49 protein-coding genes and 1 pseudogene (2 of these 50 cut by a window edge) are annotated in these 57,671 nt (G+C 68.3%); 23 read left to right on the top strand and 27 right to left on the bottom strand.

Going from position 1 to position 57,671, the window contains the following annotated elements; genetic code table 11:
* A protein-coding gene (locus G6N61_RS17115) for a type I polyketide synthase (protein ID WP_163919594.1) crosses the window boundary here: on the bottom strand, positions 1 to 9,930 show its 5' portion. It extends 963 nt beyond the left edge of the window; 9,930 of the gene's 10,893 nt are visible here — the first part of the coding sequence; its start codon is at positions 9,928 to 9,930; its stop codon lies beyond the left edge, outside the window.
* A 175-nt stretch (positions 9,931 to 10,105) separates the two neighbouring features.
* Here G6N61_RS17115 and G6N61_RS17110 point away from each other — a divergent pair, with 175 nt between their 5' ends.
* The 4 genes from G6N61_RS17110 to pe all read left to right on the top strand — a co-directional run bounded on the left by G6N61_RS17110 (position 10,106) and on the right by pe (position 17,708).
* Entirely contained in the window at positions 10,106 to 11,527 is a 1,422-nt protein-coding gene (locus G6N61_RS17110; RefSeq protein ID WP_163919593.1) for a condensation domain-containing protein, read from the top strand.
* A gap of 56 nt (positions 11,528 to 11,583) precedes the next feature.
* The gene (locus G6N61_RS17105) at positions 11,584 to 14,595 is read left to right on the top strand and encodes an MMPL/RND family transporter (protein WP_163919592.1); all 3,012 of its coding nucleotides are present in this window, start codon (positions 11,584 to 11,586) and stop codon (positions 14,593 to 14,595) included.
* Positions 14,596 to 14,724: 129 nt separating this feature from the next.
* Entirely contained in the window at positions 14,725 to 16,476 is a 1,752-nt protein-coding gene (locus tag G6N61_RS17100; RefSeq protein WP_163924890.1) for an AMP-binding protein, read from the top strand.
* 86 nt (positions 16,477 to 16,562) lie between these two features.
* A complete protein-coding gene (gene pe, locus G6N61_RS17095; RefSeq protein ID WP_163919591.1) occupies positions 16,563 to 17,708 on the top strand; it encodes an acyltransferase PE in 1,146 nt (381 codons plus the stop codon).
* A 6-nt stretch (positions 17,709 to 17,714) separates the two neighbouring features.
* Here pe and G6N61_RS17090 read toward each other — a convergent pair whose 3' ends face one another.
* Positions 17,715 to 18,386 (bottom strand): GAP family protein, encoded by a 672-nt coding sequence (locus tag G6N61_RS17090; protein WP_163919590.1) that lies wholly within the window; start codon positions 18,384 to 18,386, stop codon positions 17,715 to 17,717.
* Positions 18,387 to 18,507: 121 nt separating this feature from the next.
* Here G6N61_RS17090 and G6N61_RS17085 point away from each other — a divergent pair, with 121 nt between their 5' ends.
* Together G6N61_RS17085 and G6N61_RS17080 are read left to right on the top strand one after the other, a co-directional pair.
* Positions 18,508 to 19,479, top strand: a complete 972-nt coding sequence (locus G6N61_RS17085) for an isopenicillin N synthase family dioxygenase (RefSeq protein ID WP_163919589.1) — start codon at positions 18,508 to 18,510, stop codon at positions 19,477 to 19,479.
* A gap of 51 nt (positions 19,480 to 19,530) precedes the next feature.
* Entirely contained in the window at positions 19,531 to 20,016 is a 486-nt protein-coding gene (locus G6N61_RS17080; protein WP_163919588.1) for a flavin reductase family protein, read from the top strand.
* A 28-nt stretch (positions 20,017 to 20,044) separates the two neighbouring features.
* Here the strand turns inward: G6N61_RS17080 and G6N61_RS17075 are convergent, their stop codons facing one another.
* The 5 genes from G6N61_RS17075 to G6N61_RS17055 all read right to left on the bottom strand — a co-directional run bounded on the left by G6N61_RS17075 (position 20,045) and on the right by G6N61_RS17055 (position 24,347).
* Complete coding sequence (locus G6N61_RS17075; protein WP_170314473.1) at positions 20,045 to 20,206, bottom strand: hypothetical protein; 162 nt, start codon at positions 20,204 to 20,206, stop codon at positions 20,045 to 20,047.
* Positions 20,207 to 20,364: 158 nt separating this feature from the next.
* Positions 20,365 to 21,114 (bottom strand): succinate dehydrogenase/fumarate reductase iron-sulfur subunit, encoded by a 750-nt coding sequence (locus tag G6N61_RS17070; RefSeq protein ID WP_163919587.1) that lies wholly within the window; start codon positions 21,112 to 21,114, stop codon positions 20,365 to 20,367.
* Between the two features lies 1 nt (position 21,115).
* Positions 21,116 to 23,104, bottom strand: coding sequence for a fumarate reductase/succinate dehydrogenase flavoprotein subunit (locus tag G6N61_RS17065; RefSeq protein WP_163919586.1), 1,989 nt, complete (start codon positions 23,102 to 23,104; stop codon positions 21,116 to 21,118).
* A 42-nt stretch (positions 23,105 to 23,146) separates the two neighbouring features.
* Positions 23,147 to 23,974, bottom strand: a complete 828-nt coding sequence (locus G6N61_RS17060) for a succinate dehydrogenase subunit SdhC (protein ID WP_163919585.1) — start codon at positions 23,972 to 23,974, stop codon at positions 23,147 to 23,149.
* A gap of 76 nt (positions 23,975 to 24,050) precedes the next feature.
* A complete protein-coding gene (locus tag G6N61_RS17055; protein ID WP_163919584.1) occupies positions 24,051 to 24,347 on the bottom strand; it encodes an Rv0250c family protein in 297 nt (98 codons plus the stop codon).
* Positions 24,348 to 24,461: 114 nt separating this feature from the next.
* Between G6N61_RS17055 and G6N61_RS17050 the strand changes: the two genes are divergently transcribed.
* From G6N61_RS17050 to nirD, 4 genes are all read left to right on the top strand, one after another.
* Positions 24,462 to 25,232: an isocitrate lyase/PEP mutase family protein gene (locus G6N61_RS17050; protein WP_163919583.1), complete on the top strand. Its 771-nt coding sequence runs from the start codon at positions 24,462 to 24,464 to the stop codon at positions 25,230 to 25,232.
* 44 nt (positions 25,233 to 25,276) lie between these two features.
* Positions 25,277 to 25,660, top strand: coding sequence for a hypothetical protein (locus tag G6N61_RS17045; protein ID WP_163919582.1), 384 nt, complete (start codon positions 25,277 to 25,279; stop codon positions 25,658 to 25,660).
* A gap of 97 nt (positions 25,661 to 25,757) precedes the next feature.
* A complete protein-coding gene (gene nirB, locus G6N61_RS17040) occupies positions 25,758 to 28,331 on the top strand; it encodes a nitrite reductase large subunit NirB (protein ID WP_163919581.1) in 2,574 nt (857 codons plus the stop codon).
* The gene (gene nirD, locus G6N61_RS17035; RefSeq protein ID WP_163919580.1) at positions 28,328 to 28,681 is read left to right on the top strand and encodes a nitrite reductase small subunit NirD; all 354 of its coding nucleotides are present in this window, start codon (positions 28,328 to 28,330) and stop codon (positions 28,679 to 28,681) included. The genes nirB and nirD overlap by 4 nt, the downstream gene beginning before the upstream one ends.
* On the opposite strand, the gene G6N61_RS17030 is transcribed toward nirD, so the two are convergent.
* The 10 genes from G6N61_RS17030 to G6N61_RS16985 all read right to left on the bottom strand — a co-directional run bounded on the left by G6N61_RS17030 (position 28,678) and on the right by G6N61_RS16985 (position 37,101).
* Positions 28,678 to 29,547: a hypothetical protein gene (locus tag G6N61_RS17030; RefSeq protein WP_163919579.1), complete on the bottom strand. Its 870-nt coding sequence runs from the start codon at positions 29,545 to 29,547 to the stop codon at positions 28,678 to 28,680. The two genes, nirD and G6N61_RS17030, sit on opposite strands and share 4 nt — an antisense overlap.
* A 74-nt stretch (positions 29,548 to 29,621) precedes the next feature.
* Positions 29,622 to 30,305: a sirohydrochlorin chelatase gene (locus G6N61_RS17025; protein WP_163919578.1), complete on the bottom strand. Its 684-nt coding sequence runs from the start codon at positions 30,303 to 30,305 to the stop codon at positions 29,622 to 29,624.
* On the bottom strand, positions 30,302 to 31,450 hold the full coding sequence (locus G6N61_RS17020; RefSeq protein ID WP_163919577.1) for a uroporphyrinogen-III synthase: 1,149 nt from the start codon (positions 31,448 to 31,450) through the stop codon (positions 30,302 to 30,304). Before G6N61_RS17020 ends, G6N61_RS17025 begins: the two co-directional genes overlap by 4 nt.
* Positions 31,451 to 31,579: 129 nt before the next feature.
* Entirely contained in the window at positions 31,580 to 32,134 is a 555-nt protein-coding gene (locus G6N61_RS17015; protein ID WP_235887155.1) for a GNAT family N-acetyltransferase, read from the bottom strand.
* Between the two features lie 9 nt (positions 32,135 to 32,143).
* Positions 32,144 to 33,037 (bottom strand): 5-oxoprolinase subunit C family protein, encoded by an 894-nt coding sequence (locus G6N61_RS17010; RefSeq protein ID WP_163919576.1) that lies wholly within the window; start codon positions 33,035 to 33,037, stop codon positions 32,144 to 32,146.
* A gap of 3 nt (positions 33,038 to 33,040) precedes the next feature.
* Positions 33,041 to 33,679 (bottom strand): 5-oxoprolinase subunit B family protein, encoded by a 639-nt coding sequence (locus G6N61_RS17005; RefSeq protein ID WP_163919575.1) that lies wholly within the window; start codon positions 33,677 to 33,679, stop codon positions 33,041 to 33,043.
* A complete protein-coding gene (locus tag G6N61_RS17000; RefSeq protein WP_179973688.1) occupies positions 33,679 to 34,299 on the bottom strand; it encodes a queuosine precursor transporter in 621 nt (206 codons plus the stop codon). The genes G6N61_RS17005 and G6N61_RS17000 overlap by 1 nt, the downstream gene beginning before the upstream one ends.
* Before the next feature lie 90 nt (positions 34,300 to 34,389).
* Positions 34,390 to 35,370 carry an ABC transporter substrate-binding protein gene (locus tag G6N61_RS16995; RefSeq protein WP_163919573.1) on the bottom strand — a complete coding sequence of 327 codons (981 nt, stop codon included), beginning with the start codon at positions 35,368 to 35,370 and terminating at the stop codon, positions 34,390 to 34,392.
* Between the two features lie 17 nt (positions 35,371 to 35,387).
* Positions 35,388 to 36,512 (bottom strand): YeiH family protein, encoded by a 1,125-nt coding sequence (locus tag G6N61_RS16990; protein ID WP_163919572.1) that lies wholly within the window; start codon positions 36,510 to 36,512, stop codon positions 35,388 to 35,390.
* A gap of 217 nt (positions 36,513 to 36,729) precedes the next feature.
* Positions 36,730 to 37,101 (bottom strand): heme-binding protein, encoded by a 372-nt coding sequence (locus G6N61_RS16985; protein ID WP_163919571.1) that lies wholly within the window; start codon positions 37,099 to 37,101, stop codon positions 36,730 to 36,732.
* Positions 37,102 to 37,295: 194 nt separating this feature from the next.
* Here G6N61_RS16985 and G6N61_RS16980 point away from each other — a divergent pair, with 194 nt between their 5' ends.
* Positions 37,296 to 37,499 (top strand): hypothetical protein, encoded by a 204-nt coding sequence (locus tag G6N61_RS16980; protein ID WP_163919570.1) that lies wholly within the window; start codon positions 37,296 to 37,298, stop codon positions 37,497 to 37,499.
* Between the two features lie 3 nt (positions 37,500 to 37,502).
* Here the strand turns inward: G6N61_RS16980 and G6N61_RS16975 are convergent, their stop codons facing one another.
* The 4 genes from G6N61_RS16975 to G6N61_RS16960 all read right to left on the bottom strand — a co-directional run bounded on the left by G6N61_RS16975 (position 37,503) and on the right by G6N61_RS16960 (position 41,116).
* Positions 37,503 to 38,102, bottom strand: coding sequence for a LysE/ArgO family amino acid transporter (locus G6N61_RS16975; protein ID WP_163919569.1), 600 nt, complete (start codon positions 38,100 to 38,102; stop codon positions 37,503 to 37,505).
* 14 nt (positions 38,103 to 38,116) lie between these two features.
* Positions 38,117 to 39,184 (bottom strand): IS110 family RNA-guided transposase, encoded by a 1,068-nt coding sequence (locus G6N61_RS16970; RefSeq protein WP_456152512.1) that lies wholly within the window; start codon positions 39,182 to 39,184, stop codon positions 38,117 to 38,119.
* A gap of 297 nt (positions 39,185 to 39,481) precedes the next feature.
* Positions 39,482 to 40,252, bottom strand: a complete 771-nt coding sequence (locus G6N61_RS16965; RefSeq protein WP_163919567.1) for an SDR family NAD(P)-dependent oxidoreductase — start codon at positions 40,250 to 40,252, stop codon at positions 39,482 to 39,484.
* 36 nt (positions 40,253 to 40,288) lie between these two features.
* Positions 40,289 to 41,116: a sugar phosphate isomerase/epimerase family protein gene (locus tag G6N61_RS16960; RefSeq protein ID WP_163919566.1), complete on the bottom strand. Its 828-nt coding sequence runs from the start codon at positions 41,114 to 41,116 to the stop codon at positions 40,289 to 40,291.
* Between the two features lie 179 nt (positions 41,117 to 41,295).
* Here G6N61_RS16960 and G6N61_RS16955 point away from each other — a divergent pair, with 179 nt between their 5' ends.
* Genes G6N61_RS16955 through G6N61_RS16940 form a run of 4 tightly spaced genes read left to right on the top strand, consistent with a single transcriptional unit; the run spans position 41,296 to position 45,161 of the window.
* On the top strand, positions 41,296 to 42,639 hold the full coding sequence (locus tag G6N61_RS16955) for an MFS transporter (protein WP_163919565.1): 1,344 nt from the start codon (positions 41,296 to 41,298) through the stop codon (positions 42,637 to 42,639).
* Positions 42,636 to 43,475, top strand: coding sequence for a transketolase (locus G6N61_RS16950; RefSeq protein WP_163919564.1), 840 nt, complete (start codon positions 42,636 to 42,638; stop codon positions 43,473 to 43,475). Before G6N61_RS16955 ends, G6N61_RS16950 begins: the two co-directional genes overlap by 4 nt.
* On the top strand, positions 43,472 to 44,455 hold the full coding sequence (locus tag G6N61_RS16945; RefSeq protein ID WP_163919563.1) for a transketolase family protein: 984 nt from the start codon (positions 43,472 to 43,474) through the stop codon (positions 44,453 to 44,455). The genes G6N61_RS16950 and G6N61_RS16945 overlap by 4 nt, the downstream gene beginning before the upstream one ends.
* 43 nt (positions 44,456 to 44,498) lie before the next feature.
* The gene (locus tag G6N61_RS16940; protein WP_163919562.1) at positions 44,499 to 45,161 is read left to right on the top strand and encodes a GntR family transcriptional regulator; all 663 of its coding nucleotides are present in this window, start codon (positions 44,499 to 44,501) and stop codon (positions 45,159 to 45,161) included.
* A 46-nt stretch (positions 45,162 to 45,207) separates the two neighbouring features.
* On the opposite strand, the gene G6N61_RS16935 is transcribed toward G6N61_RS16940, so the two are convergent.
* From G6N61_RS16935 to G6N61_RS16925, 3 genes are read right to left on the bottom strand one after another with little or no spacing between them, the layout of a single operon-like run.
* Positions 45,208 to 46,299 (bottom strand): tartrate dehydrogenase, encoded by a 1,092-nt coding sequence (locus G6N61_RS16935; protein ID WP_163919561.1) that lies wholly within the window; start codon positions 46,297 to 46,299, stop codon positions 45,208 to 45,210.
* Between the two features lie 58 nt (positions 46,300 to 46,357).
* Entirely contained in the window at positions 46,358 to 47,374 is a 1,017-nt protein-coding gene (locus G6N61_RS16930) for a CNNM domain-containing protein (protein ID WP_163919560.1), read from the bottom strand.
* Positions 47,371 to 48,729: a hemolysin family protein gene (locus tag G6N61_RS16925; protein ID WP_163919559.1), complete on the bottom strand. Its 1,359-nt coding sequence runs from the start codon at positions 48,727 to 48,729 to the stop codon at positions 47,371 to 47,373. The genes G6N61_RS16930 and G6N61_RS16925 overlap by 4 nt, the downstream gene beginning before the upstream one ends.
* A gap of 442 nt (positions 48,730 to 49,171) precedes the next feature.
* On the opposite strand from G6N61_RS16925, the gene G6N61_RS16920 reads away from it, so the two are divergent.
* Positions 49,172 to 50,152: a GGDEF domain-containing protein gene (locus G6N61_RS16920; protein WP_235887154.1), complete on the top strand. Its 981-nt coding sequence runs from the start codon at positions 49,172 to 49,174 to the stop codon at positions 50,150 to 50,152.
* 26 nt (positions 50,153 to 50,178) lie between these two features.
* Here G6N61_RS16920 and G6N61_RS16915 read toward each other — a convergent pair whose 3' ends face one another.
* From G6N61_RS16915 to G6N61_RS16905, 3 genes are all read right to left on the bottom strand, one after another.
* Positions 50,179 to 50,838, bottom strand: a complete 660-nt coding sequence (locus tag G6N61_RS16915; protein WP_163919557.1) for an SDR family oxidoreductase — start codon at positions 50,836 to 50,838, stop codon at positions 50,179 to 50,181.
* Between the two features lie 144 nt (positions 50,839 to 50,982).
* The gene (locus G6N61_RS16910; protein ID WP_163919556.1) at positions 50,983 to 51,420 is read right to left on the bottom strand and encodes an SRPBCC family protein; all 438 of its coding nucleotides are present in this window, start codon (positions 51,418 to 51,420) and stop codon (positions 50,983 to 50,985) included.
* Positions 51,417 to 51,749, bottom strand: a complete 333-nt coding sequence (locus tag G6N61_RS16905) for an ArsR/SmtB family transcription factor (RefSeq protein ID WP_163919555.1) — start codon at positions 51,747 to 51,749, stop codon at positions 51,417 to 51,419. The genes G6N61_RS16910 and G6N61_RS16905 overlap by 4 nt, the downstream gene beginning before the upstream one ends.
* Positions 51,750 to 51,874: 125 nt before the next feature.
* Between G6N61_RS16905 and G6N61_RS16900 the strand changes: the two genes are divergently transcribed.
* The 7 genes and pseudogenes from G6N61_RS16900 to G6N61_RS16870 form a co-directional block, all read left to right on the top strand.
* On the top strand, positions 51,875 to 52,651 hold the full coding sequence (locus G6N61_RS16900; RefSeq protein WP_163919554.1) for a DUF899 domain-containing protein: 777 nt from the start codon (positions 51,875 to 51,877) through the stop codon (positions 52,649 to 52,651).
* A complete protein-coding gene (locus tag G6N61_RS16895) occupies positions 52,638 to 53,306 on the top strand; it encodes a maleylpyruvate isomerase family mycothiol-dependent enzyme (protein ID WP_163919553.1) in 669 nt (222 codons plus the stop codon). The genes G6N61_RS16900 and G6N61_RS16895 overlap by 14 nt, the downstream gene beginning before the upstream one ends.
* A 149-nt stretch (positions 53,307 to 53,455) precedes the next feature.
* Positions 53,456 to 54,151 (top strand): annotated as a pseudogene (locus G6N61_RS16890) (NmrA family NAD(P)-binding protein); the annotation flags it as partial.
* A gap of 196 nt (positions 54,152 to 54,347) precedes the next feature.
* On the top strand, positions 54,348 to 54,878 hold the full coding sequence (idi, locus tag G6N61_RS16885) for an isopentenyl-diphosphate Delta-isomerase (protein ID WP_163919552.1): 531 nt from the start codon (positions 54,348 to 54,350) through the stop codon (positions 54,876 to 54,878).
* Positions 54,879 to 54,964: 86 nt separating this feature from the next.
* Positions 54,965 to 55,795 (top strand): LLM class F420-dependent oxidoreductase, encoded by an 831-nt coding sequence (locus G6N61_RS16880; protein ID WP_163919551.1) that lies wholly within the window; start codon positions 54,965 to 54,967, stop codon positions 55,793 to 55,795.
* 141 nt (positions 55,796 to 55,936) lie between these two features.
* The gene (locus tag G6N61_RS16875) at positions 55,937 to 57,004 is read left to right on the top strand and encodes a GGDEF domain-containing protein (protein ID WP_163919550.1); all 1,068 of its coding nucleotides are present in this window, start codon (positions 55,937 to 55,939) and stop codon (positions 57,002 to 57,004) included.
* Positions 57,005 to 57,118: 114 nt separating this feature from the next.
* A protein-coding gene (locus G6N61_RS16870) for a GGDEF domain-containing protein (RefSeq protein ID WP_163919549.1) crosses the window boundary here: on the top strand, positions 57,119 to 57,671 show its start. 560 nt of this gene lie beyond the right edge of the window; the window shows 553 of its 1,113 coding nt (coding positions 1-553); the start codon lies at positions 57,119 to 57,121; the stop codon falls past the right edge of the window.

The raw sequence follows: 57,671 nt of genomic DNA, 5'->3' as shown, positions 1-57,671 counted from the left end.
GCGTTCGGTGATGTCGTCGATCACGCGGTGCGCATCGGCGTCGGGTGAACGCCTGCTGGTCAGCACGATGTCGCCGGCGCCGAGCTGGGCGAGGTACGACGCCGTGTGCAGGCCGATCGCACCGAGACCACCGGTGATCAGGTAGCTCCGATCGGCCCGCGGCGCCAACGGATCCGGGATCTGCAGCACGATCTTGCCGATGTGCCGGGCCTGCTGCATGCGGCGGAACGCGGCCCGCGCCTCGGTCAGCGGGTAGATCTCGGCGGGCAGCGGCGTCCAGACGCGATCGGCCAGTCCCTCCGACACCTCGGTGAGCAGATCGCGAATGCGCTCGGGTTCGGTGAGCATCACCGTGTCCAACGCGACGATCTCGTAGGCGACGTCCGACCGGGCTTCGGCCATCTGCTCCGGCGACCAGATGTCACGCTTGGCGATCTCGGCGAAGCGGCCGCCCGTCGCGGTGGCCCGCAGCGTCGCCTCGATGAAGCCCTCGTTGGTCAGGCTGTTGAGCACCACGTCGACGCCCGAACCGCCGGTGTCCGCCAGGATCTGATCGGCGAAGTCGGTTGTGCGGGAGTCGTAGACGTACTTCACGCCGAGCTTGCTCAGCGTCGACCGCTTGAAGGTGCTGGCCGTCGCGAACACCTCGGCACCGCACTGCTGCGCCATCTGCACGGCTGCCAGCCCCACGCCACCGCTGGCGGCGTGGATGAGCACCTTGTCGCCCGGCTTGAGCCGAGCCCAGTCGAACGACAGCCGCACCGTCAGCGCAGCAGCCGGAATCGTCGCGGCCTCGACCGCGCTCACCCCGTCCGGAATCGGTGCGAGGAACAGCGCGGGCACGTTGAACCGGCTGGCGAACGCACCCTGCATCGAGCCGTAGACGCGCTGGCCCACCTCGAGTCCCGTTACGCCGTCGCCCAATTGGGTCACGACGCCGGCGAAGTCACCGCCGATCGGTCCGGGGTCGCCGGGGTACAGGCCGAGGACGTTGAGCACGTCGCGGAAGTTCAGGCCCGCGGCCTCCACCCGAACCTGCACGTAGCCCTCGTCCGGCGACGGCACGTCCTTCTCGGTCAGACGGAGGTTGTCGATCGCCCCACGCTCGGTGGGTGCCAGGACGTAGTCGCCGCCGCGTGGCACCGTGAGATGGCCCGTACGGGCCCACGGCACCAGCCGTGAGGCAAGCAGCTTGCCCTGCCGCACAGCCAGTTCCGGCTCGTCGACGGGGGTGGCCAGCAGGGCTGCCAGCGCGGTCACGGCCTCGGGTGATCCGTCGCAGTCGACCAGTTTGGCGCGCAGCGCGGGTTCCTCGTTGATCGCCGTGCGGCCGAAGCCCCACAGTGCGGCCTGTACCGGGTCGACGGGCTCGACGGACTCGCATGCCACGGCCCGCTCGGTGACGATCCACAGTCCGCCGGGCAGTTTCACGTCGCCGCGCTGCACGGTGTGTACGGCGCTGAGCAGGTTGGCGATCTCGGTCTCGACCCGCGCTACCGCGCTGCCCGAGCCGAGGCCCTCCTCTGCCGAACCCGGCGTGCTGGCCCGCCACACGACCCCGGAGAAACCGACGCCCCGCTCGTGGGCGTCGGCCAGCACCCGTCCCAGCTGCTCCGCATCGGCGGCGCGATCGAACGGGATGCACCCCGGCACCATGGCGGCCAGTTCGTCGAATCCGGCGATCAGCCACGTGCCGTTGACGTTTCCGCCACCGTCGGTCGGCGGCACCGGCACCTCGTGCCAGCCGAGGGTGTACAGCAGGCGGGCCGCGTCGCCGCCGAGACCGCGCAGCAGTGCCTCCCGAGGCGCGCGCTTGACGGTGAACTCGCGGATACCGCCGAGGTGGCGGCCATCCCGGTCGACGAAGTCCAGGTCGAACACCTGGGTCTCGTTGTCCAGGTCGTTCGCGTGCCAGGTGGCGCGGCAGTAGAAGCGCCGGGGCATCTTCTCCCGCAGCGTCACCTGCCCGTACCGCAGCGGGAGGAACAGATCGCTGACGCCCTGCTCGGCGGCCAGGAGCGCGGGGAACGCGGGGAAGGCGACGCCGGTGCACAGGTCCATCAGCACCGGGTGCATCGGCTCGGTACCGAGCTGTTCGGCGAGTTCGGGACCGACCAGGATGTCGCCGATCGCCTCACCGTCACCGAGCCACAGCGACTTCAGGGATCCCGACCAGGTCGGCCCCCACGCCAGTTCCATGTCGGCGAAGGTCTCGAACAGCTCCTGCGGACGCATGCGGTTCAGTCGTTCGATCGTCTCCTCGACGGCTTCGGGCTGCGTGCCCTCGGGCTCGTCGGTGACGTCGCCGTCGTCGGCCACACCGGCCGCGACGGTGCCGTCGGCGTTCAGCGCCCACTCCGCGTCGCGCACGCCGTACGGGCGGCTGTGCACGGTGAACGTGAAGCCGCTGCCGTCCTCGACCGGATGCAGCGTCAGCTGGACTTCGCGGGAAGCCTTCTCGGGCAGGATGATCGGCTCGTAGAAGAAGACGTCCTTGACCCGCGCGGGCGTACCGACCGCGGCCAGCGCCATCGCCGCATACGTCGCGCCGGGCACCACGACGGTGCCGTAGATGACGTGGTCGGAGAGCCACGGCTGCGACTTCACGGACAGTCTGCTGGTGTAGACGGAGTCGCCCGAGGCGAGGTCCTTGGCGTTGCCAAGGATGCCGGACACCGCAGGCCCGCCGCCCTCGGTGGCGAGCCCGGAGGTCTTCGGCCAGAAGCGGCGATGCTGGAACGGATAGGTGGGCAACTCCAGCCTGCGGCCGGGCCTGCCGTGCACGCTGGCGAAGTCGGGCTGGTGCCCGCCGACGTAGGCCGCGGCCAGCGCATCGGCGATCTGACGCCGATCGCCGACGCCCTTGCGCAGCGAGACGATGGCGCGCGGAGCCGCCAGGTGCTCCGGCCAGACCTGCACGGCGGCACCGGTCAGCACCGGTTGCGGCCCGATCTCCATCAGCACCGAGCAGCCGAGTGCAGCGACCGTGCGCACGCTCTCTGCGAACTGCACCGGTTGGCGGGAGTGCCGCCGCCAGTAGGAGGCGTCGAGCGGGGTCTGCGCGGTGAGCACGGCCCCGGTGCGGTTGCACACCAGCGGCAACGTCGGGGTCGCGAACCGCAGTAGGGCGGCGTAGGACTCGAACTCGTCGAGCACCGGCTCCAGCAGTTCGGAGTGGAAGGCATGGCTGGTCTGCAGCCAGGTGCAGCGGATCGCCTCGTCCTCGAACGTCGCGACGAGCCGTTCCAGGTCCTCGCCAGGGCCCGAGAGCACGGTGTTGGGGCCGTTGTAGGCGCCCACCGACACGCGCGGGAACGCGCCTGCGGCCTCCTCGACGTGCTTGGCGTCGGCGAACACCGCCACCATCCGCCCGCCTTCGGGCAGGCTGCCGAACAGCTTGCCGCGCTGGGCCATCAACCGCGCGCCGTCCTCGAGGCTGAACACCCCGGCCACGCAGGCCGCTGCGTACTGGCCGACGCTGTGCCCGAGCACCACGTCGGGTGCGATGCCCCACGACTGCCACAGCCGGGCCAGGCCCATCTCGACCGCGAAGAGCGCGGGCTGTGCGAACGCCGTGTCGCGCAACGCCTTTCCGGCTTCGCCGCCCGTCTCGCGATCGGTGGCGAACACGACGTCCAGCAGCGGGCGCGCCACGATGTCGGCCACCGCGTCGGCGCAGCGCTGCACGGTCTCGGCGAACACCGGCTCGTGGGCGAACAGTTCCCTGGCCATGCCCGGGTACTGGCTGCCCTGTCCGGTGAACAACCATGCCGTGGTCGGACGATGCGTGTGCTCGCCTCGAACGACGCCGGGGCGCAGGCGGTTCTCGGCCAGGTCGGCAAGCGCTGCACGCGCGCCCTCGATCGAGTCCACGACGAGTGCGGCGCGGTGTTCGAGGTGCGAACGGCCCGTGCCTGCCGTGAGGCAGACGTCGCCGAGGTCGGCGTCCGGGTTGATGGTCAACCAGGTCTCGTACCGCCGAGCCAGCGTGACGAGGGCTTCCGGTGACCGCGCGGAGAGCGCGAGCACGTCGGCCCGCTGATCCTCCGGCTGCGGTGTCTCCGCAGGTGCTTCTTCCGGTTGCGGTGCCTCTTCGATCAGCACGTGCGCGTTGGTGCCGGTGAAGCCGAAGGAACTCACGCCTGCCCGGCGCGGCCTGCCGTTGGTCTGCCACGGCGTCGCCTCGTCGACGACCCGTACCGGCAGCTCGTCCCACGGGATGTGCGGTGACGGGTTGTCGAAGTGCAGGCTCTTCGGCAGCAGGCCGTGCTGCAGCGACAACACGACCTTGATCAGTCCTGCTGCGCCCGAGGCGGACTCGGTGTGGCCGATGTTGGTCTTCACCGACCCCATCAGCAGCGGCCGATTCGCGTCGCGCGAGTCGGCGTAGGCGGCTGCGGCGGCCTGGACCTCGATGGGATCACCCAGCGGGGTGCCCGTGCCGTGGGCCTCGAGGTAGTCGACGTCTCCGCCGGTGAGGCCGGCACGGGTCAGGGCCGTGCCGATGAGCCGTTGCTGCGCACCACCATTGGGCACGGTCAGGCCACTGGACGCGCCGTCCTGGTTGACCGCGCTGCTGGGGATGACGGCGCAGATCCGGTCGCCGTCGCGCTCGGCATCGCTCAACCGCTTGAGCACCAGCATGCCGCAGCCCTCGCTGCGCACGTAGCCGTCGGCGCTGGCGTCGAACGTCTTGCACCGTCCCGCCGGGGACAGCATGCGGGCGCGCGACGCGGCGACGACCGTCACGGGGCTGAGCAGGACGTTGACCCCGCCCGCCAGCGCCATGTCGCAGTCACCGGACCGCAGGGCCAGGCACGCCTGGTGCACGGCCACCAGCGCCGAACTGCACGCGGTGTCCAAAGCGACCGCGGGACCCTCGAGGCCCAGCGCGAACGCGACGCGACCGGAGATGGCGTTGAGCGCATTGCCGGTGATGAAGTGGGGTTCGATCTTGTCGATCGACTCGGCGGACAGCAGGTGGGCGTACTCGTTGGCGGCCACGCCGGTGAAGATGCCGGTCGAGCTGCCGCGCAGCGACGCAGGCGAGTACCCGGCGCGTTCCAGGCCCTCCCACACGGTTTCGAGGATCAGCCGCTGCTGTGGCTCGATCCACACGGCCTCGCGCGGGGAGATGCCGAAGAACTCCGGGTCGAATCCGTCGATGCCGTCGAGGAATCCGCCGAAGCGCGTGTAGGTCTTGCCCGCGGCGTCGGGATCGGGGTCGTAGAACTCGTCGATGTCGAAGCGGTCCTCGGGGACTTCGCGAATCGCGTCGACACCGTCGGCGAGCAGCTCCCAGAACGCTTCCGGGTTGGGCGCGCCGGGGAAGCGGCACGACACCGCCACGATCGCGATCGGCTCGTCGGTGCTCGTCCGCGCCGCGGGTGCCGGGCGCGGTGCCGGCGCGGCCTGCTCACCGAGACCGAGCACGTCGCCGAGCAGGTAGTCGGCGACGTCCGTCGGGCGGGGATGGTCCATCACGAGCGTGATGGGAATCTCCTTGCCGACGCCCTGTTCGATCCGACGTCGCAGTTCGACGGCCATCAGCGAGTCCATGCCGAGGTCGAAGAACCCCGCGTCCTCGCGGATCTCATCGACGTCCACGCGCGTCACCTCCGCGACCGCGTTGCGCAGGTAGTCCGTCAGGAGCCGCTTGCGTTGCTGGACGGGAGCATTGGTGAGCTGCTCGACCAGTTGCGTCTTGCCCGACGCGGTGGTGGGCAGTGCTGCCGTCGGTGCGGTGGGCGCCTCGCGTTCCAGTTCGGCCAGGAACGCTCGCCGTCCCGCCTGCTGGTAGAGCGGGAGGAAGCGGGCCCAGTCGATCCGGGCCACCACGCCCTGGGCCGACCCGCCGTGCGCTGCGGACGTCGCCACGACGTCGGCCAGACCCGCGAGGGCATCGGCGGGGGACAGGGTCCGGACACCGCGTTGCTCCAGGCGCGCGCGGGAGTCGGCGTCGGCCATGCCCGCCGACCAGGGGCCGAAGTCCACGCTGGTTGCGGCGATGCCCTGTTCGCGCAGCCGCCACGCGAGCCCGTCGAGGAAGGCGTTCGCCGCGCCGTAGGTGGTCTGACCGAAGCCGCCCCACACCGCGGCGATCGACGAGGTGCTGATGAAGAAGTCGAGTTCGAGGTCAGCGGCTGCCTCACTGAGATGCCATGCACCCCAGACCTTTCCTGCGAATACGCGATCCACCTCGGCGTCGTCGACGTCGGTCAGGGCGGTGGTGGCGATCTCGCCTGCCGCGTGCACGATGCCCGCCAGCGGTGGCATCTCGGCCCGCGCGACTGCCAGCAGGCGTGCGACGTCGTGCGCATCGGCGACGTCGGCCGTGACGACGCGGACGTCGCAGCCGTGCTGGTCGCCCAGTGCGGTGATGCGCTGGGCGACGGCGTCGTCGGGTGCGCGTCGGCTGGTGAGGATCAGGTGCTTGGCGCCCAGGCCGGCCAGGTGCCCGGCGATCTCCAAGCCGATCGCGCCGAGGCCTCCGGTCACCAGATAGGTGGCATCGCCGCGCACGCTCAATGGCGCACCGCTCGGCTGTGCGACCCGCCTGACCAAGCGGGGGACGTAGACCGTGCGACCACGCAGCGCGATCTGGTCCTCCCTGGCGGCGGTGCCCGCCGGTGCGGAGATCCGGTCGACGAGTTCGGACCACTCGGCGGTGCCGCCGTCGCGCAGATCGGCCAAACCACCCCATATGTGCGGCAATTCGAGTGCTGCGGCGCGGCCGAAACCCCACAGGCACGTCTGATCAGGGGACACGCCGTCGGCGTCGGTGACTCGTTGAGCGCCGCGGGTCACCACCCAGACGGGTGCGCGCAGGTCGGCGGCCGCCGCGGCGCGCAGGAGTCGCCGCGTTCCGCCGAGGACGTCGTGGTGCATCCGCAGCAACGACCGCATCGAGGGCGCGGAACCGGACAGCGCCGCGACGTCCAGGATGCGCAGGGCCGAACTGTGCGCTGCCGCAGCGCGCAACGCGTCTGCGAGTTCCGACTCCTCGGCATCCGACGACGGCAACCCGAGGACCCGGTGGCGGTGGCCGCGCGCGGTCAGCAGGTCGACCAGGGGGCGGATCGCGTCGCCGCCGTCGCCGACGAGGATCCAGTCGGCGTCCGCGCCACCGTCGGAGACGGGAGTGGTCGAGACGTCCCAGCGGAATTCGTAGCGGTCGTTCGTCATTGACTGGGTCGCCCGCTGCTTGTCGCGCCGCCGGTCGGCCTGCTGACCGTCGCGGAAGGAGTACTCGCGGTGCTCGAACGGATAGGTGGGCAGGTCGAGCTTGCGTGCCCGGCTCTTGGCGAACGCGGCGAAGTCGGGCAGGTGGCCCAGAACGTAGGCGTCGGCGACGGCTTCGGTGATCTGCCTGTGATCGGCGGTGTTTCGGCGCAGCGACGTGATGACCCGCGGTGCGGTCGCCGGATCGGGCCAGGCGCCGAGGGCCGCCGCGGTGAGCACCGGTCGCGGCCCGATCTCGACCAGCAGCTTGCAGTTCAGTTCGGCGAGGGTGCGGACGCTCTTGGCGAACTGCACGGGTTGGCGCGCGTGGCGGCGCCAATACGGCCCGTCGAGCTTCACACTCCTGCCGAGCGCGGCGCCGGTGCGGTTGTCGATCAAGATCCGTTGCGGTTCGGCGAATTCGAACCCGTCGGCGTACGACTCGAACTCGTCGAGGATCGGATCCAGCAGTGCCGAGTGGAAGGCGTGGCTGGTGTCCAGCCAGTCGCACCGCACGCCGTCGGCTGCCAGCACGGCGACGGCGGACTCCAGATCGTTTGCGGGACCGGATAATACGGTGTTGCCGCCGTTGTAGGCCGCGACCGAGAGGGTCGGGTAGTCGTCGGTCAGACGCTCGACGCGCTCGGCGGCGGTGGACACCGCGACCATGCGGCCACCCGCGGGCAGGCTGCCGAAGAGGCGGCCGCGTTCGGCCATCAGCCGCGCGCCGTCCTCGATGCCGAACACCCCGGCGACGCACGCCGCGGAGTACTGGCCGACGCTGTGGCCCAGCACCACGTCGGGCTCGAAGCCCCAGGACTGCCACAGGCGGGCCAGGCCCATCTCGACCGCGAACAGGGCCGGCTGCGCATAGGACGTCTGCTGCAGCGAGCGCTCATCGACGCCATGCTCTTCGCGCGAGCGCTCATCGACCCCGAAGATCACGTCCAGCAGCGGCTTCTCGAGCACGTCGGCAACCGCGGCCGCGCACCGGTCCAGCGTCTCGGCGAACACCGGCTCGGCGGCGTACAGCTCCCGGGCCATGCCGGGGTACTGGCTGCCCTGGCCGGTGAACAGCCAGGCGGTCTTGGGGGTGTCATGGGTTTCGCCGCGCACCAGGCCGGGTGCCGGGCGGTCGTCCGCGAGCGCACCGAGCAGCTCGATGGCGGATTCCCTGGTGTCGGCCACCAGCGCGGCGCGTTGCTCGAGGTGCGCACGTGCCGCGCCGGCGGTGAAGCACACGTCGGCCAGCGCGGCCTCGGGGTGCTCGCTCATCCAGCTGCGGTACAGCCCGGCGACCTCGGTCAGCGCGGCAGGCGTCCGCGCCGATAGTGGAAGTACGTGGTAACGGCCATCTTCCGGCGCGGTGTCGGACGCCGGGGCCGCAGGGGTGGGTGCCTCCTCGAGGATGACGTGAGCGTTGGTGCCTGCGAACCCGAACGAGCTGACCCCGGCGATGCGAGGACGGCCGCCGTCCTCCCAGGGGGTGGTCTGTCGAACCACTTCCACGGGAAGCCGTTCCCACGGGATGTGCGGTGACGGGTTCTCGAAGTTGAGGTGCTTGGGCAGGGTCTGGTGCTCGAGCGACAGGACCACCTTGATGACGCCCGCGATGCCTGCGGCTGCTTCCAGGTGCCCGATGTTGGTCTTGGCCGAGCCGATCAGCAGCGGCTGGTCCGGTGCGCGTCCGACGCCGAGCGCCGCACCCGCGGCCTGCGCCTCGATCGGGTCGCCCAGCGACGTGCCGGTGCCGTGCGCCTCCAGGTATCCGACGTCACGGGGTTCGAGGTTCGCGCACTTCAGGGCGGCGGCGATGACCCGTTGCTGCGCAACGCCATTGGGCACGGTCAGGCCGCCCGAGGCGCCGTCCTGGTTGACGGCGCTACCACGGATCACGGCACGGATCCGGTCACCGTCGCGGACCGTGTCCTCGAACCGCTTGACCACGATGACGCCGCAGCCCTCGCCGCGGACGTAGCCGTCGGCGGCCGCGTCGAAGGTCTTGCACCGACCGTCGGGTGCGAGCATGCGCGCACTCGAGAACGTGATCATGGTGGCCGGGGCCAGCAGCACGTTCGCACCACCGGCCAGCGCGAGGTCGCACTCGCCCAGGCGCAGCGCCTGACACGCCTGGTGGATCGCCACCAGCGACGAGCTGCACGCCGTGTCGACGGCGACCGACGGACCCTGCAGGCCCAGCCGGTAGCTGATCCGTCCCGCCGCCGCGGCGTTCGACGTCCCGATGGCCATGTAGGCCTCGATCTCGTCGTGGGTCAGCTCGTCGGACTGCATGCCCAGGTAGTCGTGGGTGGCCAGACCCACGAACACACCGGTGTTGCTCTCGGCCAGCGAGGACGGGGCGATGCCCGCGTGCTCGACCGCGCGCCACGCCGTCTCGAGCAGGATCCGGTGCTGCGGGTCCATCAGCCGGACCTCACGCGTCGCCATCCCGAAGAACGGCGCGTCGAACCCGGTCACGTCGTCGACGAACCCGGCACGACGGGTCACGATCTTGCCGGGCACACCTGGTTCGGGGTCGAAGAACTCGTCGGCGTCCCAGCGGTCCCGCGGCACCTCGGAAATCGCGTCACGGCCGTCACGCAGCAATCCCCAGAACTCATCTGCATCTCTGGCCCCAGGCAGGCGCGCCGCATACCCGACGATGGCGAAACGAGGGGCCGGATCGGTCGGGCCTTCGACGGATACCATGCAGCTGTCCTCCCCGTGCCACGTTCAACGTCGGGGGCCACTATGACACGTTTGTGACGGTGGATGCGCAGCGTCGTGGTCCGCTGTCGAGGGGGTGCCGAGGGTATGTTGATCCCCGCCGAGGGTGCTGCCGGAACGTTGCCGGCGGGCCTGGCAGGACTGGGAAGGCCGTAGCTTGCGCATCGGGAAGATCACGGTCGGCGCACTCCACGAATGGTCGCTGACCCCGGGCTCGGTCACCTCCTGGCACCCGACGGCCGCAGCTGCGGACGTCGCGCGACGGGCGCCGCTCAGTTCGGTGCCGGTCAGTCACATGCAGCGCCAGCACCTGCGCAACTACTGCGACCGGGCCGAGGCGGGCTTGAACTTCTCCCGGCAGATCATCGCCAGCTGCGAGATGCCCGGCCAGTGCGACATCGCCGCCATGAACGACGCCGTCAACGCCTACCTGCGTAGGCACGACACGTTCCGCAGCCGATTCGAACGGACCGAGACGGGCGACTTCATCCGGTACGCCATCGAGGATCCGGCCGAGATCGAGTTCGTCCCGGTCGACCAGGGCCAGATGACCGTCGACGAGATCCGCGCGCACGTGGTGGCCATCCCGAACCCGCTGGAGTGGGGCTGCTTCACATTCGGCGTCATCCAGAACGAGAACGACTTCAAGTTCTTCGCCTCCATGGACCACGTGCACGGCGACGCCACGCTGATCGGCACGACGATGATGGAAGCCAACGGGATGTACTCCGCGCTCAGTGGCGGCGGCCATGCCCTGACGCTGCCCGACGCGGGCAGCTTCGACGACTTCTGCGTGCGGGAGCACGAGTACACCTCGGCATTGACCGTGGACTCCCCGGGTGTGCAGCGGTGGATCGACTTCGCCGAGAACAACGGTGATGGCTTCCCCGACTTCCCGCTGCCGCTGGGCGACCCGAACGTGGCGACGAGCAGCGACATGACCTCCGAGGTCCTGCTGGACGACGCGCAGACGCAACGCTTCGACGAGGCCTGCGCGGCCGCGGGTGCCCGGTTCGTCGGCGGTCTCTTCGCCTGTCTCGGTCTGGTGGAGCACGAATTCACCGGCGCGCTCACCTATCACGGCCTCACGCCGAGGGATTCCCGCACGGCCGGCGACAACTTCATGACCCAGGGCTGGTTCACCGGGTTGATCCCGATCAGCGTCCCGATCGCGGCGACGTCGTTCAGCGAGGCGGCGTGGGCAGCGCAGTCCTCGTTCGACGCCGGCTTGGACATGGCGCGGGTGCCGTACTACCGCGTCCTGGAGTTGGCGCCGTGGCTGAACTGGCCGCGGCCCAACTTCCCGGTGTCGAACTTCCTGCACGGCGGCGCTGCTCCGCTCAACGCGATCCTCGCCGCGGCGGACATGGGGCTGGCCAACGACATCGGGATCTATCCCGACGGCCGGTTCTCCTACCAGCTGACGATCTACGTCTTCCGCTACGGCGAGGGCACGGTGATGGCGATCATGCATCCCGACAACCCGGTTGCCAGGAAGTCGGTCACCCGCTACATGCAGGCGATGAAGTCGGTGGTGGGGCGAGTTGCCGACAGCGGGCAATGGGGACGCGGGGCATAGCGGAGTGCGATCCGACGGCATCATGACGCGGGATTCGGGGCGAGGGTGAGGGCGATATGAGACGGCTAGCCGATCTCGTGGTGCGGTGGCCATGGGCGGTGATCGGGGTGTGGGTCGCCTTGGCGATCGCACTGCCGCTGGCCTTCCCGTCCCTGGGCACGATGGCGCAGCGCAATCCGCTCGCCATCCTCCCCAGCGACGCGCCGTCGAGCGTCACCGCCAGGAAGATGACCGAGGCGTTCCAGGAACCGGGCAACGACAACCTCCTGCTGGTCGCGCTGATCAACGAGAACGGGCTGGAACCCGCCGACGAGGCGACGTACCGCAAGCTCGTCGACGCGGTGCGCGACGACGTGCGCGACGTCGTGTCGGTCCAGGACTTCGTCGCCACGCCTCAGCTGCGGCCGTTCCTGACGAGCGAGGACAAGACGACCTGGGTGTTGCCGGTGAGCCTGGCGGGGGAGCTGGGGACGCCGCAGGCCTTCGACGCGTTCAACCGGGTGGCCGACGTCGTCGAACGCAGCGTCGCAGACAGTCCGCTCGACGTTCACCTCACCGGGCCCGCGGCGACCGTCGCCGACCTGACGGTCGCGGGCGAGCAGGACCGTCTGCCGATCGAACTCGCGATCGCCTTCCTGGTGCTCGCCGTCCTGCTGCTGGTGTACCGCAACGTGGTCACAATGCTGCTGCCGCTCGTCACGATCGGCTCGTCGCTCGTGGTCGCCCAAGCAGTGGTGGCCGGTTACTCCCATCTGACGGGCGCAGGCGTCTCCAACCAGTCCATCGTGTTCCTCAGCGCGATCATCGCCGGTGCCGGAACCGACTATGCCGTCTTCCTCATCAGCCGCTACCACGACTATCTGCGATCGGGCGCCGAGTACGACGCCGCGGTCAAGGCGGCGATGGCGTCGATCGGAAAGGTCATCACCGCATCGGCCATCACCGTGGGGCTCACGTTCCTGCTGCTGAGTTTCGCGAAGATGGGCGTGTTCAAGACCGTCGGGGTGTCGTCGGCGATCGGAATCGGCGTCGCCTACCTCGCCGGAGTGACCCTGCTGCCCGCGATCCTGGTGCTCGCCGGGCCGCGCGGCTGGGTCAAGCCACGGCGTGAACTGACCACCGCGTTCTGGCGGCGTTCGGGCATCCGGATCGTCCGCCGGCCGGTGACCCACCTGGTCGCGAGCCTGCTCGTCCTCGCGCTGCTGGCCGGGCTCTCGATCTTCGCCCGCTACAACTACGACGACCGCAAGGTCGTGGAGGCGTCGGCGCCCAGTTCGATCGGGTACGCGGCGCTCGAGCGCCACTTCCCGATCAGCCACTCCATCCCCGAGTACATCCTCATCCAGTCGCCCCACGACCTGCGCACGCCACGAGCCCTGGCGGACCTGGAGCAGCTGGCCTCACGCGTCGAGCAGCTCCCCGACATCGGCATGGTCAGCGGCATCACCCGGCCCCTCGGCGAGGTGCCGCCGGAATTCCGGGCCACGTTCCAGGCCGGCATCGTCGGTGACCGGCTCGCGGGCGGGTCGGCCCTGATCGGCCAGCGCAGCGGCGATCTCAACCGGCTCGCCGCCGGGGCCGACACGATGGCCGAGAGCCTCGCCGACGTGCGCACCCAGATCAACCAGATAGCGCCCAGCATCCAGGGCCTGGTCGACACGTTGTCCGCCGTCCGAACCGAGGACAACGGCGACAAGCTGGTGCGCGACGTCGAGGTCGCGGCGAAACTGGTCGCCAGCGTGAACGCGCTCGCCAACTCCATGGGCGTGAACTTCGCGGCGGTCAAGAACGTCTTCGCCTGGATCGGCCCGGTGCTCGCAGCGCTGCAGGGCAATCAGATCTGCGACGCCAATCCCTCCTGCCGCGACACCCGCATGCAGTTCCAGCGGCTCGTCGACGCGGACAACGACGGCAGCCTCGACCAGATCAACCAGCTGGCCGGAGAACTCCAGAGCGTCGACGACAAGGAATCGCTCAACGCGACGGTGAAGAAGCTCAACGCCGCCCTCACCAGCGCCAACAAGGCCGTCAAGGCCATGGGACTCGACCGGCCCGGCGGCCCGCAGGCCGGCTTGCGCGAGTTGCAGCAGGGCGCCAACCGGCTGGCAGGCGGCAGCCGCGACGTGGCCAACGGTGTGGACGAACTCGTCGAGCAGGTGAAGGTGATCGCCGCCGGCCTGAACGAGGCATCGACGTTCCTGCTGAACATGCGGAGCAACGCAGGCGACCCTGCGCAGGCCGGGTTCAACATCCCACCCGAGGTGCTGAACCTGTCTGACTTCCAGAAGGCGGCCAAGGCGTACATCTCACCGGACGGCCGTTCCGTCCGGTATCTGGTGCAGACCGAACTCAACCCGTTCAGCTCGGAGGCGATGGATCAGGTCAACCAGATCGGTGACGTCGCCAGGGGTGCCCAGCCGAACACCACGCTCGCCGACGCGACGATATCGATGGGCGGACTACCTGCCGCGTTGCGCGATACGCGCGACTACTACCAGCAGGACATTCGCTTCATCATCATCGCGACCATCATCGTCGTCCTGCTGACCCTGATGTTGCTGTTGCGTTCGGTGATCGCGCCGCTGTATCTCGTCGGCTCGGTGGTGGTGTCCTACTTCGCGGCGATCGGGATCGGCATCCTGACGTTCCAGTACCTACTCGGCGAGCAGTTGCACTGGAGCGTGCCGCCGTTGGCGTTCGTCGTGTTGGTCGCAGTGGGCGCCGACTACAACATGCTCTTCGTCTCGCGCATGCGCGACGAGTCTCCGCACAGCGTGCGCTACGGCATCATCCGCACCCTGAGTTCGACGGGCGGTGTGATCACCGCGGCGGGGCTGATCTTCGCGGCCTCGATGGCAGGCCTGCTGTTCTCGAGCATCGGGATCGTGATCCAGGGCGGCTTCGTGATCGGGGTGGGAATCCTGCTCGACACCTTCGTGGTGCGCACGATCACGGTGCCTGCGATCGCCACCCTGGTCGGGCGGGCCAACTGGTGGCCGTCGCGGATGGGCGTGCGGCAGTCGCCGCCGTCGTCGCAGGTCCAGTCGCCGGCCGAACCCGTCCAGTAGCGGCTGGGAAGCGCGCACCGGGCCGAATGTGTGAAACTACGAATCGAAGCGGAGGGGCCTGATGGGGATGAGCGAACTCCCTCCACCGAGCGTGGAGGACGCGAGGTGACGACAGTGCCTTCATCGACGGTGTCCCAGTCGTCGATCCTCTCGGTGCTGCACGGGCGCGCCAGCCTGCGCCCCGACGACGTCGCCTTCACGTTCACCGACTACGACCGGGATTCCGCAGGCGTCGCCGAGACGCTCACGTGGTCGCAGCTGTCGCGCCGAGTCATGAACGTGGCACGCGAGATTCGGCTACACGGGTCGATCGGCGACAGGGCGGTGATCCTGGCACCCCAGGGCCTTGAGTACGTCCTGGCATTCCTGGGCAGCATGCAGGCGGGGCTCGTCGCCGTGCCGCTACCGCTGCCGCACCGCGGCTCGACCCACGACCGGGTGAGTTCGGTCCTGGCCGACGCCCAGCCCTCGGTCGTCCTCACCACGTCGGCCTCGGCACAGGACGTCGGCGACTACGTCGATCGAGCAGGTGGTGATCAGGCACGCGTGGACGCCGCGCCGAAGATCGTGGCGATCGACGCGATGGACCTCGACGGCACGCCGGGCGAACCCATCGCGACGACCGCCGACTTCCCCGAAACGGCCTACCTGCAGTACAGCTCGGGTTCGACCCGGCTACCGGCCGGGGTCATGATCTCGCACCTGAACCTGCAGGCGAACTTCGAGCAGATCATGCGCACGTTCCTCGCGGGCGCGAACCCCGTGCCGGCCGGTGACGCGACGTTCGTGTCGTGGCTGCCCTTCTACCACGACATGGGCCTCGTCCTGGGCGTGTGCGCACCCATCCTCAGCGGCCATCCCGCGGCGCTGATGAGCCCAGTTGCGTTCCTGGAGAAGCCGTCTCGATGGATACGCGCCCTGGCCGAGAACCGCCGCGCGTTCTCGGCGGCCCCCAACTTCGCGTTCGACCTCGCCGCCCGCAAGACCACCGACGGCGACATCGCAGGCCTCGACCTCGGTGGGGTGCACGGCATCATCAACGGTGCCGAACGCGTCGAGCCGGCCACCCTGGAGCGATTCTCGGATCGGTTCGCGCACTTCGACTTTCGAGATCACATGCTCCGTCCGGCCTACGGTCTGGCGGAGGCGACGGTCTTCGTGGCGGCGGGCACCTGGAGTGAGGATGCACCCGCGTCGTACTTCGACGCCGACGAACTGGGCGCAGGCCGGGTCCAGCCGTGCGCGGCCCGCAAGGGCACCTCGCTGGCGCGCTACGACCTGCCGCAGTCGCCAACGGTGCGGATCGTCGACGTCGACACCCACCGGCAGTGCGCGCCGGACGTGGTGGGCGAGATCTGGGTGCACGGCGACAACGTCGCAACCGGTTACTGGAACAGGCCGCCAGACGAGCAGCAGTGCTTCGGCGCCACGCTCGCCGACCCGTCGCCCGGCACGCCGGAGGGGCCGTGGCTGCGAACGGGCGATCTGGGCTTCGTATCGGACGGCGAGTTGTTCATCGTCGGCCGCATCAAGGACCTGCTGATCATCCGCGGCCGCAACCACCATCCCGAAGACATCGAGGCGACGGTCCAACAGATCACCCGCGGCCGGGTCGCCGCGATATCGGTGCCGACCAAGAGTGCCGAAGAGCTGGTCACCGTCATCGAACTCAAGGAACGAAGCGACGAGGACTTACCGCGGTGGCTCAGCGAGGTAAAGACCGACGTCACCTCGGCGATATCCAACGCACACGGCCTGAACGTGGGCGATCTCGTCCTGGTGCCGCCCGGATCGATTCCCACGACGACGAGCGGGAAGATCCGGCGTGTCGCCTGCGTCGAGCAGTACCGCCAGAACCAGTTCGTCCGGCTCGACGCGTGAGCCCCGCCGATGGCGCGCGACCCGCTGTAAGGTCGGGACCCGAGGCAGGGCGTCGAGCAGGGCTGGGAGCGAAGTGTGAGAACCTCATGAAGCGACTTCTCGCCCTTGGCACGGCTTCCGCGACCATCGGCGCCGCAGGCGTCCTCGGCTTGGGCACCGCAGCGGCCGACGACACTCCGGTTCCGCCGCCGCCTCCCGTCCCCGGTGCCGGACCGCAGGGGCCGCCGCCGATCGGCACCCCCGGCAGGGCCTACGCCCTGGGCGGCGCGCACGTGCTCGGCATCCCGTACGACGAATACATCATGCGCACCGGCGCCGAATGGTTCCCCGGCCTCGACCGCCAGATCGTCGACTACCCCGCGGGCCAGGTGCAGGGCCACACCCTGGAACGGCTGTTCCCCGGCATCGGCCGCCTCGACGACGGCTTCCCGGGCCTGGGCATCGACGGTCCGAGCTACGGCGAGTCCATCGACGTCGGCGGGCCCAACCTCATTCAGGCCATCCGCGCGGGAGGCCCCGGCACGGTCATCGGACTCTCCGAGGGTGCGTCGGTGCTCGACGACGTCCAGGCGCGGCTGGCGTACGACCCGGCCGCTCCGCCACCGGACCAGTTGAGCTTCGCCACGTACGGCAACCCGGTCGGCAAGCACGCGTTCGGCGAGAGCTTCCTGACCCAGATGTTCCCGGTCGGCGCCGTCGTTCCTTCGCTGGACTACCGCATCCCGGCCCCGGTCGAGAGCCAGTACGACACGTACAAGTTCGTCTCCGCCTACGACAGCATCGCCGACTGGCCGGACCGGCCGGACAACTGGATGAGCGTCGCCAACGCGATCGTCGGCCTCGCGACCGGCCACACCGCGGTGGCCTTCACCAACCCGAGCATGGTGCCGCCGCAGAACGTTCGGACGACGGTCAACTCGCGCGGCGCGAAGACCACCACGTACATGATCCCGGAGGAGCACCTGCCGCTGGTGCTTCCGTTCAAGTACCTCGGAGTCCCGGCCGAGACGCTGAACCGGCTCGACGCGGTGTTGCAGCCGATGGTCGACGCGGGCTACTCGCGCAACGACGATCCGCTGACCGCGCCGATCACGGTGGACCCGGTCAACGGCTACGACCCGGCGGAGGTCACCGCGCCCGCCACGAACGCGGCCTTCGGCGGCGGTTCGGATCCGGTGTCGCAGCTCCTCGCAGGCATGCAGTACGTGCTGAACAGCCAGGCGCAGCCCTAGGCGCTGCTACAGGCCGGCAAAGCCCACGCCGACCAGCGCGCACCCGACGACCGCCAACAGCACGGCCACCCCGCGCCTGCCCTGAGCGCGCAGCCAGTCGTAGAGCGCGGCGAGCATCGAGCGGGTGCGGTCCGGGGCGACCAGGTAGCACAGCAGCGGGATCTCGACGAGCGCGAACGCCACCACGTTGAACAGCAGCAGCGCGCCGAATTGCGTTGCCGCGGTGGCGCCGGACGCGACGATGAGCGCCAGCGCGGCGACGTAGTCGATCGACGGCAGCGCGATGCCGAGGCCCGCGACGCCTGCCGTCCACAGTGAACCGCCGTTCAGCAGTCGCCGGGCGCGGCCCGAGATCGACGCCGGTATCCGGTCGGTCAACCCCCCGCTCGTCGTCTTCGACCGGCTCAGCAGGCCCGCGGCGACCAACGCGGCGTTGACCAGCAGCACCAGGCCGACGACGATCTGCACGCGAGGCAGCGTGAAGTGGGCCGACCCGAGGGCGGGCCGCAGCACGAACAGCACGACGACGCCGACCGTGGTGCCCATGACGAAACCGCCGGCCAGGAACGCGAGCAGCTGCAGTGCGGGCCGCGGCCGGTTGATCGCGAGCACCGTCATGCCGATCCGGAACGGCTCCAGACTGACCGCGACGGCCATCATCAGGAGCGGGATCCACATGGTGGGCGACACGTTACCGGCAACGGGCCGACCGTCCGGGACCTCCGATCCCGGCTTCCGATCAGGCAGATCCGGACGCTGGCGGGACCCGGCGGTACGGGGGAGCATGGAGCGAGTGAGCATGGTGCACACGACCTCGCTGCCCGTCGTCGATCTCGGCGACGACCCCGCGACGCTGCGCGCCCGGTTGCGCGACGTCGCGCACGAGGTCGGCTTCTTCCTCCTCACCGGGCACGGCGTCCCGGCCGAGCTGACCGAGCGCGTGCTGACCGAGGCGCGTCGCCTGTTCGCGCTGCCGCAGGCCGAGAAGGACGCGGTCGCGATGGTGCGCAGCCCGCACTTCCGCGGCTACACGCGGCTGGGCGGGGAGCTGACCGGCGGCACCGTCGACTGGCGCGAACAGATCGACATCGGCCCCGAGCGCGTCCCGCTCGCCGATCCGTCCGAGCCGTACCTGCGGCTGCAGGGGCCGAATCAGTGGCCGTCCGCGCTGCCCGAGCTGCCGGGCGTCATCGCGGAGTGGGATGCCGCGCTGGCCGACGTCGGTCGCACGCTGCTGCGGCACTGGGCGGCGTCGCTCGGCGCCCCCGAGGACGTCTTCGACGCGGCGTTCGCCGAGACGCCCGCCACGCTCATCAAGATCGTGCGCTATCCCGCGCAGGCCGATTCGCCCCAGGGCGTCGGCGCCCACCGCGATGCCGGAGCCCTGACGCTCCTGCTCGCCGAACCAGGGAGCCGCGGTCTGCAGGTGCGAGACGTGACAGGCGACTGGATCGACGTCGACCCACTGCCCGGCGCGTTCATCGTCAACATCGGCGAGATGCTGGAGATCGCCAGCGGCGGGTATCTGCGGGCGACCGAGCACCGCGTCGCGCTGAGCACGCGGGAACGAATCTCGGTGCCCTACTTCTTCAATCCCCGACTCGACGCCCGACTCCCGGTGCTGACGCTGCCCGCCGAACTGGCCGACCGGGCTCGGGGAGTCACCGCCGACCCGTCGAACGAGGAGATCTTCGCGGTCTACGGCCGCAACGCGTGGAAGAGCAGGCTGCGGGCCCACCCCGACGTGGCGGCAGCCCACGGCTATGCGTAGAGCGCAGACCGACGAGGCCGGGCGTGGAGCCTGTGTGAAGATGAGGAAGCCATGAGCAGCACAGAACTGAGCCCGTCGTCTCTGCGCGAGGCGTTCGGGCACTTCCCGACGGGCGTCATCGCGATCGCCGCCGAGGTCGACGGCGTGCGCGTCGGGTTGGCCGCGAGCACGTTCGTCCCGGTGTCGCTGGATCCGCCGCTGGTGTCGTTCTGCGTGCAGAACACCTCGACCACGTGGCCGAAGCTTGTCGACCTGCCGTCGCTGGGCATCAGCGTGCTCGGCGAGGCGCACGACGCCGCCGCGCGGACGCTGGCGGCCAAGACCGGCGACCGGTTCGCCGGCCTGGAGACCGTGTCACGGGACAGCGGCGCGGTGTTCATCGAAGGCACCAGCGTGTGGCTGGAGAGCGCGATTGAACAGCAGATCCTCGCGGGCGATCACACGATCGTCGTGCTGCGGGTCAGCGAGATCACCGTGCACGACGACGTCGCACCCATCGTCTTCCACCGGAGCACGTTCCGCCGCCTGGGCCAGTAGCCCGCGCGCAGGCTCGTCGTACTGAGAGCTAGGGCCGCGCGCCGAGTTCCTCGCGGTAGTACTGCACGCGCCGGTCGAGTTCGGCGGCGTCGTCTGGCCTGCCCTCCTTGCGAGCCAGATCGGCCCGGGTGGAGAGTTCGCGAATCGCGGTGCGAATGTCGTTGACGCTCTGAGTTTCTCTCGTCCTCACAAGGCCGCCCTTCGTCGATGATTGGCTGCGTTTTCTCGAGCGTACGCCGCAAGAATCAAGACCAACTGCGACTCAGCAGACTCCCAACGTGAAGCCAGCGTCACCCCCGTATGCGGGCGTGACGCTGGCTTCACGTTCGAGGCGTTGCCGGCAAACAGCTACCGCCGGAACAGCTTGTTGCCCAACCACACGATCGGGTCGTACTTGCGGTCGGCGACGCGTTCCTTCATCGGGATCAGCGCGTTGTCGGTGATCTTGATGTGCTCGGGGCACACCTCGGTGCAGCACTTGGTGATGTTGCAGTAGCCGAGCCCGTGCTCTTCCTGCGCCATGTCCTTGCGGTCCGCGACGTCGAGCGGGTGCATGTCCAGCTCGGCGATGCGCATGAGGTACCGCGGCCCGGAGAACGCCTGCTTGTTCTCCTCGTGATCACGCACCACGTGGCAGACGTTCTGGCACAGGAAGCACTCGATGCACTTGCGGAACTCTTGGCTCCGGTTCACGTCCTCCTGCTGCATCCGGTACTCGCCCGGCTGCAGATCCTTCGGTGGGGTGAACGACGGGATCTCGCGCGCCTTCTCGTAGTTGAAGGACACGTCGGTAACCAGGTCGCGCATCACGGGGAATGTCCGCAGCGGGGTGACGGTGACGGTCTCGTCCTCCCCGAAGGTCGACATGCGGGTCATGCATAGCAGTCGGGGACGGCCGTTGACCTCCGCCGAGCACGATCCGCACTTGCCTGCCTTGCAGTTCCACCGCACGGCGAGGTCGTTGGCCTGCGTGGCCTGCAGGCGGTGGATGATGTCGAGCACCACCTCGCCCTCGTTGACCTCGACGGTGTAGTCCTTCAGCTCGCCGCCTGAGTCGTCGCCGCGCCAGACCCGCAGGCTCGCATCGTAGGAAGCCATGTCAGCCCTTCCGTTGGGGGTGCTCGTGGAGTTCGCCGTCGGTGTAGTACTTCTCCAGCTCGGACAGTTCGAAGCACTCCAGCAGGTCGGGCCGCATCGGATCCTGCGCCTCGGCCTCCACCGTCACGCGCGGGACCATCGCCTCGGCGGTCGCCGCGTCGGTGGTCCGGCACACCAGCAGCTTGTTGCGCCACTTGGCGTCCATCTCGGGGTAGTCGTCGCGGGTGTGTCCGCCGCGGCTCTCGGTGCGCTGCAGCGCTGCCTTGGCCACGCATTCGCTGACCAGCAGCATGTTTCGCATGTCGATCGCGAGATGCCAGCCGGGGTTGTAGACGTGGCCGCCCTCGACGGCGACGTTCTGCAGCCGGCCCCTGAGTTCGTCGAGCTTGGCGAGCGCCTGCTCGATCTCCTCTTCCTTGCGGATGATGCCGACGAGATCGTTCATCGACTCCTGCAGTTCGGCGTGCAGGGTGTACGGGTTCTCGGGATTGTCGTGCGGCTCGAACGGCGCCAACGCCATCTTGGTGGCCTCGTCGAGCGCCTCCTGCGACACCTTGGGCCGGTCGGTCAGGGCCCGCACGTAATCGGACGCGCCGAGCCCGGCGCGGCGGCCGAACACCAGCAGGTCGGACAGCGAGTTCCCGCCGAGGCGGTTGCTGCCGTGCATGCCGCCGGAGCACTCGCCTGCGGCGAACAGCCCTGGCGTCGCGGCGCCGCCCGTGTCGGGATCGACCTCGATGCCACCCATGACGTAGTGGCAGGTCGGGCCGACCTCCATCTCGTCCTTGGTGATGTCGACCTCGGCCAGCTCGATGAACTGGTGGTACATCGACGGCAGTCGACGCTTGATCTCCTCGGTCGGCATGCGCGAGGCGATGTCGAGGTAGACGCCGCCGTGCGGGGTGCCGCGGCCTGCCTTCACCTCGGCGACGATCGCGCGGGCGACCTCGTCGCGGGGGAGCAGGTCGGGTGTGCGACGGGCGGAGTCGTTGTCCGCCAACCACTTGTCGGCCTCTTCCTCGCTCTCCGCGTACTGCCCCTTGAAGACCTCGGGGATGTAGTCGAACATGAAGCGCTTGCCTTCGGAGTTCTTCAGCACCCCGCCGTCGCCGCGTACGCCCTCGGTGACCAGGATCCCCTTCACCGACAGCGGCCAGACCATGCCGGTCGGGTGGAACTGGATGAACTCCATGTTGATCAGCGTCGACCCGGCGCGCAGCGCCAACGCGTGGCCGTCGCCGGTGTACTCCCACGAGTTCGACGACACCTTGAACGACTTGCCGATGCCGCCGGTCGCGAGCACCACCGCAGGCGCCTCCAGCAGGATGAAGTTGCCGGTCTCACGCCAATAGCCGAAGGCACCCGCGATCTTGCCCGTCGGACCCGTGTCCGCGCCGGTGGCCTCGTGGGGTGCGCTCGACTCCTCGCGCGGCCCCTTGTCGAGGATCAGGTCGGTGATGGCGCATTCGTGGAAGACCTTGATGCGGGCCTCGTAGTCACCGAGTTCGCGCTTGTCCTCCTGCTGCAGCGAGACGATCTTGTGCTGCAGCGTGCGGATGATCTCCAGGCCCGTGCGGTCGCCGACGTGCGCGAGCCGCGGGTAGGTGTGCCCGCCGAAGTTGCGCTGGCTGATCTTGCCGTCCTTGGTGCGGTCGAACAGCGCGCCGTAGGTCTCGAGTTCCCACACCCGGTCGGGGGCTTCCTGCGCGTGCAGTTCGGCCATCCGCCAGTTGTTCAGGAACTTGCCGCCCCGCATGGTGTCGGCGAAGTGGATCTGCCAGGTGTCCTTGGCATTCGCGTTCTTCATCGCAGCGGCGCAGCCGCCCTCGGCCATCACCGTGTGCGCCTTGCCGAACAGCGACTTGGTGACGACCGCGACCCGCAGTCCGCGTTCGCGTGCCTCGATTACTGCCCGTAGTCCGGCGCCGCCGGCACCGATGACGACGACGTCGTATTCGTGCCGTTCCAGTTGAGCTTCGTGCGAAGCCATCAAACCCTCACTTGCCTATTCATATGTAGTCGAAAGATGGTGCTAACCAATGAATCTGAGGTCGGAGATGGTTCCGCTGGCCACCAGCATGACGTAGAAGTCGGTCAGCATCAGCGTGCCGAGGGTGATCCAGGCGTAGAGCTTGTGGCGCACGTTGAGCTTGCTGACTTGCGTCCACATCCAGTAGCGCACCGGGTGTTTCGAGAAGTGCTTGAGCTTGCCGCCGACGACGTGCCGGCACGAGTGGCAGGACACCGTGTAGACCCACAGCATGACCACGTTGACGACGAGGATGACGTTGCCCAGCCCGAAGCCGAAACCGCTGGGCGACTGGAACGCGATGATCGCGTCGTAGGTGTTGATCACCGAGATGATCGCCGCGATGTAGAAGAAGTACCGGTGGGTGTTCTGGATGATCAGCGGGAAACGGGTCTCGCCGGTGTACTTCGCATGCGGTTCGGCCACCGCACATGCGGTCGGCGCCTGCCACACCGTGCGGTAGTAGGCGCCGCGGTAGTAGTAGCAGGTCAACCGGAACAGCAGGAGGAACGGCAGCGACAGCGCCGCGTACGGCAACCACCACACGTCGGGGAGGAACTGTCCGAAGTGGCTCGCTTCCGGGATGCACCCGGTGGAGAAGCACGGCGAGTAGAACGGCGTCAGGTAGTGGTAGTCGGGGACGTAGTAGTTGTTCTGCATGAACGCGCGCACCGTCGCGTAGATGACGAACGCGGCGAAGCCGAGGTCGGTGATGATCGGCGAGCGCCACCACTGGTCGGTGCGGAGCGTGCGCTGTGGGATCTGCGCTCGCGTCGCCGAGAAGACGCCGGTGCCGCTGGTGTCACGGCGGTCATCGGTGGGTGCGCTCACGTACTTTGCCTCACTTCGGTCGTAATGTGCTTCGCGGCGTTGCGACGCACGGTGGTGCCGGTTTCAGGCGGCGCCGCTAGCGAGTCCCGCCGAGTCCTTCGTCGTCGACGTCCTGCCAAAAGTCGCTGGCGTACTGCGTATCCGGGATGCCGATCTTCTCGCCGACGTGATGGTGGTGAGAGAACCCACGGACGAGGTCGAGTTCCTCGGCATCGATGTCGAGCCTGTCGATGTCGTTGAGGATCCTCTCGGCGTCGTTGACGATCCGGCGCATGGCTGGGGTATCCCCGTAGCGTGAAGCCAGCGAGGTCACGCAGCGCCGAAGGCCACCGATGAGTTCGTGGAGTTGGGCGAGTTCAGTAGTCGTGGACAACGAATTGACCTCCTTGGGCTGAAGGGTGTCGGGAATCACATTACGCAAGCGATGCTAGCCACATCACCGTGTTCAGAGTGACACAGGTCACGTTACCGAGTGGAGGATGAATAGTTGTCCAAGCACGAACGCAAGCCCGATTTGGCGGACCTCGCGGCAACGCTGTTGACGCTGCACGTGCCGGGTACGCCGGTGATCCTGCCGACCGTCTGGGACGCCTGGTCGGCGCAACTCGCCGTCGACGCGGGGTTCAGCGCCCTGACCGTGGGCAGCCATCCGGTGGCCGACTCGATTGGCAAGGAGGACGGCGAGGTGATGTCGTTCGACGACCTGACGACACGCGTCGCGCAGATCACCGGCGCCGTCGACGTACCGATCTCGGTGGACGTCGAGTCTGGGTACGGCGAGACGCCCGAGCGCCTCATCGAAGGGTTGCTCGCGGTGGGTGCGGTTGGCCTGAACGTCGAGGACACCGTGCACTCCGACGGTAAGCGGATCCGCTCGGCCGAGGAGCACGCCGCCCTCGTCGGCGGGTTGCGCAAGGCTGCCGACGCGGCAGGCGTGCACGTGGTGATCAACGCCCGCACCGACCTGTTCCTCCGCCAGGACGGCGACGAGTCGGACCGCTTCGAGCGGGCGGTGTCGCGGCTGAAGCTGGCTGCCGAGGCCGGCGCCGACAGCCTGTACCCGGTCGGTAGGCACGACGACGACACCTACCGGCGGCTCGCCGAGGAGCTACCGCTGCCGATCAACGCGATCGCACTCCCGGACCAGGACGACCCGGCGTCGTTCGGGCCGCTGGGCGTCGGCCGGATCAGCTTCGGTCCGTACTTGCAGTTCGCGCTGGCCGAGCGGGCCAAGGAGATCCTCGGCCGCTGGCAGTAGCGAGTTTCCCTGCCGTTGGGTCGCGGGGCCTAGCATCGCGCCGCGTGAGTGACACCGACGACGCGTGGGCGTGGCGTGAGCACCAGGGCGCGGTCTGGGCGGCGGGCGTCGCGGCGGTGCTGCTCGCCGTCCTGGTGTTCGCGGTGGTCCGCACGTCGACCGACGCGGTGCGCCCGGGCGGCGTGACGACGCCCGCCGGCTCGTCGTCGGACCGGACTGCCACGTCCCCGACGACCGCGTCGCCGACGACGAGTTACACCATGCCCAACGTGCAGACCAGCCAAGCCGACGTGCTGCCGCCGGCGGGGGTGCCGGCACCGCCGTCGACCGACCGGGCACCCGACGGCGAGGTGTCGCCGCCGGCCGAGACGACGTCCGCCGACCCGTACGCCCCGTCGACCACCTCGGGGTCGGCGGGGGCTGTCTGAGGGCTCACACCCCACCTTCGAGCAACGTGAGGACACCGTGATGGGCGCGTCACACGACGCGACATCGCGGCAATATCGGCTTCCTAGCCTTCATCTCATGCGCTCATCCCAACGCGTCGTGGTCATCGGCCACGGCATGGTCGGACACCGCTTCGTCGAGGCCCTCCGGTCGCGGGACGACTCGGACGATTGGCACGTCGTCGTGCTCTCGGAGGAGGCCGACGCCGCCTACGACAGGGTCGGCCTCACCGGCTACACCGAGCACTGGGACCGGACGCGACTCGCGCTGCCGGGCAACGCCTATGCCGGTGACGAGCACGTCGAGCTTATCCTGCGCGACCCGGTGAAGCGGATCGACCGCACCGCGAAGTACGTCACCACCTCGCTGGGCCGTCGCGTGCCGTACGACGTCCTGGTCCTCGCCACCGGTTCCTACGCGTTCGTCCCACCGATTCCGGGCCACGATCTGCCGCAGTGCCACGTCTACCGCACGCTCGACGACCTCGACGCCATCCGCGCCGGCGCGCTGGCGGCCAGCACGTCGAAGACGCCCGTCGGCGTGGTGATCGGTGGCGGTCTCCTCGGTCTGGAGGCCGCCAACGCACTGCGCGGCTTCGGGCTGTCGACCCAGGTGCTGGAGATGTCACCGCATTTGATGGCCGCTCAGCTCGACGGCGCGGGTGGCGCCCTGCTGAACCGGATGATCCGCGGGCTCGGCATCGAGGTGCACACCGGTGTCAGCACCGAGAGCATTCAGCCGATCCAGCGGAACAAGCCTCTGCGGAAGTCCCAGGAGGACGACTCGATTCGGGTGAAGCTCAACGACGGCAGCAGCATCGACGCCGGCCTGGTCGTCTTCGCCGCCGGGGTGCGTCCACGCGACGAGCTGGCCCGCCACGCCGGCCTGGACATCGCGCAGCGCGGTGGTGTGCTGACCGACTTATCCTGTGTCACCAGCGATCCCAGCATCTACGCGATCGGCGAGGTCGCCGCCATCGACGGCCGCTGCTACGGCCTGGTCGGGCCCGGCTACACCAGCGCAGAGGTCGTCGCCGACCGGCTGCTCGGCGGCGAGGCCGAGTTCGGTGAGGCCGACATGTCGACCAAGCTCAAACTGCTCGGGGTCGACGTCGCCAGTTTCGGTGATGCGCAGGGGCGGACGCCCAACTGCCTCGACGTCGTCGTCAACGACCCGGTCAAGCAGACCTACGCCAAGCTGGTGCTCTCCGACGATGCCAAGACGCTGCTCGGCGGCATCCTGGTCGGTGACGCATCCGCCTACGGGGTGCTGCGGCCGATGATCGCCAGCGAGCTGCCCGGCGACCCGATGTCGTTGATAGCGCCTGCGGCGGAAGGCAATTCGCTCGGTCTGGGCGTCGGCGCGTTGCCGGACATCGCGCAGATCTGCTCGTGCAACAACGTGACCAAGGGCGACCTCAAGGAGGCGATCTGCGGGGGGTGCACCGACGTCCCGGGTTTGAAGAAGTGCACGCTCGCCGGCACCTCGTGCGGCTCCTGCGTACCGCTGCTCAAGCAGTTGCTCGAGGCCGAGGGCGTCGAGCAGTCGAAGTCGCTGTGCGAACACTTCAGTCAGTCGCGCGCCGAGCTGTTCGAGATCATCAGTGCCACCGAGATCCGCACCTTCTCCGGTCTGATCGAGAAGTTCGGCACCGGAAGGGGTTGCGACGTCTGCAAACCCACCGTCGCCTCGATTCTGGCCTCGACGAGTTCGGACCACATCCTCGACGAACACACCGCCTCGCTGCAGGACTCCAACGACCACTTCCTGGCCAACATCCAGAAGAACGGCAGCTATTCGGTGGTGCCGCGGGTGCCCGGTGGCGACATCACGCCCGAACACCTGATCCTGATCGGCCAGATCGCCAAGGACTTCGGCCTGTACACCAAGATCACCGGCGGCCAGCGCATCGACATGTTCGGCGCCACGGTGGATCAGCTTCCCGAGATCTGGCGTCGACTCGTCGACGGGGGCATGGAATCTGGTCAGGCGTACGGCAAGTCGCTGCGCACGGTCAAGAGCTGCGTCGGCAGCGACTGGTGCCGCTACGGCCAACAGGATTCGGTGCAGATGGCCATCGACCTCGAGATGCGTTACCGCGGTCTGCGAGCCCCGCACAAGATCAAGATGGGCGTGTCCGGCTGCGCGCGCGAATGCGCCGAGGCGCGCGGTAAGGACGTCGGCGTCATCGCCACCGAGACCGGCTGGAACCTCTACGTCGCGGGCAACGGCGGCATGACGCCCAAGCATGCGCAACTGCTCGCCGGCGATCTCGACGACGAGACCCTGGTCCGCTACGTCGATCGGTTCCTGATGTTCTACGTGCGCACCGCGGACCGGTTGCAGCGCACCGCCCCTTGGCTCGACTCGCTCGACGGCGGCATCGACCACCTGCGCGACGTGGTCTGCAACGACTCCCTCGGTCTGGCCGCCGAGTTCGAGGCGGCCATCGAGCGCCACGTCGCCGGTTACGCCTGCGAGTGGAAGGGCGTGCTCGACGACCCGGACAAGCTGTCGCGCTTCGTCTCGTTCGTCAATGCGCCCGACACCGCCGATCCGACCATCGAGTTCGAGGAACGCTCGGGCCGCAAGGTGCCCAGCACCACCGGCCTTGGCATGCCGACGATCCGTCCCCGACAGGAGATCTCGTGACCCTTCTCGACGACCGCGGTGACGTCCGGGTGTGGACGACGGCGTGCGAGTACGACCGGCTGATCCCTGGCCGCGGTGTGGGAGTACTGCTGCCCGACGGCACGCAGGCCGCGCTGTTCCTGCTCGAGGACGGGTCGCTGTACGCGGTGGGCAACGTCGACCCCTTCTCGCGGGCCGCGGTGATGTCGCGCGGACTCGTGGGTGACCGCGCCGGCCGGCTCTGCGTGCAGACGCCGATCAAGAAGCAGGCCTTCGCACTCGACGACGGACAGTGCCTCGACGACGCGGACGTCTCCGTACCGGTGTTCCGCACCCGCGTCGTCGACGGGGTCGTACAGCTGGAGTCCTAGAGGGACCGAAGGATTCGACTGCGCCGGGCGACGACGTCGGGCATCAGCTGCGCCCGCGTCGTGGTGCCCCACAGCTCGACGGTCTGCACCAGCCAGTACGCGCCGAACAGCAGGATCAGCGCGGCCTCGATCACGATGATCGCGTGGTTGAACCCGTCGAGCACCAGGTGCAGGACGACCGCGGTGCCGAGCGCCAGCGCCATGGCCGCGGCAATCGCGCGGTAGGCGGCCTGGTAGCGCCGTCGCTGCGGACACTTCGCCTGGTCCTGGTTGCCCGTCAGGAACGCCGTGATGAGCACCGTGGCGATGATCGCCGCGAACATCGCCACCGCCGCCACTCCGTGGGCGTTGGCGCGGAACCACTCCGGCGCCGCGACGAGGGTCACCACGCCGACGCCGAGCACCACGCGTTGCATCCAGGTGGCGGCGGTGGCCAAGGGTGGTCGCTCACGCGTGGTGCCGGTGCGTCGGTACATCCACCACGACGCGACCCGCGACACCACGAGCGCGACGACGACCGCCCAGACGTTGCGGACGGCCGCGTCGCCGCCGGCGATCAGCGGAGTCGGTCCGCAGAGCAGGTCGGGCCGCGTCGTGGGCACCATCGCGACGACGAAGGCCAGTGTCCCGGCGAAGTTCAGCAGCACGTCCTCGGTGGCGCTGCTGCCCTTGTAGACGATCAGCATGGCGCCGACCGCGCAGACGCTGGCGATGAACACCGCATGGGCCGAGGTGTAGTAGTAGTCGCTGATCGTGGTCTGCCAGCAGTCGGCGCCCACCCGCTCGGCCACCACCGCGGCGCCCAGCAGCACGATCATGACCGCCATGCCGCCGCGCAGGTACCGGTAGGTGTCGAGTGCCGCCATGCCTCAACTGTGCGCCGAGACGACGGTCGATGACGGGATGCGCGCCGAGACGCTCGACGTCCGAGGTGTCGGCGCTAGGCGGCGAGCGGCAGTCGGGCCCGACGGAACCGGTTGACGATCAGGCGCACCACCCCGGGGTGCACGCCCAGCGGTTCGGCGACGGCGTCGGCCCCCGATGCCCGCAGCCGATCCTGAAAGAGGCCGTCGGCCAGCAGGAACGACGCGACGACCACGCGGCGGGCGCCGCGCGACCGCAGTTCGGTGACCGCGTCGGCGACGCGCGGCTCACCGGTGGCGGCGTAGGCCAGCTCGACCCGATTGCCGATCGCGGCGGACAGCATCGCCGCGGTGATCCGCAGGTCGGTCTGCGCACCGGCGTCGGAGGTGCCCGCAGCGGCGGGGACCACCGAATCGCCGTAACGCCAACCACATTCGAGCAGGCGATCGGTGAGCACGTGAATCAGCTGAGCGGACGGCCCGAGCGCCTCGGTGACCACGACGTCGGCGTGGCGGCTGGCCTCGACGTGGGCCGGAATGTCGGCGCGCACGTGGTAACCGCGCGCGAGGAAGGCGGGCACGACCACGGCGGGACCGCCGGTGACGGCGTCGAGCACGTCGGTGGGCGTGGGACCCAGGACGTCGACGAAGGCGGTGCGCACGCGCGTGCCCAGCACGGTGCCGACGCGGTCGGCGAGGTCGCCGATCATCGCCACGCCGCCCGGTTTGCGGGTGCCGTGGGCGACCAGGATCGGGATCACGCCACCCCCACCGGGGACTCGTCGACGGCCAGGCGGTAGCCCCGCTTGACCACCGTGGAGACGATGTTCTTGTCGCCCAACGCCGTTCGCAGACGCAGCACGGCCGTCTCGACGGCATGGGTGTCGGTGCCGCCGCCAGGCAGGGCGCGCAGCAGGTCGTGGCGCGACACGACGGTGCCGGGGCGCTGCGCGAGTGCACGGATGGTGGCCATCGCCGCGGGGGAGAGTTCCTTGACCTCGCCGTCGACGAGCACGCAGGTGCCGCGGATCTCCAGCAGATGTCCGGCGACGCGGATGTTGCGTGAGCGCAGCACCGGCAGTTCGTCGGTGATGTGGCGCGCGAGTGCCCCGAGTCGCATGCGTTCGGGCGCCGACGTCGGCACGCCGAGCCGCACCAGCGGTCGGGCGGTCACCGGGCCGACGCACATCGCGTGGACGTCGGTGCGCAGGGCTGACAGCAGCTCGTCGGAGACGCCGAGTTCGCCCGCCCGCATCAGCACCGACGCCACCGCGGGTGCGGAGGTGAAGCTGACGGCGTCGAACTTGCGGTCGGCGATGTCGAGCACCATCTGGTCGAACGCGCCGTTGCGTGGTGCGGGATGCCAGCGGTACACGCGAATCGGCACCACCTCGGCGCCGGCAGCCCGCAGCTCGTCGAGGAACTCGGGGAACGGATCCCAGTCGTCGGTGGCACCGTGCAGCTGCACGGCGATCCGCAAGCCCGAGATGCCGCCTGCGACCAGGTACTCCAGCACTTCGCGCGATGACTCGGAGTCGGGTGACCACTCCTCGGGCAGACCGCCCGCGCGCAGCGCGCCGGTGGCCTTGGGACCGCGCGAGACGATCCGCGCACGGGACAGCGCGGCGGTCAGGTCGGCGGCGAGGCCCCAGCCGTCGGCTGCGGCGATCCAGCCGCGGAACCCGATGCCGGTCGTGGCGATGACGACGTCGGGCGGCGACGCGATCAGCGCCTCGGTGTGCATCCGCAGTTCGTCGTCGTCGGGCAACGGCACCATCGCGATCGCCGCGGCGCTGGTCACGGTCGCACCGCGCCGGGTCAGCAGTGCGCTCAGCTCCTCGGATCGGCGTGCTGAGGTCACGGCGACGCGGAACCCCGTCAGTGGCGCCCAGCCCGGCTCGTGCATGCCCCCAGTCAAGGGAAGCCGTGTTTCCGAGCTGTTACCCGGCCGTTGCCACGCGGTGTCGCCGCCGGTGACCGGTGACCCGGCCGTGAACTTCGCCTCACCGACACGCCGACGGCCGCGTGAGGCGGCTCACCAGACGTCACCGTCACGCCAATCGCAGGTGATCTCGCCCCGGGTGTCGAGATCGACGCCGTCGGGCAGCGCGACCGGCAGGACGAACAGCGCACCGTCGTCGTCGGTGGTGCGGGTGACGCCGTCCGGCGACAGCACCGACGTCGCGCCCTGCCAGGGCAGCCACCCCCGTGCCGTGTACAGCGGGCGTCCCGCCTCCGATGCGCTCAGCGCGCCGAGGTGATAGGCGCCGCGCACCACCTGCTCGAGGCCGTTCATGATCGCCATCGCCAGACCACGGCCGCGCCAGTCCTCCCGGACGGCGACCGCCTCGAGGTAGCCGCAGCGCAGGGCGCGCCCGCCGTGAATGAGGTGGCGTTGCACGACGGCGCCGTGGGCGATGAGCGCGCCGTGCCGGAAGATCAACGCGTGCATGCCACCCAGGGCGTGCTCCCAGTCCGCGTCGGTGAAGTCGGTCTCGCCGCCCCCGAACGCGTCGATCACCATCCGGCGGGCACCTTCGCGGGTCTCGCCGTCCAGGTCGGACGTGTGAACCAGCCTCGCGGTGTGCACACCTCGGTTCTACCAGGCGGTGACCCCGGCCGGGCTCAGTCGGGTCCACCGGAACCGGACGCGCTGGCCGGGCCGCAGCTGGGCCGCCCGGTCGGCGTCCGCATCGGTCAGCACCCCGATCACCGGGTAGCCGCCCGTCACGGGATGGTCGGGACCCAGGATGACCGGTAAGCCGTTGGGCGGCACCTGAATCGAGCCGCGTACGGCCCCCTCGCTGGGGAGTTGCCGGTCGGGCCACCGCGGGTGCAGTGCAGGCCCATCCAGGCGCATGCCGACGCGGTCGCTGCGGTCGCTGGCGACCCACTCGGTGTGCACCAGTCGATCGGGTTCGGTGAGCCAGTCGTCGCGCGGTCCCGGCACCACGGCCAGCTCCTGCACGTCGGCGGTGATGGCCGCGACCGGCGCCTGATCGACTTCCGGGAAGTCTTCGGTGTGCTCGCCCACCGACACGACGTCGCCCGGTCGCAACGGCGGGGGCCCGATGGCGGACAGGACGTCGTGACTGCGCGAACCAAGGACGGGTTGGACGTCGATGCCGCCGCGGACTGCGAGGTAGCTGCGCAGTCCGGTGCGGGGTGTGCCCAACGAGATGGTGCCGCCGTCGCGGACGACGTGAATGCCGTTGCTGCCGAACCGAAGTCCGTCCACCGAGGGGTCGGCGTCGGCACCCGTCACCGCGATCACGACGTCTCCGCCGTGCACCCGGGCGGTGAGGCCACCGAGGGTCACCTCGATGGTGGCGCAATCGGGCGGGTTGGCGACCAGTCGGTTGGCCAGGGCGGCCGACCGCCGGTCGGCGGCTCCGGAGCGGGTGACGCCCAGGTGTGCCAGCCCCGGCCTGCCGAGGTCTTCGACCAGCGCCAGCGGACCTGTCCGCAGTATCTCCAGCGTCGGTGCTGCCATGGCCTAGCCGATCGCCCGGAACTGGACCCAGCTGCCCGGGGTCAGCAGTGCGGGGGCGGGCCGGTCGACGTCCCAGAGCACTGCGTCGGTGCGTCCGATGAGCTGCCACCCGCCGGGCGTCTCGCGGGGGTACACGCCGCTGAACTCGCCTGCCAGCCCGACCGATCCCGCGGGCACCCTGGTGCGGGGTTCGGCGCGCCGCGGCACGTGCAACCGCGTGTCGCCGCCGACGAGGTAGGCGAAACCCGGTGCAAAGCCACCGAACCCGACCCGCATCGGCGTCGCGGTGTGTGCCTCGACCACCTCGTCGGGCCTGAGGCCGACGAGACGGGAGACCTCGTCGAGGTCGGGTCCGTCGTAGACCACCTCGAGCGTCACGTCGACGTGCCCGTCGGCGGGCGGCTCGGGATCGACGGCGGCCTCGTGGATGCGGAGGTCGGCGAGGCGCTGCCGGGCGGGGTGCACGTGGTGCGGCTCGGCGAATTCGACCAGCACGGTCCGCGCCGCGGGCACCACGTCGAGCACGCCGGGCAGGTCCTCGGCGCGGACCGCGTCCGTCCACGCCAACACCTCGGCGGTGCCGTCGAACTCGAGGAGCAGCGCCTGCTCCCCGTAGTCGCGGACTGCACCGATGGCGAGCATCAGAGGGCGGGTTGGTAGGTGGGCTCGCGTCGCTTGATGACGGCTATGACGCGGTAGGTGATGGGGAGCAGCAGCACTTCGACGACGGTCTTGTAGATCCAGCCGAGCGCGGCGTAGACGGCGAAGTCGCGGAACGAGGTGATGCCGATGGCGCCCGCGGCGATCGCGCAGAACACCAGAGTGTCGCCGAGTTGGCCGGCGAAGGTGGAGCCGACCAGGCGTGCCCAGAGGTGTTTCTCCTTGGTGCGCTCCTTGATGGCCACCACGACCCACGCGTTGATGGTCTGGCCCACCACGAAGCCGGCCAAACCGGCCACGATCAGCTGGGTGTAGGCGTGCACGACGTTCTCGAACGCCGCCTGGTTCTGGTAGAAGTCGGCGGCGGGCAGGTAGATGGTCGCCCAGAAGGCGAGCGCGGCCAGCGCGTTCATCGAGAAGCCGAGGATGATGGCCCGTCGTGCCGCCTTGAAGCCGTACACCTCGGACAGCACGTCGCCGATGACGTAGGTCAGCGGGAAGACGATGAAGCCGCCGTCGGTGATGATGGGGCCGAACTCGACGCCCTTGGTGGCGGTGACGTTGGAGATGATCACCAGCGCGGTGAAGACGGCGACGAGCATGGGGTAGTAGGCGGAGCCGACCTGGGCGAATCCGGGCCTGTGCGCCTGCTCGAGTTGGTTCGTCACCCGGTCATCCTGCCAGGCGGACCGTCAGCCGAGCACCTTGGCGAGCATCGGTGGCAGCCGGTCGGCGACCAGGCCGTAGGACGGGACGGTCCCGAAGGCGATGGCGCCTGCCAGCTCCCGGTCGGTCAGCACGTTGCGGTTGGTGCGCGTGGCCTCGAGTTCGGCGAAGGTCGGGTCGGCCAGCAGTGCTGCCGTCTCGGCGTCGTTCTCCGTGGTCCAGATCAGGACGTCGGCCTCGTCGAGAACCGACACCATGCGGTCGCGGGGAATCAGCGCACTGCCGCCGACGACGTACTCGGCGACGCCGTCGGGGACGACGAGTCCCATCTGGGTGAGGTAGTCGGTCCGGGGTCCTGCCGGGGTGACGACGGCGCGGTCCTTCGAGAACGTGCCCCCGACGACGTAGACCTTCTTGTCGGCCAGCGAGGGGTTGTCCTTGCCTGCCTGGGTGAACCGCCCCTCGAGTCCGCTGATCAGGCCGCTCATGTCGGGAGCCTTGAAGACGGATTGCCCGATCGCGTTGGCCTGGTCCCGCCACGGCTCGAAGAACGGTGCTCCGGACTGTGCGATCGTCGGTGCGATGCCCGACAACCTGGCGTAGGTGTCGGCGTCGAGGCCCGCATTGATCGCGATGATGAGATCTGGCTTCAGGGCGGCGATCTGGTCGACCTGTATGCCGTCGGCGAGGTTCAGCACCACGGGTTGGGCCGGGCCGAGCCGGGGGCGTGACCACGGCCAGGTGGCGAAGGGCTCGCCGCCGAACCACTCCGTCACCGCGATCGGCACCACGCCGAGGGCAAGCAGGTCGTCCTGTTCGGTGAGCCCGGCGCTGACGACGCGCTGGGGCGGTCCGGGGATTCGGGTCTCGCCGAAGACGTGGGTGACGGTGACCGATCCGTCCTCGGCGACGGCGCCCGGCTCGTCGGAGCCGCACCCGGTGGCGAGCAACGCGGCGGCGCCTGCGGACATCGCGAGGAAACTCCTGCGCGACCAGGTCTGGGGCACGCGGCCGAGCGTAGTGGCTAACCGAGGTCGAAGTTGGCGAACAGGATCGCGGCGAGTCCGAGTGCCACGACGATGTTGACCACCGTCGCCGAGGCGAATACCGCCACCGGCCGCCATCCGGCCTCGCGCAGACCCCTGAGGCTGAACTCGAGGCCGATCGAGACGAACGCGAAGATCAGGAACCACGTGCGCAGGTCGTTGACGGTGGTGATCGCGCTCTTGTCGCCACCCCACTGCAGGTAGAGCGTGCCGATGATCGATGCGGCGATGAAGCCGAGCACGAACTTCGGGAAGCGCTCCCAGAACTGCCTGACCCCCGGCCGGGCCGCGGCGGGGTCGCGGCGCTCCACCTTCAGGGCGAAGTAGGCGGTCAGGGCGATCGCGACGAAGCCGATCAGTGCGTTCTGCGTGGTCTTGACGATGGTCGCGATCTGGAGTGCGTCCTCCCCGGCGAGCGCTCCGGCCGCTGCGACGGCCGCGGTGGTGTCGATGTTGCCGCCGATCCAGGCGCCCGATACCGCGGGCGGCAGTCCCCACGTCTCGGCGAGCCAGGGGAGCAGGAAGATCGAGGGCAGGGCGAACACGATCACCAGCGACGCCGCGTACGCGAGCTGCTCCTTCTTGGCCTGCACGGCGCCCGCGGCCGCAATGGCGGCACTGACGCCGCAGATGGAGACGGCGGACGCGAGCAGCGCGCGCAGTTTGTCCTCGAGCCCGAGCCGCCCGCCCAGCCACCAGGTGAAGCCGAAGACGATCGAGATGAGCAGTAGTGCCTGGATGATCGCCGGTCCCGCGGCGGTGACCAGGATCTCGAGGTTGATCGATGCACCGAGCAGGACCAGGCCGGTCTTGATGAAGAATTCGGTGCGGAAACCCGACGAGAGTGCGTCGCGCACGGCGAGTTTGGTCAAGATGGCGTTGCCGAGCAGGCCGAGGGCGATTGCGTAGACGGGGAACTCGATCGACTTGGCGACCTTGGCGAAGGACGTGCCGGACGCCGACTGCGGAACCTGGGTCTCCAGGAAGCGAGTCGCGGCGCCGAGTACGAGGACGACGAGGACGCCCGCCACGGCGTACCCCAGCACCGGGCGGGCCGGTGCCGACTCGTCGGGCGTGACGTCGGCTCTGGCCTGTTCGGTCACGGGATCACGCTGCCCGGTATGGCGCCGGCCAAGACCAGTGCCAGCAGTGCCAGGCCGACGATCACGGCCAGCCAATCCTCGTTCACGCTGGCGGACGCTACCGATGGCTCGCGGCGGGAGCACCGGTTGCGCTCAGCGCGAGCACAATTCGACGGGCGGGTCGCAGACGGCGAAAGCCGCCCCGACGGGTAGGTCGGGACGGCTCTCGGGCGGGGTATTAGCCGGCCATGAAGGTGTCGTACGCCGAGGCCAGTTCCGGCGGCAGCACGGTCACGTTGCAACGCTGCTGGGTGTCGCCGATCGGCTGCAGGATGCCGCGCAACTCGTAGTACTCGGACGGGTTGGCGGTGAAGTAGCCGCGCAGGTTGGCCTCCGCTTCCGGACGCGGCTGACTCTTCGCCGCGGTGACCGCCTGATTGGCTCCCGGGTGCGAGGCCAGGTAGGCCTGCGCGTCACCGGTGACGTTGCTGACCGTGCCCGCGATGCTGTCGGCGGCGCACGGGTCCGGGGCCGCCGAGGCGATCGGCGCGGCGATCATCGCTGCGGCCGCGAAACCGCCGAGCGTGGTGGTGATGGCTGTGAACTTCATCAGTCCTCCTCATTGCCTTCATTGCTGGTGAGCGGGTCGTGGCCGGCTACCCGCGCGACCGGCTCCGTGGGTGCTCAGGAACCTCGCGCTGCCCGTGCCGTCGTGCACGACCGCATGGGTGGCATACCCGGGTGCGGCGGTGGCTAACACGTCGACCGCGGTTCGCGTCGGCATTGCCGGGGTATGGCTGACGCATGCTTGCACTGTTGAGTGCGCCGGTCCGGCGCTTCCTGCTCACCGCCCTGCTCCTACCCGTGATCGCCTTTCTGCTCGGCAAGGTGGGGACCTACCTGCAGCGCCGCAACGGCGGCCAGACGACGAAGGCGTCCCGTGCCCTGCTGTCGGCGTCGGGTGGGATTCGCCGTTTCACCGACCGCAAGGCCAGGCGCCGGCACTGACGCTCAGTTGAGCGCCAGCGAGACACCCAGTGCGATCATCGTGATCGCGATCACGCAGTCCAGGATGCGCCAGGTGCGGGCATTGGCGAACAATCCGGCGAGTCGGCGGGCACCGAGCCCGAGGGTGACGAACCAGACCGCGCTCGCGGTGACCGCCCCGATGCCGAACAACCAACGCCCGCCCTCCTGCTCGTTGGCCAGCGCGCCGAGCAGGACGACGGTGTCGAGGTAGACGTGTGGGTTGAGGAACGTCAGCGCGGCGGCCGTCAGTAGCGCGGCGCCGAGGCGCACGGGTGCGTCGTTCGCCGGGTTCAACGCCTGCGGCCGCATGGCACGCCGTGCCGCGAGCGCCCCGTAACCGATCAGGAATGCCGCGCCGCCGTACTTGGCGACGTCGATGGCACCGGGATGTGCGGCGATGAGCGTTCCCACCCCTGCGATGCCGGCGGTGATCAGCGCCATGTCGGCGACGGTGCACAGCGCGATGACCGGGACGACGTGCTCGCCGCGGATGCCCTGCCGGAGCACGAACGCGTTCTGCGCACCGATCGCGGCGATCAAGGCCAGCGACGAAAGGAATCCGACGAGCAGGGGCGAGGACATGCGTTTCTCCTATGTCAAGCCGCTGCGAGTTGGCGTGGCTTTGGTCGGGTTTTCTGGTCGGTATGGAGGTGGTTGAAGACCACGCGGGCTAAGCGGCGTTTGAGGCAACGCAGGGCCTCGGCGCTCGAGTCGCCCTCTGCGCGGCGATGGTGGTAGTAGGTTCGACCGAGTCCGTCGAGGCGGATTTGAGTAATTGCGATGCGGTGCAGTGCGGCGTTGAGCTGGCGGTTGCCAGAGCGGGTCATTCGGACCCGTCCGGCGGTGTTGCCCGACCACACCGGGATGGGTGCCACGCCGCTGTGGCGGGCGAAGGCTGCCTCGCTCTTGAACCGGGCGACGCCGGCGGTTTCGCCGATGATCTTGGCCGCGGTCAGTTCGCCACAGCCGGGTAGGGGCAACAAGACCGGTGCCATGGCGCGGACGCGTTCACCGATCCGTGTGGCCAACGCGTTGATGGTGTCGGTGAGGCGGGTGATGTCGGCGAGTTCATCGCGAGCCAACTCCGCGACCAGTCCAGGTTGATCGGCCAGCCAGTCGCCGAGCAGCCGGCGATGCTTGGCCAGATCCAGCGACCCCGGCTTGGGCGAACGAGATAGGTCGAGTTCGTGAACCCGCCACAGGAGCCGATTGATCGTCGAGGTCCGTTGCCCGACAAGGTCTTCGCGACGGTCGATGAGCAGCTTCAATTCCCGCGATACCTCGTCGTGCGAGGCGACCGGTAAATCAGGCTCCCGCAGATAGGCCCGTGCGACGGCCAGCGCATCGATCGGATCGGACTTGCCCCGGGTGCGCGCAGACTTGCGCGTCAACGCCATCAGCTTCGGCGGCACGCGGACCACCTTCTGATCAGCAGCCAACAGGTCGCGCTCCAAGCGGGCCGACAAATGCCGGCAATCCTCGATCGCCCACACCAGCTCGACACCGAACTGAGCGCGAGCCCACCGGACCGCCTGGCGGTGACCTACCGTCGTCGCCTCGACGACCTTCTCACCGAGTCTGCGCCCCACCTCGTCGACGGCGACGAAGGTGTGTGTGCGCTTGTGGACATCGGCTCCAACAACAACCATGGTGGTTGCCTCCATTCACTGTGAGGTGACGGTTGGGCCGGTCGGCGGACACATCTCAGTGGGGGCGATGCCACGCTCCTATCAAGTCACGCCGGCCGGTCCTTCTCACCTGATGCCGACAAAACGCATGCACGCCAACCCGAAGGCGGCACCGACGCTACGAGCCAGACACCAGGTGATCAGGATCCAACCACCGCGATACGCGGCGACCTCACTTTGACACTGACACGACGCTAGGTCTCGGCCATGCTGCAGTACAGCTAATGATTCTGCGCGGGCATTAGCAGCGCTTAATCGACTCCGTCGAACCGCCTAGTGAATGTGGCTGCCGCCATTGATGTCGACGGTGGTCCCGGTGAGATAGCTGGCGTCCTGGCTAGACAGGAACGTGATGACGGCAGCGATCTCCTCCGTCGTGGCGACGCGACCGATCGGGATGCCTGCAGCCAGCGCGGCCTCGGACTCGTCCGTGGCACCGACGCGGATGTTGGTGTCGACCGCTCCGGGGGTGACGGCGTTGACCGTGACGCCCGTGTCGGCGATCTCGCGCGCAAGGGCCTTGGTGAACCCGAGGATGGCGGCCTTGGCCGACGAATAGGGGACCTTGCCGAACACGCCGCCGCCGCGCTGCGCGGACACCGACGACATGTTGACGATGCGTCCGAATCCGTGCTCGATCATGTCCGGAAGGAAGGCCTTGGTGACCAGGTAGGTACCGGTGGCGTTGACCGCCATTACCTTGTTCCAGAGTTCCAGCGTGGTTTCGAGGAAGGGCACCGGTGAGGTGATGCCGGCGATGTTGGCCAGCGCGCCCACGGGCGGCAGGTTCCCGGAGGCGACCTCCGCGGCGACGGAATCATGTGCGGCTGTGACGGAGGCCTCGGAGGTGACGTCGATGGCGTGGCCGAACGCCGGCACCGCGAACTGGTTGCCGATGTCGGCGGCGACCTTCGCTGACTTCTCGCCGTCGAGATCGAGGATGACGACGGCCCAGCCCTCGCGGGCATAGCGTTGGGCGACGGTCATGCCGATGCCGCGCTCAGAGGTCGCGCCGGTGATGACGGCAGTGCGGGCGGTGCTCATGGCTCTCCTTGTATTCTGGTTGAAGATCTGGGTGGGCTAGATCAGCGCCGAAATCAGTTGTCCTGCAGCGGCAGTGGCCGCAGGTCGCTGGTCGTGGGTGACGTCGCGGGTCTCGAGTTCGAGTGAGAAGTGACCGACGAATCTGCTGTCGGCCAGCGCCTTCAAGCCCCCCACGAAGTCGACGGTGCCGCGCCCGACGGAGAGGTTGATGTTGCCCGGCGACGCATCGCGGATGTGCACGTGCTCGATACGGGGACCGAACCTCGCGACGAACTCGACCGGGTCGCCGCCCGAGGCGACGACGTGGCTGAAGTCCATGACGATGCCAACCTGCTCGGGTAGGCGATCGGTCAGCAGCTGGGCGCGTTCGAGGTTCCAGCACAGCCGGTGCAGGTGAAGGGACTCGGTCCACAGTCGCACGTCTTGCGACGCCGCGACGTCTGCGGCCGACGTCAATTCGTCGGCGACCCGTGCGACGTCGATCTCGAGGGTCTCGGTGGGCGTGTGGTCGATCGCCCCGCATGGCAAGACGAGTGCGCGAGCGTCAGTGGCAACGGCGAGTTCGACGAGCATGTCGAGATGCCGCTGGCGGTGGGCGCGGGGCCCCTGGGACAACGGGACGTTGAGGTCGCCGATGTCGCCGTTGATGGAGCGAACTAGCAGGCCGGAAGCGGCAACCGTGTGTGCAACGTCCTCGACGGCGGCCGTGTCGAGGTCGTAGGGCACGTGGTCGCACACCCCGGGAAGGGCGCCCAGGTCGATTTCGGAGAAGCCGAGGCCGGCGATTGTCGCTAGAGCCTCGGGCAGGGGCTGATGCCTGAAGCTGATGGTCGAGCAGCCCAGACGGCTGTCGTATGTCGGCATCTGCTCATCTCCTGCGTGGGGCGTGATGGTGACCACAATAGTGAGTCGACTGTTGACAGTCAATGTCTGTCGACTGTTGACAATGCATGTGCGCAGGGTCACACTCGAACCGAGCCGGTGTTGATCGTCAACAGTGACCGGCACCGTCCAGCCAGAACGGCATTGAGAGGATGACCATCATGAGCGACGACGCTCTGACGATGCGGGGTCCGGTGCACGGCACCAAGGACGCCAAGCGGGTAGCAATCGGCTCCGGTGTCGGAGCCGTCATCGAGACGTACGACTTCATCGGGTTCGGCACGGCCGCCGCGCTCTACTTCGGGACCGCCTTCTTTCCCAACTCGAGTCCGGTGACCGGCACGCTGCTGGCATTCGCGACGCTCGGCGTCGGGTTCGTTGCTCGGCCCTTGGGTGGCATCATCGGCGGCCACCTCGGCGACAAGGTCGGTCGCAAGCCGGTTCTGGTTGCATCGCTGATCCTCATGGGTCTGGCCACGTTCGCGATCGGACTGCTACCGACCTACGAGACGGTCGGTGTGCTTGCGCCGATCCTCCTGGTAACGGTGCGCATCATCCAGGGCTTGGCCTTCGGCGCCGAGTGGGGTGGGGCGATCCTGATGAGCTATGAGCACGCGCCATGGAAGAAGAAGGGCCGCTACACGGGCATCGTGCAGGCCGGCTTCCCCGTCGGACTGCTCATCGCCAACCTGGTCTTCTTCTTCAGCATCCACCTAGGCGGCGACTGGGCGTGGCGGGTGCCGTTCCTCGCAAGCGCCGTACTGGTCATCGTCGGTTTGATCATCCGGGCCAAGGTGCCCGAGTCTCCGGTCTTCGAGGACGTCAAGGAGCAAGGCGACATCGTCAAGTCGCCGATCGTCGAGGTGGTCAAGACGGACTGGCGAAACATCCTGCGCGGCATCGGCCTTCGCATCGCCGAAACGGCCGGGTACGCGGTGTCCATCACGTACATGCTGTCCTATCTGAAGAACGCGGAACTAGCGACCAGATCTCAAACCATCGGCGCGCTGTGCATCGCATCGGCGGTCGGCATCTTCGCCACCTTCGCCTGGGCGAAACTCACGGACCGGATCGGACGACGCCCGCTGTACCTGTGGGTGTGTGCACTGGGCATCCCGTGGGGCGTCCTCATGTTCGTCACGGTGAACACCGGGGTGTTCATCCTCATCATCGCGTCGTTCGTCATCGCCTACGGGGTGTTCCAGAACGCGCTGGCCGGCTCCCAGGGCGGCTGGTTCCCAGAACTGTTCAACGCCAACACCCGTTCCTCGGGTGCGTCGCTGGCCTACCAGATCTCGGCCATCGCATCGGGGTTCACTCCCTTCATCACCACGCTGCTGTACGAGGCCTACGGCTGGTGGGGCCCGGCGCTGTTGTTCAGCGGTTACATGGCCATCGGCTTGATCGCGGCGATCCTCACCCGTGAAACCTGGGGCCCGCGGGAGCGTCAACTCGCCGACGAGGCCAGCGCCGCAGCACCTTCGAACCACGGGGTAGCAGCATGAACCGCAATCAAAAGGTCACCGACGCTGCCTACCGCATGCGCCACCACGCACTGAACATGGGCGAGGCGCAGGGCCAGGGCTACATCGGGCAGGCCCTAGGTGCCGCCGACATGCTGGCCGCCGTCTACGCCGATCAGCTGCGCTACCGCGCCGACGATCCGCACTGGGCCCAACGCGACCGATTCCTCCTCTCGACGGGCCATTACGCCATCGCCCTCTACGCCGCGTTGGCTGAGGCGGGCATCGTCGACGTGGCCGACCTCGACAGCTACGGATCAGACGGATCACGGCTACCGATGTCTGGAATGGCCAGCTACACACCGGGAATGGAGATCTCCGGGGGATCGCTGGGCCATGGTCTGACCGTCGCGGTCGGAATGGCTCTGGGATTGCGGCACCAAGGGTCGAGTGCACGGGTCATCAACTTCCTGTCGGATGGCGAACTCGACGAGGGGTCGACGTGGGAGGCCGCCATGGGAGCCTCACATCATCGGCTGGGCAATCTGATCGCGATGGTCGACATCAACGCCTTGCAGGCTGACGGCCCCACCGTGGGCGTGCTGCGCACCGAACCGGTAACCGACAAGTGGACCGCCTGCGGATGGCACGCGCAGCGCGTCGACGGTAACGACGTCGATGCATTGCTTCGAGCGTTCGACAACGTGACGACCGAGCCCGTCGGCGTGCCGTCGGTCATTCTGTGTGACACCCGGGTAGGGCGCGGTGTCCCCATGCTGGAAAACCGCGAAAAGGCGCACTTCATGCGCATCGACGCCGACGAGTGGCAGGTCTGCCGCGATCAGCTCACCGCCGGCCACGAAGGAGCACTCGTATGACATCCGTTGCCCCCCTAAAGACCTCGGCGATGATCGCATCGTTCGCCGACCCCGGACAGAAGACGTCGCCCGCGCCCTTCGGGCACGCGCTGGTCAAGGCCGCTCAGGCCGACGAACGCATCGTCGGGTTGACCGCTGATCTCGGCAAGTACACCGACATGCACGTCTTCGCCCGAGAGTTTCCTGACCGGTTCTTTCAGATGGGCATGGCCGAGCAGTTGCTCTTCGGCGCCGCCGCCGGCATGGCCGAAACCGGTCTCATTCCCTTTGCATCCACCTACTCGGTGTTCGCAGCGCGACGCGCGTACGACTTCATCTGCCTCGACATCGCCGAGCCCAACCTCAACGTGAACGTGGTTGGTGGCCTCCCCGGGCTGACGACGGGTTATGGCCCATCGCATCAAGCTACGGAGGACATTGCGATCTTCCGCGGCATGCCGAACCTGACGATCGTCGACCCATGCGATTCGGTCGACATCGAACAGGCGGTGCCGCAGCTTGCCGAGCATCCCGGCCCGACCTATCTTCGGCTACTGCGGGGCAACGTGCCCACGGTGCTCGACGAGTACGACTACCGCTTCGAACTCGGGAAGGCCAAAGTCCTCCGCGGCGGTGCCGACGTGGTGTTGATCTCGTCGGGTTTGATGACGATGCGGGCACTGCAGGCGGCCGAGAAGTTGAGTGCGCACAACGTCGACGTCGCCGTCATCCATACGCCGACCATCAAGCCCTTCGATTCGGAAACCGTGTTGGCGCAGGTGGACACCGACCGGCTGGTAGTGACGCTCGAGAACCACACGGTGGTCGGAGGGTTGTTCGAAACCGTTGCCTCGGTCGCTGTGCGGCGGGGTCTGGCCAAGCAGATCACGCCGATCGGCCTGCCTGATGAATTCCTCGCCGCGGGCGCATTGCCCACGCTGCACGAACGCTATGGACTGTCGACGGCGCGCATCGTCGCGGACGTGCTGGACCGGTTGTAGGGTTGGTGTCGACAGACAAGTGTTGACATTCGAGGAGCGCCCCATGTCGGTGGAACCGACCTCGCTACTGCGGCTGGAGAAGACCAGTCTGCGCGAGCAAGCGCTGACCGCGCTGCGGAAGGCCATCACCTCGGGGCAGATCAAGCCGAGCACTCATCTCGTGGAAACGGAACTGTCCGAGGCGTTGCAGATCAGCCGCGGCACGCTGCGCGAGGCCATGCGCCAGCTGCAGCAAGAGGGGCTGATCTCAGCGGGCCCACGGGGCCGGCTATCGGTGCGACACCTCGACACCAAGGAGATCCGCGACATCTTCCACGTGCGCGCGGCACTCGAGTCGTTGGCCGCCCGCGAGCTGGCAGCGAAGCCCGATCGAGTTGAGGCGGTCAAGGCTCTGCGGAGCGCAGTCGACGACATGGATCGCTGGGCGGCATCGAACCTCGAAGACCGCATCGAGGCCGACCTCCGGTTCCATCGGACGATGTGCCAACTCACCGGAAACGTCACCCTGCTTCACCAGTGGACCTCACTGGAAGGCAGCATCCGGATGTCGATCATGTTCGCGGGCGTCGAGCGAGCCATCAAGAACATGAACGCCAAACGGCACCACGACATCGTCGACGCCATCGAGTCCGGCGACAGCGACAAGGCCGCTGCGGCCGTCATCGACCACATGGCTGGCGCCGCAGAGACCTTGGTGACCGCCTAGGGGTCCGCCTACAGGTCGAGGGCGGTCGCACGCCGCCAGGACCGGATCAACGTCCTGCGGTGTTCTCCTCGAGCTGGGCTTGCACGGCCGCGCCGAGGTCGGCGGTCGTCGCAGTGCCACCCATGTCCGGTGTGAGCGTGTCCCCACCGCGTGCCAGTACGTCTTCGACGGCAGTCATCACGGCGTCGGCGGCAGCGGTCTCACCGAGGTGCTCCAACATCATGGAGCCGCACCAGATTTGGCCGATCGGGTTGGCCTTGCCTTGGCCGGCGATGTCGGGAGCCGACCCGTGCACCGGCTCGAAGAGGCTGGGGAAGCGTCGTTCCGGGTTGATGTTCCCGCTGGGGGCGATGCCGATGGTGCCGGTGCACGCGGGACCGAGGTCGGAGAGGATGTCGCCGAACAGATTGCTGGCGACCACGACGTCGAACCAGTCGGGATGCAGCACGAAGTTCGCGGTGAGGATGTCGATGTGGAACTTGTCCACCGCGACGTCGGCGTAGTTGGCGCTCATGGCCTCGACGCGCTCGTCCCAGTAGGGCATCGAGATCGAGATGCCGTTGCTCTTCGTCGCCGAGGTAAGGTGCCGCTTCGGCCGGCGCGCGGCGAGGTCGAAGGCGTACTTCAGGATTCGGTCGACGCCGACCCGGGTCATCACCGTCTCCTGCATGACGACTTCTCGGTCGGTGCCCTCGAACATCTTGCCGCCGACGCTGGAGTACTCGCCCTCGGTGTTCTCGCGCACGACGTAGAAGTCGACGTCGCCGGGCTGACGGCCTGCGAGCGGACTCCGCACGCCGGGCATCAGCTTGACGGGCCTGAGGTTGACGTACTGATCGAAGTGCCGCCGGAACTGCAGCAGGCTGCCCCACAGCGAGATGTGGTCCGGGACCACCTCGGGCCAGCCGACGGCGCCGAAGAAGATGGCGTCGAAGCGGCTCAGTTCGTCGAACCAGTCCGGCGGAAGCATCGCGCCGGTCGTGCTGTAGAACTCCGCGCTGGCGTAGTCGAACCGCTCGTAGTCCAGGGCGAATTCGAAGGCGGCCGCCGCGGTCTCCAGGACGCGAATGCCCTCGGGTACCACCTCTTTGCCGATGCCGTCACCAGGAATCACTGCGATTCGGTGTGTGGTGGTCACGAGCAGAGCCTACGTCGGCCGACCCACGCGGACAACGGTCTCGCGGCAGCCCGCGGCCTCACGTCGTGGTGCTGCTCGCCGGCATGAGGCGGTCCAGCACGTCGGTCAACGTCACGACGCCGGTGGTTCCGGTCGTGTCGTCACGGACTGCGGCCAGGTGGCCCCGGGTATCGCGCATCGTGCGCAGCGCCTCGTACACCGGAATGTGCATCGGGAGCGCGAGCGCGGGACGCATCAGGTCCGCAGCCGTCGAATCCGGTGCAGCCGTGACACTGTCGCGCACGTGCACCACACCCAGCACGCCGCTCTGGTCATCGACGACGAGCAGGCGGAGATGACCCGTTGCACGCGAGACGGATTGGATGTCCGTCGGACCGGCCGTCGGCGCGACGCCGTGAGGTTCCTCGTCCGATACGACGTCGCCGATCGTCAGCCGTTGCAGTTCGAGGGCGCTGATGAGACCCCCGCCGTATCGCTCATCGAGGGTTCCGGTGAGTGTGGAGTGCTCGACGAGATGGCGCAGGGCGTCGGGATCCTGTGCGGAGGCCACCTCGTCGACGGGTGTGACGCCGATCTTTCGCAAGCACCAGTTCGCGGCGCGATTGAGGACGACGAGCAGCGGTCGAGTCACGGTCATGTATGCCCGCATCGGGAGTGCCAGCATGATCGCCGATCGTTCCGGATGCGCGATTGCCCAGGACTTCGGTGCCATCTCCCCGACGACCAGGTGCAGGAACGTCACGATGACCAGTGCCACGACGAATCCGCCGACGTCTGCTGCCCAATTCGGCGCGCCCCATGATCCGATGATTGGTGTAAGCCAGCAGTGCACTGCGGGTTTGGTGACCGCACCCAGTGCGAGCGTGCACACCGTGATGCCGAGTTGCGATCCGGCCAGCAAGACCGAGAGTTCGGTGGTGCTTTGCAGTGCTGCGCGTGCGGATCTGCTCGACGGTGCGGCATCCTCGAGCCGGTGCCGCCGGGCTGCGATCAGCGCGAACTCCACTGCCACGAAGAACGCGCTCGCGGCGATGAGCGCTGTGGTGATCGCGATCAAGGTCAGCGGGTCGTTCATCGGTCGTCCTCCGTCGTCTGCACTGCCACGAAGATGCTTGCCGGAACCCTGTTCTCGACGCGCCGGACCTCCGCAACCAGGCTCCTGCGAGTAGGCGACTGGTCGGAGACCAATTGGGCGGGCTCGATGGGAAGCGGGATCTCGACCCGGCATCCCGTGGCGGGCAGTTCGCCGTACTCGGCGATCACGAGACCGGCGAGGGTCTCGTAATCACCGTCGGGCAGCGACTCGTCGAGCAGTCGCTCCACTTCATCCAGCGCGGTGCGACCGGGTACCAGCCAGCCGTCGGCCTCGGTGACTGCTTCGTCGGTGGTGGTGTCGTGCTCGTCGTCTATTTCCCCTACCAGCTCCTCGGCCAGGTCCTCGATGGTGAGTGCGCCGGCCAGGCCACCGTATTCGTCGATCACGAGCGCCATCTCGTCGTCGGCATTGCGCAACACGCTCAAGACCCTCGGCAGCGGCATCGTCGTTGGTACGACGACGGCGGTGCGGCAGTGCAGGTCGGCCGTGCCGTCGGTGATGGTGGGGTCGAGCAGGTCGAGCAGGTGGATGATGCCGAGCAGTGTGGCGCCATCATCGCCGACCACCGGGTATCTGGTGTGGCCGATTGCCATCGACTCCAGTACGTCCCGGACGGGTTCCGACGCGGTGACGACGTCGATCCGCGAACGGGGAACCATTGCGTGTTCGGCAGTGCGAGTGGGGAAGTCGAGTGTTCGGGCGAGTAGGGCCGACAGTTCGCGGGGCAGCTCGCCGGTGTCTCGAGACACGGCCACGATGTGTTCGAGGTCGCGCGCGGTAGCGGAATGCTCGACGTCGTGGACGGGCTCGATGCGGAGGAGTCTCAACAGCACGTTCGAACTCTGATCGAACAGCCAGATCAGCCAGCCGAACAGGCGCAAGTACCAGGTGGTGGACAGGGCCAACGCACGAGCGACGGGCTCTGGCCGCGCGATCGCCAGGTTCTTCGGGAAGAGTTCTCCGAACAGCATCTGCACGAATGTGGAGAACAGCAACGCAAACGCTGCGCCGACGGCCACCCCCACTCCGGTGGGCACGTTCACGCCGCCAAGCAGAGTGCCGACGCCTTGCCCGATGAGGGGTTCGGCCACGTACCCAACCAGCAGACCGGTAACGGTGATGCCCAGTTGCGCGCCCGACAGCATGAACGACGTGCGGCGGGTTACGGCGAGAGCGCGTTGCGACGCGCCGTCGCCGTCGCTGGCCCTCGCCTTGAGCCGGGACCGATCTACGGCCATGAAGGCGAACTCTTGTGCGACGAAGTAGCCGGTCAGGGCCGTGATGAGGAGCACGACCACTACGCCGAGGGCTACGGCCCCAGCGGCCGTCACCATTCACCCACCTCCGGTCCGCGGTTCGTCTCGGCGGTCCGGGGTGGGATGGGTCTAGGGGGTTCGGCGGTCAAGCGCCTCGTCACTCCTCTTTCCGATGTGGCAACGCGTTCGCGTAGTGGCGCCGAGCATAGCCAAGGCGCAGAGATGTGCAGCTCAAACGGTTGGTGAGCTGACCGCGGTGCCATCTCGATGCGCTGAGGTCGCAACGTGTGGCTCGTGTCACGGCTTTCACGCATTCGGTTTGCGGCCTGGCATCCGACTCAACTGTTCGTAGGTGTACTCGATCAATCGGGGAACAGCACTCATGACCGCGGCTTGGGAACCAACGAGAAGAGACCGCTGGCGGCGCGGTGACGACCACTACTACTGGCTCACGGCGTGCTTGGCGGCGCGTGACTTGCAACACAGGGTCTGCTGGTCGGTGGCGGGCATCGTCCTAGGCTTGGGCTTGGTCGGCCCGATCCTGTTGGCCGGAAGGCTTGGTCCACGGAGTGCGGGCGGTCTGATCGCCGAGGCAGCCGTGGTGGTGAGTTGCGTGGCGATGGCCGTCGTGTGGCTGCGGCCGGGCTGGCCGAGTCGGCGCGCGTCTCAGGCATGCGTAGTGCTGGGGTCGGCGTGCTGTGCGGTGGCGTGCATCGTCGTGCCGGTGCCGTCGCTGGGGATCCTGGGCGTCACGTCCTACGCGGTACTCGGCTCCTACGTCGCCGTGTTCCACTCGCCAAGGCTGCTGGCGTTCACGTGGACGGTCGGGGCGGGCGTCCTGGCCTACCTCTCGATCCGGGTGGCCCAGGTCGATCCCTCCACGGCGGTCGCCACGGTGCTACTCATCGTGATGGTCAACCTGTTCGCGGTATTCGCGTGCCGAATGTTCACGAGGCTGTTCGCGGACGACACCGGGCACCGCGATCTGGAGCCGGTCACCGGTCTATTGAACCGGGATTCGTTCTTCGAGCAGGTCGCCGGACTCATCGGCGCGCGGAGCCGTGATGACGACCGTCGTCTGGCCATGCTGGTGGTCAGCCTGGACGGCTACTCGCTGCTGACCGGATTGCACGGCCCAGCGGCGGTAGACAGAGCCCGCGTCGCCGTCGCCCGCGGACTTCGCGAGACATCACGGCGCGACGCGGTCATCGCCCATACCGGGGATTCGGAGTTCTGGATTGCCGACCTGTTCACCATCGCCGACCCCAACCCACTCGCAGAACGGGTGCGCGGCGTGATCGCCAGCGCACGGCCGGGTTTGACGGCAAGCGTGGGTGTGGTGTGTACCCCGTTGGCGCCGTTGGCCGTTGCGCCGGCATACGACGTCGTCGAGGAACTCTTGACCATTGCGGGTTCCGCCATGGTCGAGGCGCGTGGCGCGGGAGGAAACCAGACGCGTTCGGCCATCGACCCGGGGTTGACGGTACTGCGAGGTGCGTGACCCGTCAGTCGACTTCGACCGACGAGTCAGGCCGTCATCAGGTAGTCGGCGCCGCCGACGTAGACGATGCTGGACGGGTTGGGCCGGTTCGCCGCCTCGACAATCGCGGCGGGGATGAAGGTGCCGTCGACCATGTCGCCGGAGACGACCGTGAAGCGGATGCCCGCATGCTCGAACTCCGAACGCATTGCGTACAGGGCGGTTTCGCCAGCGCGCTTGCTGGCGGCGACTGCCGAGTAGCCCTTCGGGACGGCCTTGTGCGGGAAGAAGTGTGCCTGGTGGCTGGTCACGTAGACGATGCGGCCGCCGACGGGCATCAACGGCATGGCCAGTTGCACCAGGCGCCGCTGCGCGTCGCGGTTGAGCCGCATGGCGTAGCCGGGCTCGGCGCCCAACTCGAGACCGCCAGAGGCGTTGAGGATCAGGGTGTCGAGGCGTCCGAAGCGGGCCGCGATCGCGTCGATCATCGCGGCGGCGTCGGTCTCGTCGGAGATGTCCGCGGCCAGCGTCGAAGCGTGTCCGCCGGCGGCGCGGATGGCGTCCACGATCGCGTTGGCGCGCTTGTCGCGTTCGCGGTAGTTGACCAGAACGTGGGTGTCGGGGTTCGCGAGCTGGCGCGCCACCTCCGCGCCGATGCCGCGCGAGGCTCCGGTGACCAGGACGATTCGCGAAGGTTCGTGTCGCATGTGAGGTTCCTTCCGTCACTGCCGATGCCTACGGCCAGACCATCACCGTACGCCAAGTCTAAGAAAGTTAAGGCGAAGATAAGGTAACAGTAAGGCGGCGGCTCGGGCGTCGTCCCCGGGACCGGCTGTGGCCGCGACCGGTGGTCACCGCCCCTGCAGGAACGCTCCCAGCTGGTCGAACGTGAGCGTCCACCCGTTGTGGAAGTCGTCGAATTCGGTCGACGGAACCAGGGTGTGCTCGATCGACATGAGGGTCTGATCGTCGTCCGCGGGAGCGAAGGTCACCTCGACCACGCTGGTCGCCGTCGGGTCCGGCCAGTTCGAGTTGCTCCAGGTGAAGCGCAGCAGGCGGGGCCGGTCGATCTCGAGGAACCGACCGGTGATCAGCACCGTCCGATCCACGGCGTCGACGTCGAAGCGCACGACGCCGCCGACGTGCGGCTCCACGGTGAGCGCCACGATGCGGTCGGGCCGCGGGCACATCCACTCGCGCAGCGACTCGGGGTCCAGCCACTCGTCGAAGACGACGTCCGGCGGCGCCGGCATGATGCGTCGGACCCGCACCGTCGCCGTCTCGGTCATCGCTTCTCTCGCTTGCGGCGCAGGCGTTCGGACAGTGCGTCCGCACGCGTCGACCAGAACTCCGTCTGGTCGTTCATCCACTGCTGCGCCATGGTCAGGCCCTCCGGTCGCAGTGACAGCCAATGCTCCCGGCCCCTGACCTCGCGCTGGACGAGTCCGGCCGACTCGAGCACGCCGACGTGACGCGAGACGCCTGCGAAGGTCATCGGAAGCGGCGCGGCGAGGTCGGTGATGCGTGCGTCGCCGTCGCGCAGCGTCTCCAGGAGTCGGCGCCGCGTGGGATCGGCGAGCGCGGCGTACGCCCGATCCAAGAGCTGATCTTCAACCACATTGTTGACTATAGCGGGCGGCCGTGGTGTGCTGGGCAGTGAAGTTCAACGGATTCGTTGAACGATTTCAATGGCCGGTGGTCGCCGCCGGAGAACCGTTGCAGCACAGACGAAGGGAGCAACCGATGCAGACGCCCGAGATCGTGTCGGCCGCCGAGTGGGACGCCGCGCACCAACGGATGCTGGTGAAGGAGAAGGAGATGACCAGGGCCCGCGACGCTCTGGCCGCCATGCGGCGACGCATGCCCTGGACACCCGTGGACACCGAGTACGCCTTCGAGGGCCCCGACGGCAGAGTCGGTCTCGTCGACCTGTTCGACGGCCGACGGCAGCTGATCGTCTATCGCGCCTTCGTCGAACCGGGCGTGGAGGGTTGGCCCGAGCACGGTTGCGTGGGCTGCTCGCTGATGGCCGACCACGTCGGCAACCTCGCCCACCTCAATGCCCGTGACACGACGCTCGTCTACGTCTCTCGCGCCGATCAAGCGGACATCGAGCGGATCAAGGCCAAGATGGGTTGGGACATCCCGTGGTATTCGCTCACCGACGACTTCGACGCCGACTTCGGTTGCGACCAGTGGCACGGCACCAACGCGTTCATTCGGACCGCTGGAGACGACGGCGACCAGGTGTACCGCACCTACTTCATCAACGATCGCGGTGACGAGGCATTCGTCGGTACCTGGACCTTCCTCGACGTGACGGCGCTGGGGCGGCAGGAGACCTGGGAGGACTCACCGGACGGTTATCCGCAGACCGCACCGTACGAATGGTGGTGCTGGCACGACGAATACGGGCAGCGAGAGCCGTCGAGGTGGTTCGGCGATCCCGATCCCGACGATCCACACGACCCGCGTCCCCCGCGTCGGACCGAGGGGAGCGACAGCCGTGTCTGTCACTGATCCCCGCCGCGTCGCCGGCCTGTACCAGGACACCAGGCAGCGGATCGTCGCCTTGCTCGACGACCACGGCGACGCGACGTGGGGCGCGCCCGTCCCCGCCTGTCCCGGCTGGTCGGTCGGTGACGTCGTGGCGCACCTGGTCGCCGTCGCCGAGGACTGGGTGACCGGAACGCTGGCCGGCGCTCCCACCGACGAGCAGACGGCGGAACACGTCAGGCGGTTCGCCGGTCACGATCGCGCCGAGTTGTTGGCCAGATGGGCGGCTGCCGGCGCCGAACTCTGTCGTCGCGCGGAAGTCGACGGCCTGATCGCCCCCGTCGGTGACGTCACCAGCCACGAGCACGACATCCGCGGCGCGCTGGGGCGGCCCGGCGAACGTGGCTCGGAGGCCGTGCGCTACTCCTCGGATCAGGTGCTGACCCGGCTGGACACGTCACTACCGCTGTGCGTCACGGTCGAAGACGCCGACTATCGCTGCGGGCCCGACGCAGAGCCCGAATTGCGTTTGAGCACGACACGGTTCGAGGCGTTGAGATGGCGAACGGGTCGGCGCAGTCGTTCCCAAATCTTGGCAATGGACTGGTCGGCGGATCCGACCCCGATACTCGGGGAATTGTGCCTGTTCGGCCCTGCGACCGCAGACCTGATCGAGTGAGATCGTCCTGGCGACAACTGCTTACGGCGATGTGCGGCCACAGTAGGATGGGAGGTGGTCAACCCGGCCGAACGAGGTCCCTGCGACCGACGGAGATCGATTGCTGGTCATAACGGGGCCCTCGGGCAACCTGGCCGGCAGCGCTTTCCGGTGTCGACGTCCTGTTCCTGCTCTTCCCCTTGCCCGGGAATCGCGCGGCCCGCGACGCGATCATCCCGTTCATCGAGGCAGCCCAGCGGGCGGGTTGCCGCCACGTCGTCTACGTCTCGGTGTTCGGAGCCGATCGGGCGCGCTTCATCCCGCATCACCACGTCGAGTCGGCACTGCGGAACAGTTCGATGTCCTGCACCCTGCTGCGGTGCAGCTTCTTCATGCAGAACCTGCACCGCGCCATATCCACTCACGGCGACGACATCGTCGACCACGACGAACTGTTCATCCCGGCGGGCCGGGGCAAGACGACCTTCATCGACGCCCGCGACGCCGCGGAGGTGGCGGCACGCGTCATGACCGATCCCCGCGCGGGTCACGCTGATCGCGTCTACCACCTCACGGGTCCGCGTCCCATCGCGATGAGCGAGGTCGCCGACGAGTTGTCGCGCGTCCTGGGACGACGAATCCGGTACGCCAATCCGAGTCTGATTCGCTTCGCACGCCGACTGAGGCGGCGTGAGGTCGGTTGGGACACCGTGGGATTCATGTGCGCGGTCTACACCCTTACCAAGCTGGGTCTCAACCAGCAGGTGACCGACGACGTACAGCAGATGCTGGGTAGGGCGCCGCGCACGTTGTCCACCTTCTTGGAGGAGTCGGCATGGCGTTGGACGGACAGGGCGTGGACGTGAAGCTCGCGGGCGCCACGTCGTATCGGTGCCTCGGCGATGGCGCGACGTTTGAACCTCGGCCCGTGGGTCACCCAGTGTCCGTATGACGTGATGCTTACGATTTCCCGGCAAGCCGCGACCGTGCTCGTCTCGTCGACGATGATCGGTGGTGACTGGGTTTCGAGAGGGGAGTGGCGTGCCGGTGGGGCAGTCGTCGATGACGGACGTCGAAGAAGTAGTGCTGCTCGCCGACGACGGGACGGTGATCGGCCGGACGGCAAAGGATCGAGTCCACGGCACGGACACTCCACTGCATCTCGCCTTCTCATGCTACCTCTTCGACGCGCGTGGCAACGTGCTGGTCACCCGACGTGCACTGGACAAGCGCACGTGGCCGGGAGTGTGGACGAATTCGTTCTGCGGTCACCCGGCCCCGGGTGAGGACATGGCCGAAGCGGTGCTGCGCCGCGGCGGCCAGGAACTCGGTGTCGCCATGCGGGACCTGCAGTGCGTGTTGCCTGACTTCCGTTACCGCGCAGTCGATTCGAGCGGCACGGTGGAGAACGAAGTGTGTCCGGTGTACTGCGCGATCACCGACGACGACGTGCTGCCCGATCCCGACGAGGTCGCCGAGTACCGCTGGGTCTCGTGGACCGAGCTTCGCAGTGCGGCGACCGTGGGGTGGACCATCAGCCCGTGGGCCAGCACTCAAGTTCCGCTGCTCGAGGCAGCAGGCATACCGCGCTAGACCGCGTCGTGGCCGAGATCTCGTGGCGGGACTAGCTTCGGCCGTTCGGGTGTTGCTCGTCGTGACCACGACAGACAGGGACGCAGATGAATTTCGGCATATCCACATTCGTCACCGACGACGGCATCGACCCGGTATCACTGGCTCGGGCCATCGAAGAGCGCGGCTTCGCATCGCTGGTGATCGCCGAGCACACCCACATCCCGGCGAGCCGGGAGTCGGCCTACCCCGGCGGCGGCGAGCTGCCGTCGATCTACTACCGGACGCTCGACCCGTTCGTGACGCTGGCCGCGGCGGCAGCGGTGACCTCCACCATCGAGCTGTTCACCGGCATCGCCCTGCTGATCCAGCGCGACCCGATCACCACGGCGAAGGAAGCCGCCAGCATCGACCTCATCTCGGGTGGGCGGTTCGTCTTCGGTGTGGGCGCGGGCTGGAACCTCGAGGAACTGCGCAACCACGGGACCGACCCGAAGACGCGCGGCGCACTGCTCGACGAGCGCATCGAGGCGATCAAGGCCCTGTGGACGACCGAACCAGCCGAGTACCACGGCAGATTCGTCGACTTCGATCCGTCCTACCTGCGGCCCAAGCCCGTCCGTCGGCCGCACCCACCGATCTACATCGGAGGCGACTCCGACGCGACGGTGAAGCGGGTCGTCCGCCACGACGCCGGCTGGATCTCCAATCCCCTGCCCGTGGAGAGGCTGTCCGCCCGCATCGACCAGATGCGCCAAGGCGCCGGGCACGACGTCCCACTCGCGATGTTCGGCGCACCGGTCGAGCACGACTACTGGCGTGCGACGGAGGAACTCGGCTTCGATCAACTGGCCCTCATCCTGCCCACCAAGCCGCTCGACGAGTCGCTGCGACTGCTCGACGACTACGCCGCGAAGGTGCAGCGCTACCGCGGGTAGCCGTCGATTTCGCCACGCCCGCCGGACGGGCCGCTGTAGGCTCGGTGACGATTTGCCGGCGCCCTCGGCGCGGCTGCGAATCCAGTGAGCAACACGAGCCCGGGGGGGATTACGACGGCCGCGTCATCCAATAAGCGGTCGATGCGCGCCAGCTACTACGAATGGATCAGCGACTACCTCGCTGCACGCCGGATGGCCGGCGCGGTCCGGCTGATGATGGCGTTCATCGCCATGTCCTTCGCGCTGTGTCTCTTCGCGTTGCTGCGCAGTCCGGATGGCCCCCAAGGCGGCGTGCCCGTGGCCATGATGTGGACGGCGCTGACAACGGGCGTCGCAAGCGCAGTGCTGTGGGCATGGCGCTGGCCATCGCGCTGGCAGTCGCTGACGTTCTCAGTAGCGACGAACGCGTCGGTCGCGCTGGCATGTCTGTCGTTCCCGAACCCCCAGGGCGCACTGACCGGCTGCATCGCGTTCGCCACCACCGGCGCCTTCATCGCGTTCTTCCACTCCACCGCTCTGGTGCTGTACAACTTCGCCGTCGCCGCGACGGTCGCCGTCATCGCCGCCGTACGGGTTGCCGAGTCGGGCCACCTCGCGATCGCGGCCGTCGACCTGTTCCTCGTCGCACAGATCAACATCGCCATGCCGGTGGCCATCCACGTGCTGATGCGCGCCCTCGGCGGCGACCTCGAGCAGGCGGACCAGGACCCGCTGACCGGGCTGCTCAACCGGCGCTCGTTCCAGCTGCACACCCTGAAGATGCTCAAGGCCGATTCGGCGGTCTCGGGGCGCTACCTGGTGGTCGCGATGGTCGATCTCGACGACTTCAAGCGCATCAACGACACCCGCGGCCATCAGGCGGGCGACGACGCCCTCGTCGCCGTCGGCAGCGCGCTGAGCGCGGCGTTCCTCGACGCGACCGCGGTAATCGCCCGGACCGGCGGCGAGGAGTTCAACGTCGCGGTGGTGAGCGAGACGCCCGACCCGCAGCCGATCGCGAGCCAGGTGTGCCAGGCGATCGCAGGCCTGCCCGAGGGGGTTACGGCCAGCGTCGGTACCGCGTGCGCGGACATCGAATCGCTACCCGGTGACGGCACCCGGCTCCGGATGAGCCTGAATCGCCTCGTCGCAGCAGCCGACGAAGCGATGTACTCGGCAAAGCGCGCGGGCGGCAACAGGTATCACCACTTCGACGATCAGCTGCTGTAGGCGCGGACGTCTGGAGCACCTGACATTCGACGGGGAGGGCAATTGAGCGCCTTGTACCGTCGATGTGGTGTGTTGCGGTTCGACCGGGTCTGCGCGCGTCCGGGGCGGTGACGGATGACGGCGCGGAGCGCATGGCGGCGCGACGGTGACCACTACTACTGGCTGACGGCATTCCTTGCGGCCCGCGACCTTCAGCAGCGCACCTGTCGGACGGTCGCCGCGTGCATCCTCGGTCTGGGATCGATCGGCCCCATCCTGTCGATCGGGATGCTCGGGCCCAAGAGCGTTGGCGGCGTCGTCGCCGAAGTCGTCGTGGTGTGCTGTTGCGTCGCAATGTCCATGCTGTGGCTGAGGCCAGGCTGGCCCAGCCGGCGCGCATCGCAGGCCTGCGTCGTCGTCGGCACCGTGTGCATCGCGGTCGCGTGCGTCATCGTGCCGTCCCATTCGCTCGGGATCCTGGGGGCGACGTCGTATGCCGCGCTTGGCGCGTTCGTCGCGGTGTTCCACTCCCTGCGGCTGCTGGCGTTCACGTGGACCGTCGGGGCAGCCGTCACGGTGTACCTCGCGGTGTGGCTGGCAGAGGTCGACGTGTCGATGGCCGTCGCGACCGCGCTGCTGATCGTGCTCGTGAACGTCTTCGCGGTGTTCGCCAGTCGCATGGGCGTCC

This window comes from Mycolicibacterium arabiense, from assembly GCF_010731815.2.
GTDB lineage: Bacteria > Actinomycetota > Actinomycetes > Mycobacteriales > Mycobacteriaceae > Mycobacterium > Mycobacterium arabiense.
This window is presented reverse-complemented; position numbering and strand designations above follow the sequence as displayed.

Coding starts and splice junctions, on each gene's coding strand:
- pe (WP_163919591.1), top strand. CDS start 16,563: ATGAAGCGACTTCTCGCCCTTGGCACGGCTTCCGCGACCATCGGCGCC.
- G6N61_RS17000 (WP_179973688.1), bottom strand. CDS start 34,299: ATGCTCGTCGCCGTCTTCACCGCGCTGGTGATCATCTCCAACGTCACC.
- nirB (WP_163919581.1), top strand. CDS start 25,758: ATGCGCTCATCCCAACGCGTCGTGGTCATCGGCCACGGCATGGTCGGA.
- G6N61_RS16880 (WP_163919551.1), top strand. CDS start 54,965: ATGAATTTCGGCATATCCACATTCGTCACCGACGACGGCATCGACCCG.
- G6N61_RS16915 (WP_163919557.1), bottom strand. CDS start 50,838: ATGCGACACGAACCTTCGCGAATCGTCCTGGTCACCGGAGCCTCGCGC.
- G6N61_RS17030 (WP_163919579.1), bottom strand. CDS start 29,547: ATGGCGGCACTCGACACCTACCGGTACCTGCGCGGCGGCATGGCGGTC.
- G6N61_RS16960 (WP_163919566.1), bottom strand. CDS start 41,116: ATGCCGACATACGACAGCCGTCTGGGCTGCTCGACCATCAGCTTCAGG.
- G6N61_RS17090 (WP_163919590.1), bottom strand. CDS start 18,386: ATGTGGATCCCGCTCCTGATGATGGCCGTCGCGGTCAGTCTGGAGCCG.
- G6N61_RS16875 (WP_163919550.1), top strand. CDS start 55,937: ATGCGCGCCAGCTACTACGAATGGATCAGCGACTACCTCGCTGCACGC.
- G6N61_RS17070 (WP_163919587.1), bottom strand. CDS start 21,114: ATGGCTTCCTACGATGCGAGCCTGCGGGTCTGGCGCGGCGACGACTCA.
- G6N61_RS17085 (WP_163919589.1), top strand. CDS start 18,508: ATGGTGCACACGACCTCGCTGCCCGTCGTCGATCTCGGCGACGACCCC.
- G6N61_RS16945 (WP_163919563.1), top strand. CDS start 43,472: ATGACATCCGTTGCCCCCCTAAAGACCTCGGCGATGATCGCATCGTTC.
- idi (WP_163919552.1), top strand. CDS start 54,348: ATGACGGACGTCGAAGAAGTAGTGCTGCTCGCCGACGACGGGACGGTG.
- G6N61_RS17065 (WP_163919586.1), bottom strand. CDS start 23,104: ATGGCTTCGCACGAAGCTCAACTGGAACGGCACGAATACGACGTCGTC.
- G6N61_RS16910 (WP_163919556.1), bottom strand. CDS start 51,420: ATGACCGAGACGGCGACGGTGCGGGTCCGACGCATCATGCCGGCGCCG.
- G6N61_RS17020 (WP_163919577.1), bottom strand. CDS start 31,450: ATGCACGAGCCGGGCTGGGCGCCACTGACGGGGTTCCGCGTCGCCGTG.
- G6N61_RS16970 (WP_456152512.1), bottom strand. CDS start 39,184: ATGGAGGCAACCACCATGGTTGTTGTTGGAGCCGATGTCCACAAGCGC.
- G6N61_RS16930 (WP_163919560.1), bottom strand. CDS start 47,374: ATGAACGACCCGCTGACCTTGATCGCGATCACCACAGCGCTCATCGCC.
- G6N61_RS17010 (WP_163919576.1), bottom strand. CDS start 33,037: ATGGCAGCACCGACGCTGGAGATACTGCGGACAGGTCCGCTGGCGCTG.
- G6N61_RS16950 (WP_163919564.1), top strand. CDS start 42,636: ATGAACCGCAATCAAAAGGTCACCGACGCTGCCTACCGCATGCGCCAC.
- G6N61_RS16965 (WP_163919567.1), bottom strand. CDS start 40,252: ATGAGCACCGCCCGCACTGCCGTCATCACCGGCGCGACCTCTGAGCGC.
- G6N61_RS17105 (WP_163919592.1), top strand. CDS start 11,584: ATGAGACGGCTAGCCGATCTCGTGGTGCGGTGGCCATGGGCGGTGATC.
- G6N61_RS17005 (WP_163919575.1), bottom strand. CDS start 33,679: ATGCTCGCCATCGGTGCAGTCCGCGACTACGGGGAGCAGGCGCTGCTC.
- G6N61_RS16955 (WP_163919565.1), top strand. CDS start 41,296: ATGAGCGACGACGCTCTGACGATGCGGGGTCCGGTGCACGGCACCAAG.
- G6N61_RS16940 (WP_163919562.1), top strand. CDS start 44,499: ATGTCGGTGGAACCGACCTCGCTACTGCGGCTGGAGAAGACCAGTCTG.
- G6N61_RS17080 (WP_163919588.1), top strand. CDS start 19,531: ATGAGCAGCACAGAACTGAGCCCGTCGTCTCTGCGCGAGGCGTTCGGG.
- G6N61_RS16900 (WP_163919554.1), top strand. CDS start 51,875: ATGCAGACGCCCGAGATCGTGTCGGCCGCCGAGTGGGACGCCGCGCAC.
- G6N61_RS16985 (WP_163919571.1), bottom strand. CDS start 37,101: ATGAAGTTCACAGCCATCACCACCACGCTCGGCGGTTTCGCGGCCGCA.
- G6N61_RS16980 (WP_163919570.1), top strand. CDS start 37,296: ATGCTTGCACTGTTGAGTGCGCCGGTCCGGCGCTTCCTGCTCACCGCC.
- G6N61_RS16925 (WP_163919559.1), bottom strand. CDS start 48,729: ATGGTGACGGCCGCTGGGGCCGTAGCCCTCGGCGTAGTGGTCGTGCTC.
- G6N61_RS16975 (WP_163919569.1), bottom strand. CDS start 38,102: ATGTCCTCGCCCCTGCTCGTCGGATTCCTTTCGTCGCTGGCCTTGATC.